This is a genomic window from Amycolatopsis sp. WAC 04197, from assembly GCF_003947475.1.
Classification (GTDB): domain Bacteria; phylum Actinomycetota; class Actinomycetes; order Mycobacteriales; family Pseudonocardiaceae; genus Amycolatopsis; species Amycolatopsis japonica.
The window spans coordinates 1-56387 of sequence record NZ_QHJK01000010.1; the positions used below are offsets into that span (position 1 = coordinate 1).

Sequence of the window (56387 nt, forward strand, 5' to 3'; positions counted from 1 at the left end):
GTCATCGACTGCACCGAAATCGGGTGCTCGCTGCCGACGCCCACCGGCCCGACCTGCAGCTGTCGGGTCTTGCGACGCTCGGAGAGGACGGGAGGAGGAAGCGCTGGCATACCAAGAGCGACAGTCACGCCGTCAAGCGTACCTACCCCGATCGGCGGACATCCACGACGTCAGCCGTCACGGTGAGCAGCATTACCTGGGCAGCCCAATCATGCTGACAGCGCGCTCCGTCGCCGTCCTCTCGCGTCACTGGAACAGCTTGACCGGGTTCACGATGTCGGCGGTGACGGTGAGCAGAGTCACCGCGCCGCCGATGAAGACGAGCACCATCGTGACCGCGGACAGCTTCGTGTAGTCGACCGGTCCGCCCGCCGCCTTGCCGCGCAGCTTCCGGATCCAGTCACGGACCCGCTCGTACCAGACGACCGCGATATGCCCGCCGTCGAGCGGGAGCAACGGCAGCAGGTTGAACACGCCGATGAAGAAGTTCAGGCTCGCCAGCAGGAGCACGAAGATCTCCCACAGGCCACGCTCGGCCGCCTCGCCACCGATCCGGCTGGCGCCGACGACGCTGACCGGGGTGTTCGGGTCGCGCTCGCCGCCGAAGATGGAATCCACCACCGCGGGGATCCGCGACGGGAACTCGATCAGCCGCTTGGCGGTCTCGGAGAACATCGTGCCGGTGAAGCTGAGCGTCCCACCGATGGCGTCGACCGGGCCGTAGGTGAGCAGCGGCGGTGCGGTGTTCTGGATCGGCGAAGCGCCGATCATGCCGACGTCCTTGACCGTGGTGTTGTTGGAACCGTCGGCGACCAGCCGCTGCACGCGCGGCACGTCGACGGTCAGGTTCAGCCGCTGCCCGTTCCGCTCGACCACGAACGGCGTCGGGCCGCTGGCGACCTGGACGGCCGCGAGCATCTCGCGCCAGGTCTTGATCGGCTTGCCAGCCACGGAGACGACCTTGTCGCCCGCCTGGAGACCGGCGGTCTTCGCGGGGGTCGGGGCGTTCGGCGGGCAGGTGGTGTCGTTCAGCTGCTCCACCGTGGTGGCCGCGCGGGCGCAGGACGTGGCGCTGATCACGGCTTCGGTGGGAGCGGCCTGCGCGGCCGGGTTCGGCAGGCCCATGGTGACGGCCATCAGGTAGAGGATGACGAAACCGAGGATGAAGTGCATCGCCGAACCCGCCGACATGACGACGGTGCGCTTCCAGGTCTTGAAGCGCCACATCGCGCGCTTCGACTCCTCCGGGGTGACCTCGTCGAGCGCGGTCATGCCCGCGATGTCGCAGAACCCGCCGAGCGGGATCCACTTCACGCCGTACTCGGTCTCACCGCGGCGGAAGGAGAAGATCGTCGGCCCGAAGCCGATGAAGTAGCGCCGGACCTTCATGCCGAAGGCCTTGGCCGCCCACATGTGACCGGCTTCGTGCAGGGCGACGGACAGGCAGATACCCAGCGCGAACAGCACGATCCCGAGAATGAACCAGAGCACGCGCTACTTCCCCTTACCGATCAGCGCACCGGCACGCGCGCGAGCCCAGCGCTCGGCAGCTAGTACGTCATCCACGTCGCGAGGTTCACGACGCCATTCGTCGGCGGCTTCCACCACCTGGGCAATAGTGTCCACAATCGAGGTGAAGCCGGTGTTCTGTGCCAGGAAGGCCGCGACCAACTCCTCGTTCGCCGCGTTGTAGACCGCCGGGACGCAGCCGCCCACGGTCCCGGCGTGCCTCGCGAGCTCGACGGCCGGGAACGCCTCGTTGTCCAGCGGCTCGAAGGTCCAGCTCGCGGGCTTGTCCCAGACGCACGCGGCCGCGGCGCCGGGCACGCGGTCCGGCCAGTGCAGCGCCAGCGCGATCGGCAACCGCATGTCGGGCGGGCTGGCCTGGGCGATCGTCGAACCGTCCACGAAGGTCACCATCGAGTGGATGATCGACTGCGGGTGGACGACCACGTCGATGCGGTCGGTCTCGATGTCGAACAGGAGCTTCGCCTCGATCAACTCCAGCCCCTTGTTGACCAGCGTGGACGAGTTGATCGTGATGAGCGGGCCCATCGACCAGGTCGGATGCGCCATCGCCTGCTCGACCGTGACGTCGGCCAGTTCCTCACGCTTGCGTCCGCGGAACGGACCGCCCGAGGCGGTGAGCACCAGCCGGGCGACCTCGGACTCGCGTCCGGCGCGCAGGGCCTGCGCGATCGCGGAGTGCTCGGAATCGACCGGGACGAGCTGGCCGGGCTTGGCCGCGGCCAGCACGAGCGGACCGCCCGCGATCAGCGACTCCTTGTTGGCCAGCGCGAGCGTGGCGCCGGTGGCGAGCGCGCGCAGGGTCGGCGGGAGGCCCTGGGACCCGGGGAGCGCGTTGAGCACGACGTCGACAGGGGTGGCGTCGATCATCTCGACGACCGCGTCGGCCCCGGCGAAGATGCGCGGGAGCTTGAAGTCGCCGCGGGAGTAACCGCGCTTCTGCGCCTCGGCGTACAGCGCGAGCTGCAGGTCTTCCACGGCCGTCGGCCTGCTGATGGCGACGGCGTCGACCTGGTGCGCCAGGGCCTGGGCGGCCAGCGCGGCGGGGTCGGAGCCGCCCGCGGCGATCCCGGCGACCCGGAACAGCTCCGGGTTGCGGGCCGCGACGTCGAGGGCCTGGGCGCCGACCGATCCGGTCGAACCGAGCACGAGCACACTTCGCGAGGTAGTCATCGGGGCTCATTGTCGCTTGGGGCCCGTCGGACGCGTGCAGCCAGGTGTGGGATCATTCGCGGGCAAGCGGACCATCGGGTTTTGAGGAGTTGATCGTGGCGAGCAAAGCGGTCGAAAAGCGCGGCCGGGTGGGCGTCGACACCGTCGACCCGCGCGACGAGCCGTCGGCCGAGTGGGGCTGGCACGGTTCGTTCCCGAAGGCGACGCGGATCGCGGGCTGGCTGAGCGCGATCATCCTGCTGGTGATGCTGTACGGCAACCACCACGGCTGGACCGAGAACCTGTGGCTGATCGGCCTGTCGCTGCTGATGATGTTCGGGCTGGTGCTCGACATCCGCAAGCAGCGCACGGCCTGGCGCAAGTAGCTCCTTCACGGCTTAATGGCCCTTGTCCACCTTGGTGGGCAGGGGCCATTCGCCGTTCTGGGCCCACAGCTCGTTGACGATCTTGATCGCGTCACCCGCCTCGACCCCGTAGCGGTGCCGGTACTTCGCCGCCGGCCGCTGGATCGCCGCGGCGACGTCCCCGATGGCGACGTTGTTCCACGAGTCGTTCGGGAAGAACTGCCGCATCACGGCGAGGAACCGGCCGGTCGCCCACACCGGGTCGGTCCGCTGTTCGAAGGATCCCCAGCTCGCGCGCTGCTGGAAGAGCCCGACCGAGTCACCGAGGCCGCCGTCGAGGTTGGCGATACTCGACTCGACGATCACCGTGGCGATCGCGATGGCCGCGGCGCGATCGTTGAGCCCCGATCTCTGCACCGTCTCGACGATCACTCTGGCGCACGAGGTGTTGTACGGGTTCATGTAGCCGCGCATCTTGGTGGCGAGCTGCTGGTTGAGGCTCTGGGCGGAGTCGGTGTCGTCGGCGGACACGCCCGCTTGGACGCACGGCAGGGCGACGTGTTCGACCTGGTCGGGCCGGATCTCGGTGGGCGGGAGCACGATGGCGGCGAGGGCGAGGTACGCGGCGGTGAGTGAGCTCAGCATGTGCGGTGACCGTTCGGTGCAGGTGGTCGTGAGTGGCGATTCGTGTTCTAACCCGAATCGCCACTCACGACCACCCGGACGGCACCCCCGCGTGAACGGCTACCCGACGACCATCCTTTTGGGTTAGGTTCCCCCTCATGAAGCTGCGCTGGGGTGTCACCGCTGTCGTTTCCGCTCTCGCCGCCGTGTTCCTGCCCGGCGTCGCCACCGCCGCGCCCGCCACGGCGTCCCTGCCGATCGTGCGCTGCGAGTTCACGCCGACGCCGGAAAACCCCGCGGCCCGCCCGGTCCTGCGGCCGCTCCCCTTCGCTCTGACCCGCGGCACCGTCGACGTCACGTTCCGCTTCAACTACGGCCCGGTGACCGTGCGCCTGAACCGCGCCGGCGCCGCCCCGTGCGCCGTCCACAACCTGGCGAGCCTGGCCCTGCAGCGCTTCTACGACCACAGCCAGTGCTGGCGCCTGACGAACTCCTCGCGCCTCGGCGTCCTGCAGTGCGGCGACATCTACGAAGCCGAAAAGGGCGGGCCGGGCTACAAGTTCCCGGACGAGGTCGACGGCACCGAGACCTACGAACGCGGCACCATCGCCATGGGCAACCAGGGCCCCGGCACGAACGGCAGCGAGTTCTTCATCGTGCACTCGTTCGCGAACATCCCGAAGAACTACTCGGTGATGGGCAAGGTCGTGCGGGGTATGGAGGTGCTGGACCGGATCGTGGCGAACGGGATCATCCCGACGGATCCGAACGGGCCTGCCGACGGGCTGCCCGCGAAGCCGGTGAAGATCCAGAAGGCGACCGTCGGTTTCTGAGGCCCCTTTGAGTCAATGATCGCGTAGTCGCCGGTATGGGAGGAAGACTGCCTCACCATCTCTCAAGGAGAAGGGCGCCTTCCCTTGCGCCGCAGCGAACTTCAGATCTACGACCTGTTCGCGCTCACTTGACTCCACGTCACTCCTGGTCGTCAAGGAGCCCGAGGAACTCGTCGAAATCACGGGCGATTCGGCGAGGGACTCGATCTTCGTCGATGTAAACGACAGCAGGCTCATCGCCGCCTCCACAGTCGCGATAGTCGAGCATGACCGCGTCATGCCCGCCGGAAGGCATATCGAAGAGCACTATTCCGATATCCGGGTACCCCCACTCCGAAATCAAGTCCCGGCTACCACGACCACCGCTTGAGTCGATTCCATGGTCACCGCCGATTCCGAGCAGCGATCGCACCTCGAAATGATCGTCCGCCCACGAGGTAGGGAACGACGTCGGACACCGTCTGCGGCGGAGGAGCCCGCCGTTCATCCGACGCAAGATGTCCAAGTAGGACGACGGGAGACGATACCCGAGTCGTTCCTCGGCCTTGGTGATCAACGCGTCGTCGACAGCCGGGCCGGTGAACATGTCTTCACCTGCGAACGGTTCGATCACCGTCTTCCTCTCCAGACCACTGCTCGGCCGAGCTCAGACAGATTCCTGCGAAAGGACGAACTCGGCGATCTCCTTCTTCCGGAGCATCCTCCAAACAGGATCCCCCGTCACCGACGCGAGCCAATCCGCGAAATCGACACCGTCGCCGCGAAACCACCACACCGCACTGCTCCCGAGTGACCGCAGGTCCGCGTCCACACGACAGCGGAACTCGAAGCCGACCTGTGAGTACTCTGCGTGTTCACCTTCGGCGTCGACGATCTCCATCTGCCGCACGAACCCCACCGCGAACATCGGCTCGGAGCCCCAGTTCACTTCGCCGTACTGAAAGAGGAAACCGTCGGTATCAACGCCATCGGGTACGGCGAACCCGATGGCTTCGAAACAACGGACGGCTGCCACGACCTCGTCGACGGCCGGGGGCTTCCGACGTGATCCGGGTAGTCCGAGGAGGTCCTGCGCGATGCTGCCCGCAGAGCCGACGGGAAGGTTCACCTTTCCTCGGTACAGAGATCGGGCACACAACGCGAGAGCGAAAGATCCGAAATCGTCCCCCAGCCTCTCCGAAGGCTCGTTGTGATGAACCCATGCCAGGACCGGGTACTCGCCGGCGTCATCCGGCTGCGAGGAATCGAGGACCACCACTCCGCCCATCCCGTCGAACGCCACCAGGATCAGTTCCTCGGGCATCCTGTGGTCCCGGCGCATGTCCAAGGTCTCGGTGACGGGCCCGATGAACTCCTCTCCCGCGATGTCCCAGGTGCCGAATTCCTGGAGCAGGCGGCGATACGAGGGAGGGAGCGCGATACCAAGAGTTCGCTCCGCGGCGCTGATCGATGCCTCGTCCAAACCATCGGCATGGTTCGAGATGCCGTCGTTCGCACGGATCAGTTCGATGAGCCGCTCGCTCGCTTCGACGCTCATTCGATGACCTGACCTTCCGTTTCAACCAGGACAGTGTCCAGCAATCGCCCGGGATCCAATCGCTCCCGTCTTGTCCGCAGCATAGGTGTCGGGCACGAAGGCGCCTCCGCGAAGCCGGTACACGCCACTCCCGCTCGTACTGAGTGCGAACAGTGCACCTCCCCCGTCCGACCCGAAACGATGATTGAGTCCTCCACGACACCTCGGAACAGGGTGGGCATCGCTCCTCGCAACCCCGCGAGTACGTCCCGCGCCGAATGCACGAAGACCCCGTTACCGAGATCCGGCAACGACACCTCTCACGTGACGGCATGAAGGTCCACCAGTTCCGCCGCACAACCGACGTCCGCGAGGAGTCGACTCTCGCCCAGATCCTCATCCGCCAGGACCACTTGGTTCCCACCTGGCGGGTACCCGTACCCCGCCTCGAATCCTCGCTCGAACTTGGCGCTCAGGGAGGACATCCGCGTGGCCCAGGAGCGCAGATCCGGCCAGCGCCCATCGAATTTCACGAGTCCCGACGAAGCCCGTGCCGAACCAGGAAATCGAGAAAACCGGGCGCCGCACGTTCGCGCAGGCCATCGTCGTGGAAGCGGAATTCGACCGCTTCGCCGCACTCGGTTCCAGTCAAGGTGAAGCCCCACCAATCCCCGGTACCAACCGGGGCCACCGCGAGAAATCCCGTCTCCCGCAGGGAATCGCGGTTGACCGAGACCAGGTCCTCTTCTCTCGGGCCGGGCGCGACGACCGGCAGCAGATCGACGAAGAGGAACGCGCCGCCGCCATGTCGCACCATGAATTCCTTGTACTGTCCAGGAAGGCGAACATCGAGCTCGTGCTCGACTCGCTCGATCTCCTCCTCGGACGAACGCCATGAATCGAAAGGAAAGTAGTCTTCGAGGTATTCCTGAGCTCGTAACCCCTCCTTCGTCCGCAGCACCAGGGCATCGAACTCATCGAACTCCATGACCGTTCACCTCCACTTGTCGGCCCTTCATGACTTCACACTTTCGACCCTGTCTCGCGAGCTCCCGTTCGCCCAGACCTTGCCCGAGCCTGCCGCTTTCGTCGACCACCTGGCTGCCATGACGACCACCAGCGACAGAAGTTCATCGAGCACCTGTTCACGAGAGAGGCTCCTTATCCCCTCGGTTTCGCCCGCCATCCGCGGTTCATCGATACACCACGCTTCGCAGTCGAGAACAATCAGCTATTTCGCTTTCCGGCATTCAAGAGCAGCAAGACGCACGCCAGTCGGTAAATCTCCAACACTGTGCACGCCATGAAAGATTGGCGCACGCGGAAACACACAGCCCCCTCACAGGAACCAGCATTTCACCCTTTAGAGTGACGCATCCGCATCGGCCCGACTACCGGTGACGTTCCTGGGGGTTCAACCATGATGACGCACGAGCAGTACCTGTCCACGAAGAGATTCCCGGCCCTCGACGGGCTGCGCGCGATCGCCGCGCTCCTCGTGGTGGTGTTCCACTACGGAGGACCGTCGTGGGCCATGGCCAACGGGTGGATCGGCGTCCACCTCTTCTTCGTTCTTTCCGGCTTCCTGATCACCACGCTGGCACTGCGTGAAGAAGACCGAAACGGCAGGATCTCGCTCGCGAACTTCTATATCCGTCGTGCGTTCCGCATTCTTCCCGTGTATTTCGCGGTCCTGGGCATCATCGTGGTGTTCACCTATCTGCGTGGGCAGTACACGTCCAGCGGGCTCGCCGGAGCGATGCCGTACTTCCTGACGTTCACCAACGAATTCGCCCACAACGCACCCTTCGGTCAGTCGTGGACGCTGGGAGTCGAGCAGAAGTTCTACCTCGTCTGGCCGTTCCTGGCCTTCGGCATCGCGGCGCTGAGCTTCCCGAAGCGGCTGGGCCTGGCGGTCGGCCTGATCGCGCTCATGATCGCCCTGATCCCGGTGATGCCGTACGCCGGCGCCTACTCGCCGATCATCATCGGTTGCGCGCTCGCCATCGGCCTCCACTACCGCAAGGGCTTCGCGGTCCTCCGCGTCTTCACGCACCCCATCGCCTGCTTCGTCCTGCTCGCGATCCTCGTCGTCCTCCAGATCCACATCACCGACATCGAGGCCTTCTTCCAAGACGGCGGCACGATCGGCGGCACCACGTACGCGGTGCTGGTCGCGCTATTCATCACGTCGCTGATCCCGCGCGGCCCGATCGCCTGGCTCTTCTCCACCCCTCCGATGCGGTTCATCGGCGAGCGGTCGTACTCCGTCTACCTCCTGCAAGGGGTGGCAGCGACGGTGGTCGCGCTGTCGATTCCCCAGCTGGGCACGCACCGGACCCTGACCGCGATCGCCGTGACCGTCGTCGCCCTCGTCATCTCCGACGTCCTCTACCGCTGGGTCGAGGTGCCGATGATCGAGGTCGGCCGCAAACTGGTCGCCCGGCGCAGGCCCGTACCGCCCCGTCCCACGATCCGGGAAGCCGAACCCGCTCTGGCCAGCGGCTGAGCGATTCGGGCGGATCACCCTTGTGCGGGTCCGGTACTCTGGTCGCCAAGGTCGAGAGGCGCTGCAACGGACCGCGGGGTCCGCCACGCTCGGCCCCGGACCTCACCGCAAGGGCGCCTCCCACGACATGGGAGGAGCGCTGGATGGAAACGACCGCCCTGCGAAAGCTGCTGGATGAGCGCATCGTGGTGCTCGACGGCGCGTGGGGGTCGATGCTCCAGAACGCCGGCCTCAAGCCAGAGGACTACCGCACCGAGCGGTTCCAGGATCATCCCCGTGACATCACCGGCGACCCCGACCTGCTGAACATCACCCGGCCGGATGTCGTCCTCGACATCCACCGCCAGTATCTGGACGCCGGCGCGGACATCACGACGACGAACACGTTCACCGCCACCACCATCGGCCAGGCGGATTACGGGCTCGAGCATCTCGCGTACGAGATGAACCTCCGCGGCGCCCAGATCGCGCGCGAGGCGGCGGACGCGGCGGGCGGGAAGTTCGTCGCCGGGTCGGTCGGGCCGCTGAACGTCACGTTGTCGCTGTCCCCCAAGGTCGAGGACCCGGCGTTCCGCGCGGTGACCTTCGACGAGGTGTACGCCGCGTACGCCGACCAGATCAAGGCGCTCGCCGAAGGTGGCGTCGACCTGCTGCTCATCGAGACGATCTTCGACACCCTCAACTGCAAGGCCGCGATCGCCGCGGCCCGTGACGTCGCGCCGCATCTGCCGCTGTGGATCTCGGTGACGATCGTCGACCTGAGCGGCCGGACGCTGTCCGGGCAGACGGTCGAGGCCTTCTGGAGCTCCATCGAGCACGCGGATCCGCTGCTCGTCGGCGTCAACTGTTCGCTGGGCGCCGAAGAGATGCGCCCGCACATCGCCGAGCTGTCCCGCCTCGCGGGCACGTACACGGCCTGTCACCCCAACGCCGGCCTGCCGAACGCGTTCGGCGGGTACGACCAGACGCCCGAGGAGACCGGCGGGCTGCTCGGCGACTTCGCCACGGCCGGCATGGTCAACGTCGTCGGCGGTTGCTGCGGCACGACCCCCGCGCATATCAAGGAGATCGCCGACGCCGTCCGGGGGATGGCGCCGCGCACCGTCCCGGATCCGAAGGCGCACACCCGGTTCAGCGGGCTCGAGCCGTTCGAGATCGGCAAGGACACCGGGTTCGTCATGATCGGCGAGCGGACCAACGTCACCGGTTCCGCCAAGTTCCGCAAGCTGATCGAGGCCGACGACCACCAGGCCGCCGTCGACGTCGCGCTGGAGCAGGTCCGCGGCGGGGCGAACCTGCTGGACGTCAACATGGACGCCGACCTGCTCGACAGCGAAAAGGCGATGACCACGTTCCTGAACCTCATCGCCACCGAACCCGAGGTCGCCCGGCTGCCGATCATGATCGACAGTTCGCGCTGGACGGTCCTCGAAGCCGGGCTGAAATGCGTGCAGGGCAAGGGAGTCGTCAACTCCATCAGCCTCAAGGAAGGCGAGGAGCAGTTCCTCCAGCAGGCCCGCCGCATCCGCGATTACGGCGCCGGCGTGGTCGTGATGGCCTTCGACGAGGAAGGCCAGGCCGACACCGCCGACCGCAAGGTCGAGATCTGCGCCCGCGCCTACGACCTGCTCACCCAGCAGGCCGGTTTCGCCGCCGAGGACATCATCTTCGACCCGAACGTGCTCGCCGTCGCCACCGGTATCTCCGAGCACAACGGGTACGCCAAGGCGTTCATCGACGCACTGCCGCGGATCAAGGAACGCTGCCCCGGCGTGCACATCAGCGGCGGTATCTCGAACCTCTCGTTCTCCTTCCGCGGCAACAACGTCGTGCGCGAGGCGATGCACTCGGCCTTCCTGCTGCACGCCGTGCGCGCGGGGCTGGACATGGGCATCGTCAACGCCGGACAGCTCGCGGTCTACGAGGACATCCCCAAGGATCTGCTGGAACTGGTCGAGGACGTGCTCTTCGACCGCCGCGAGGACGCCACCGACAGGCTGGTCACGTTCGCGGAAACGGTCAGCGGCAAGGGAACCAAGCGCACGGTCGACCTCTCCTGGCGCGAGAACCCGGTCGAGGCACGCCTCAGCCACGCGCTGGTGCACGGCATCGTCGACTACATCGAAGAGGACACCGAGGAAGCACGGCAGAAGCTGCCGAGGCCGCTCGAGGTCATCGAAGGCCCCCTGATGGACGGCATGAAGATCGTCGGCGACCTGTTCGGGTCCGGGAAGATGTTCCTGCCGCAGGTGGTCAAGAGCGCGCGCGTGATGAAGCGGTCGGTGGCCTACCTCGAGCCGTTCATGGAGGCCGAGAAGGAGAAGGCGCGCCTCGAAGGCCGCGTCGAAACCCGTCAGGGCAACGGAAAGGTCGTCCTGGCGACGGTCAAGGGCGACGTGCACGACATCGGCAAGAACATCGTCGGCGTCGTCCTCGGCTGCAACAACTACGAGGTGATCGACCTCGGTGTGATGGTCCCCGCTTCGGTCATCCTCGACACGGCCGTCTCCGAGGGTGCCGACGCCATCGGCCTTTCCGGCCTGATCACGCCGTCGCTGGACGAAATGGTCAACGTCGCCGCCGAAATGGAGCGGCGCGGGCTGAAGCTGCCGTTGCTGATCGGCGGTGCGACCACCTCACGTCAGCACACCGCGGTCCGTATCGCCCCGGCGTACGAACACACGACAGTGCACGTCCTGGACGCCTCCCGCGTCGTCGGCGTCGTCGGCGACCTTCTCGACGCGGACCGCGCCGAAATCCTCGACAAGAAGAACCGCGAGGACCAGGAAGAGCTGCGCGTGCAGCACGCGAACAAGCAGCGAACGCCGTTGCTGACGGTCGAGCAGGCGAGGGCCAACCCGGAGAAGGTCTCCTTCGACGACATCCCGACACCCGCCTTCACCGGCGTCCGGTACGTCTCGCCGTCGCTCACCGAGCTGCGCGAGATGATCGACTGGACCTTCCTGTTCCTGGCCTGGGAGCTGAAGGGCAAGTACCCGGCGATCCTGGACAACCCGGTGGCGCGCGAGCTGTTCGACGACGCGAACACCCTGCTGGACCAGATCATCGCCGAGGAACGGTTCCAGGCCAAGGGCGCGTACGCGTTCTGGCCCGCGCACTCCGAGGGTGACGACATCATCCTCGAGTCGGGCGTCAAGTTCCCGATGCTGCGCCAGCAGACCAAGAAGCCGCTGGAGCGGCCGAACCGCTGTCTGTCCGACTACATCGCCCCGGCGGGCGCGGGCGATCACCTCGGCGGGTTCGCGGTCACCATCCTCGGTGCCGAGGAGTTCGCGGCCGAGTTCGAGGCGAAGCAGGACGACTATCGCGCCATCATGGTGAAGGCGCTCGCGGACCGGCTCGCCGAAGCGTTCGCCGAGCACCTGCACCTCCAGGCGCGACGGGACTGGTTCGAACCGGACGCCGATCCGAAGCTGGAAGACCTGCACGCCGAGAAGTTCCGCGGCATCCGCCCGGCGCTGGGTTACCCGGCGAGCCCGGATCACAGCGAGAAGCAGGAGCTGTTCGACCTGCTCGACGCGGGCAGTTTCGGCATGGCCTTGACCGAGTCGTTCGCGATGACACCGGCGGCGAGCGTCAGCGGGCTGATCTTCGCCCACCCCGCTTCGCGGTACTTCACCGTCGGACGGCTGGGCAAGGACCAGATCGAGGACTACGCGGTCCGTCGCGGCCTCGAACTGTCCACTGTGGAACAGTGGCTCCGCCCGAACCTCGCCTACGATCCCGAATGACACAATGACCGCGTGACTGCCGAGGGCTCGGACTTCCTGCAGCTGGACATCGGGGACGCACCGCCGGGGCGCCGGTCGGACTGGCTGGCGTCGCGGTTGCGGCACGCCATCTCCGACGGCCGCCTGCCGGTCGGCAGCAGGCTACCCGCGACCAGGGCGCTGGCCGCGGACCTGCGGGTCTCGCGCGGTGTGGTCACCGAGGCCTACCAGCGGCTGGTCGAAGACGGTCACGTCGCCGGTCGCGGCCGCGCGGGCACGGTGGTCGTCGCGGCGCCCGCGCGGACGAAGGAACACGCGGCACCCGGTCCCCCGGCGGCGGGCACGATCTTCCAGCCCGCACCCGGGATCGGCGTTTTCGACTCGCTGCGGTCGACCCCGGCGCGGATCGACCTGTCCCCCGGTGTGCCGGATCTGACGGCGTTCCCGCGGACCGCCTGGTTACGCGCGGAACGCACCGTGCTCAACGACCTCTCGGCGGCGGCGTTCGGCTACGGCGACCCGCGGGGCGCGCCCGCGTTGCGGCTGGCCATCGCGCACTGGATCGCCCGCACCCGGGGCATCACCGCCGACGCCGACGACGTGCTGATCGTCGCCGGTGTCGCGCAGGGGCTCGGTTTGCTGGCGCAGGTGCTGCGCGACAACGGGATGTCCGAGATCGCCATCGAGGATCCGAGTTCACTGGGCGCGCGGCAGCATCTGCACGACCGGCGGCTGGCGACACCGCCGATCCGGGTCGACGAAGACGGGATCGACGTCGACGAACTCGTCCGGAGTGGCGCGCCCGCCGTACTGCTCACGCCCGCGCACCAGTTCCCGACCGGTGTCGTGCTCGGCGGGGAACGCCGTCGCGAACTCATGCGCTGGGCCGCGGACGGCGGGCTGATCATCGAGGACGACTACGACGCCGAGCACCGCTACGACCGCCCGCCGGTCCCCGCGCTGCGCTCGATGCTCGCCGAGCAGGTCTGTTACGCGGGCAGTGTGTCGAAGTGGCTCGCGCCCGCGCTCCGGGTCGGCTGGATGCTGGTGCCGCCGCGATACCGGGACGAGGTGGTCGCGGCCAAACGGTTCGCCGACCTCGGCAACGCCGTCCTCCCGCAGCTGGTGCTGGCGCATCTCATGGAATCCGGCGAGATGGAACGGCAGCTGCGGTTCGTGCGCAAGCGGCATCGACGGCGCCGGGACGCGATGATCAACGCGCTCCGGACGCATCTCCCGGACGCCGTGGTGCACGGCGCCGCCGCCGGGCTACATCTGACGATCACCTTCGACGGCGAGTTCTCCGATCTCGACTTCGCCGCCGCCGCGCTGGAGCAAGGGGTGAAGGTGCAGCCGCTGTCGTGGCACTGTCAGCGGCCGATGAAACCCGGCCTCGTCCTCGGTTACGGGGCGAGCCCGGCGAGCGACATCGCCGAGGGCATCGCCGTCCTGGGCAAGATCGGGCGCTAGCCACCCCCCCGCGTTTCGTCCTCTGAATGCGGTGGTTCGACGGCGAACTACCGCATTCAGAGGACGAATTGCCCGAGGAAGGCCAGGAGCACGGCCGGGTCTTCGACGTGGGCGTTGTGGCCCAGCCCGGGAAGTTCGACGGAAGCCTCGTTGAGCGCCCGAAGCTGTTCGGGGCGGCTCATGGGATCGTGCTCGCCGGCGGCGAGGGCGACCGGGCAGCGCGCCGCGCCGAGCAGTCCGGGCATGTCAGGAGCACCGACGGCGAACGCTCGGGGGTCCAGGGCCAGCCGCCATCCGCCTTCGGTTTCGACGATGCCGTCGGGATCCGCTTCGGTGAGACCGGTCAAGCCGGCGATCTTGAGGAACGCTCGTTCGGCGTCCTCGCGGGCCGGGAACACCCTGGGCGGTTTCGCCGCCATGTCGGCGGCCTTCGCGAGGTCGGACTCGCTCCAGTCGACCTTGACACCCACCGCGAGCAATCCGTCGATCCGGAGCCCGAACCACCCGCTGGCCAGCGCGAGCCCGACCACGCCGCCCAGTGAGTGGCCGATCACCAGCAGCGGACCGCGTTCCGGGAGCGCGTCGGCGACCGCCCCCGCCAGACCGCCGAAGGAGTAATGCGTCGAGTGCGGTGAAGCCCCGTGCCCCGGGAGGTCGGGCGCCAACCAGCGGTAGCCGGGTTGCAGCATCAGGCCATCCCAGACCGCGCCCGTCGCGCCGAGGCCGTGCAGCAGGAGCACGGCGGGGCCTTCGGTTCCGGCGGTGCGCATCTTCAGCTTGTCCACCGGACGGATCTTTCCTCAGTCCCCGGTGCGCGGGCTAGTCTCGGGGCCGTGATCACCGATCCGGACGTCTACACGCGGGGCGTGCCGTACGAGCATCTCGCGGCGCTGCGCCGGGAGTCGCCGGTCGTGCGCGTGGACGATTTCTGGGCCGTGCTGCGGCATTCGGACGTCAAGCACGTGCTGAAGAACCCGAAGCAGTTCTCGTCGCACCTCGGTGGGACACAGATCCGGGATCCGGCGACCGAGCAGGATCTCGGTTACGTCCGTCGGATGATGCTCAACATGGACCCGCCCGAGCACGCCCGGTTACGCGGCCTGCTCACGAAGGCGTTCACGCCGCGCGCCGTCGGCAGGCTGACCGAGCGGATCCAGGGCTGGGCCAGGGAGCTGATCGCCGGGGTCCGGGACGACGGTGAGTGCGACTTCGCCGCCCTCGCGGCCGACCTCCCGTTGCTGACGCTCGCCGAGGTCTTCGGGATCCCCGAACAGGACCGGCGGCTGATGTACGACTGGAGCAATCGCGTGATCGGCTACCAGGACGCCGATTACGCGGTGAGCGCGACGGTCGACGCGAGCGACGTCACCGATCTCGCACGGGCGGCGCTGGCGGTGCGTCCGGTTCCGGGACCGGACGGCGCGATGCCCGATCCGCGCACGCGGGCCGGGATGCCGGATCTCTACGCGTACGCCACCGCGCTCGGCGAGTACAAACGCCGGCATCCCGGCGAAGACGTGATGAGCAACCTGATGGGGCACGTGGAAGACGGCGGCCGGGTTTCCATCGCGGAGTTCGAGAACCTGTTCTGGCTGTTTTCCGTGGCGGGCAACGAAACACTGCGCAACGGCATCCCCGGCGGGATGCTGTCGTTGCTGTCGCATCCGGATCAGTACCGGCGGCTGCTGGCCGATCGTTCGCTGCTTCCCGGTGCGGTGGAAGAGATGTTGCGCTTCTGGACGCCGGTCATGCATTTCCGCCGGACCGCGACCGAGGACGTCGTTCTGTCCGATGTGGACATCCGCGCGGGCGAGAAGGTGGTCGTCTGGTTCTCCGCCGCGAATCGCGACGAGACCGTCTTCGAAGATCCGGACCGCTTCGACATCGGCCGCACGCCCAACGATCACCTGACCTTCGGGCACGGTCCGCATTTCTGCCTCGGCGCCCAGCTGGCGCGGGTGCAGCTGCGCGCGATGTTCGAAGCGGTCCTCGATCTGCTCGGCGAGGCCGAACTCGCCGGTGAACCGGTGCGGTTGCGGTCGAACTTCCAGAACGGGCTGAAATCCTTGCCGATCCGGTGGTAGCGGAGGGCCCCTTCCCGCCCCCGAGCGCGGGAAGGGGCACCTCACCCCCTGATCATTCGGCCGCGGCGTACTCCGGCTCGGCGATGGCGGAGCGGGCTTCGGCCTTGCGCAGGCCGACGACTCCGGACAACGCCACCAGGACACTGATCACGGCGATACCGGTGACGACGGTCAGCGCGGGCGCCAGACCGTTCAGCAGCGCCGCCGGGCCGGTGGCCCCGCCGGAGTTGCCGGTCAGGACCGCGGTCACCACGGCGAGCCCGATCGCGCCGCCGACCTGGATCGACGTGTTCAGCAATCCACCGGCGAGCCCCTGCTCGTCGTCGGAGATGCCGTTGGTCGCCTGGATGTTCAGCGACGAGAACGCCAGCATGAAGCCGATGCCCAGCAGGATCATGCTCGGCAGCACCGAGCCGGCGTAGCTGGAGCTTTCGTCGATCCGCAGGAACAGCGCGTACCCGATGACATGGGCGACGACACCGGCGAGGATCGTGCGCGGGGTGCCGAGCCGGTCGATCAGCGGCTCGATCCGGGGCGAACCGAAGGCCACGATCAGCGCGGCGGGCAGGAATCCGAGCGCGGTCTGCAGCGCGGACCAGTGCAGCACGTTCTGCAGGTAGAGCATCACCACGAACTGGAAACCGATGTAGGCGCCGAAGAACGTCGCGCCGCCGAGGTTGGCGCGGGCCAGCGGACCCGAGCGCAGGATGCCGAGCCGGAGCAGCGGGTGCTTGCTGCGCTTCTCGATGAACACGAAGGTGGCGAGCAGGGCGAGCGCGAGGGCGAACGAGATCAGCGTCCGCGGCGCGGCCCAGCCGATCTCCGGCGCTTCGACCACGGCGAAGACCAGCAGGAGCGAACCGGCGGCACCGGTGATCGCGCCGGGGAAGTCGTAGCCGCCGCCCGTCTGCGGCTCGTAGGACGGGATCAGCTTGATCGCGGCGACCAGCGCGGCGAGCGCGATCGGCACCGGCAGCAGGAACGTCCAGCGCCAGCCCACCTCGGTGAGCAGACCGGAGAAGACGAGGCCCGCGGAGTAACCGCTGGCACCGAAGACGGCGAAGATGCTGATCGCCCGGTTGCGGGCGGGGCCTTCGTGGAAGGTCGTGGTGATGATGGACAACGCGGCCGGTGCGGTGAACGCGGCGGCCAGCCCCTTGATGAAGCGGGTGGCGATCAGCAGCGCGCCGTCGTCGACGAGACCGCCGAGCAGGGAAGCGAGCGCGAAGACCGCGACGGCGACGAGGAAGACCCGGCGCCTGCCGAGCAGGTCGGCGGTGCGGCCGCCGAGGAGCAGCAGGCCACCGTAGCCGAGCACGTAGGCGCTGATGATCCACTGCAAGGCGCCGGTGGAGAGGCCGATGTCGGCCTGGATGGACGGGAGGGCGACGGCGACCATCGACACGTCGAGCGCGTCGAGGCCGACGACAACGGACACAGTGAGCAGGACACCCCAGAGGCGCGCGTCCCACCTTGTCGAGCTGGTGGACAGCTGCACGGAAGAACTCATGATCCGTACAGTACATGCACACGCATCTAATGCAAGTGCATTTAATGACTTTGCATAAAATTCACGTGCATGCTATCTTGGGCCGCGTGAGCGACGTCGCCGAAGAAGACCTGCTGCGGGAGTGGCACGACCTGTCCGCCCGGCATGCGGCGGTCTTCGGTCGGCTCGAGTGCCGGCTGCAGGAGCGCCACGGGCTCGGGGTCACCGAGTTCGAAGCCCTCGAACGCCTGGTCACCTGCGTGGTCGGCAAGTGCCGCGCGGCCGACCTGACCGAGGTCGTGCACCTAAGCCAGAGCGCCACCTCGCGGCTCGTCGCCCGTCTCGAGCGCGAGGGCCTCGTCCAGCGTGCGCTCTGCGAGTCGGACCGGCGCGGGATCTTCGTCGTCGTGACCGACGAGGGCCGTCGCCGCTACGAAGAGGCGAAGCCGACGCACCGGGCGACCCTCGAAGAGACCCTCACCATCAACGCCTGACGCCTCCAGGCCACCGCTCCTTTGCTTGCCCCTGAAGTACGTGAAGGCCCCCTTCATTGCGCCTAGCGCAGTGAAGGGGGCCTTCACGTACTTTGCCACTCACGAAGTCAGCCCCGCGCCAGCCCCTCGCGAACCGCGGGGACGACTTCGTTCCCCCAGCGGCCGAGCGCACTGTCGGTGGAGGTCCCATCCTCGACCGGGAAGTAGATGAACCCCGCCGCGCCGTGGTCACGCACCGCCGAGACCAGTTCCCCGACCCACTGTTCCGGCGACCCACCGATCCATCGCCCGTCGTCGTCACGCGGGGACGCCACCGGGTTTTCCGTTATGCGGCCGGGGAAGTTGTAGATGGTCGCGATCTCACCGGGGTCCCGGCCCGCGTCGACGGCCGCCTGGTCGATCACCGGACGGGATTCGGCGAACCGAGGACTGAGCCAGTCCGCGGCATGTCCCGGGATCCAGCCGTCGGCCAGTTTTCCGGTGACCGCGAGGGATTTGGGCCCGACCGCGCCCGTCCAGACCGGCGGCGCGGCCGCGGCGGCAGGCACCAAGCCGTCGACGGAGTAGAACTCCCCCTCGAACGTCACCGGCGCCCCGCCTCCGGAAAGCGCCTTGACCAGAGTGATCGCCTCGCCCATCGCCCGGACCGCCTCGGCGGGCGTCCGGTGCTCCACCCCGAGCTTGGCGATCTCCCGCCAGAGCCCACCCGCGCCGATCCCGAGCGCGACGCGACCGCCCGAGAGCGCCGAAAGCGACGTGATCGTCCTCGCCAGCATCGGCGCGGGACGACTCGGCAGGTTGGTGACGTTGACGGCGGCCATCACACGCGAGGTCCTGCCGAGGATCACGCCCAGCGCCGCGTAGGCGTCCAGCCGGTCGGCGAAATACGGGTGATCGGACAAGCTGACCAGGTCGAGTCCCGCGCGGTCGGCCTGTTCGGCGTGCCGCAGAAGGTCGTCCACCTCGCCGACGCCGGTCTCGAGGCCGAATCCGAACAGTGCCATCATCACTCCTTAAGTTCGTAGTACGCACTATTTGTATCACGAACTAGTTCTCGGTGTCGAAGTCAAGAATGTTTGACATGATGTCTAGAACTCTTTACTTTGGTTTTCGTGGCACTGGAAGAGAAACGCGCGTGGATCACCGCGGTGGTCACGATGTGCGCTTACGTGGCGTATCTGATCGTCGTCCTCAGCCGAGCGGGCTCCGGTCCGCTCGTCGACGTCCCCTACGTGGCGACGCTGCTGTGGACGATCGGGGCGGCCATCGCGGCCACGATCGTGCTGAACATCGCCGTGACGATCGCCGCGCCGCGTGACGACGACCGCAAAGACCAGCGAGACCGTGAGATCGGCCGGTTCAGTGACCACATAGGACAGTCGTTCGTCGTGATCGGCGGCGTCGCGGCGCTCGTCATGGCGATGGCGGAACTGGACCACTTCTGGATCGCCAACACCGTCTACCTCGCCTTCGTGTGCTCGTCCCTGCTCGGCTCGCTCGCGAAGATCGCCGCGTACCGCGAGGGATTCCAGACGTGGTGAAACCGACCAAGGTCACGAACTCCATCCGCGCCCTGCGGTTCGCCAAGGGCGAGATGACCCAGGCCGAACTCGCGAACCGGATCGGCGTGACGCGCCAGACGGTCATCGCGATCGAGCAAGGCCGCTACTCGCCGTCGCTCGAGATGGCGTTCCAGATAGCCCGGGCGTTCGGCGTCGGGCTCGACGATGTTTTCCAGTACCCAGACTAGGAAATGAGGCCGCCGTGAAGGCGATCGTCCAGAACGAGTACGGCACCGCCGACGTCCTGAAGCCCGCCGATCTGCCCGAACCCGAAACGGGACCGGACGGTGTGGTCGTGCGAGTCCGGGCGGCGGGGGTCGATCCCGGCGTCTGGCACCTCATGGAAGGCTCGCCGTATCTGGTGCGGCTGATGGGTTTCGGGGTACGGAGACCGAAGGCCCGCGTTCGCGGGATGGACTTCGCCGGTGTCGTGCACGCCGTCGGCGGTGAAGTGACACGATTCCGTCCCGGCGACGAGGTTTTCGGTACCTGTCAGGGATCCTTCGCCGAGTACGCACTGACCACAGTGGACAGAATCGCTCGGAAACCGGAGCGGCTCGGCTTCGGCGAAGCGGCCGCCGTCCCCATCTCGGCTTTCACCGCGCTCCAAGCCCTCCGGGACCGGGGCCGGGTCGCGCCCCGCCAGAAGGTCCTGATCATCGGCGCGGGCGGCGGCGTGGGCACCTTCGCGGTACAGATCGCCAAGGCGTTCGGCGCCGAGGTGGACGGCGTATGCGGCACGGGCAAGGTCGATCTGGTGCGCTCGCTCGGCACGGCCCGGGTCTTCGACTACACCCGCGAGGACTTCGGCGGCGGCTACGACCTCATCGTCGACACCGCCGGCAACCGGTCGCTGACCTCGCTGAGGAAATCCCTGACTCCGCGAGGCACTCTCGTCCTCGTCGGCGGGGAGACCGAAGGGAAATGGATCGGCGCGGTGGGCCGCACTCTGCGGGGGCTGGTGCTCGGGCCGTTCGTGAAGCAGAAGCTCCGCGCCCTGATGTCCAAGGAGAACCAGGACGATCTGCAGACTCTGCGCGCGCTCATCGAGGCGGGGAAGGTGACGCCGGTGATCGACCGTGCCTATTCGCTGGCCGAGGCGCCGGAAGCCGTCCGCTACGTGCGCGAAGGGCATACGAGCGGCAAGGTCGTCATCACCATCTGATGTTCTCCCCCGCGTCGGTCTCCGGTCATCTCGACGGTGTTCGGTGTCGGAGAGCGATCCGCCGAGCGCCGAGGAGACCACCGATGTCCGTCAACCGCCGGGACCTGTTGCGAGGCGCCGCCACCGCCGGTGCGCTGGGGCTGGCCTGGCCGTTGAGTTCGCGGATGACGGTCGCGCAGGCCGAGGAGGCCGCCGTGGCGCTGGGCGCGACCTGGGACGAGGCGCCGTTCACGCTCGGCGTCGCGTCCGGCGACCCGGTCCCGTACGGCGTCGCGCTCTGGACCAGGCTCGCGCCGAAACCGATGGAGTTCGAGCAGCCGCTCGACGACACCGTCGAGGTCGGCTGGGAGGTGGCCACCGACCGCGGGTTCCGCCGCCGTGTGGCGCGCGGGACGGCGGCCGCCACCGCCGGGCTCGGGCACAGCGTGCACGTGCCGGTGTCCGGGCTGGAGCCGGGCTCGCAGTACTACTACCGCTTCACCGCGCTCGGCAAGGTCAGCCGGATCGGCCGCACCCGCACCGCGCCGGTCGGGCCGGTCCGGCGGGTGCGGTTCGCCTCGGCGAACTGCCAGGCGTTCCACGACGGGTTCTACGCGGCGCACGCCGGGATCGCGCGGGAGGAGCTGGACTTCGTCGTCCACCTCGGCGACTACGTCTACGAGCACGGTCAGGTCGGCGGCAACCCGCTGCGCGACCACGAAGGTCCCGAGGTGCTGACCCTGCCGGCGTACCGGCGGCGGCACGCGCTCTACAAATCCGACCCCTCGTTGCGGGACGCCCACGCGGCCCACCCCTGGTTCATCACCTGGGACGATCACGAGGTCGTCAACGACTACAGCGGCACCACCCCGTCGTTGCGGGCTCGACGCTCGGCGGCGTATCAGGCCTGGTTCGAGCATATGCCGGTGCGCCCGGACCACCCCTCGACGCCGAGGATCCACCGGCAGCGCCGCTGGGGCGATCTCCTCGATCTGTCCATTTTGGACCTGCGGCAGTACCGCTCGGCGCAGAACCTGCCCGACGGCACGATCCTCGGCGCGGACCAGAAGGCGTGGCTCAAGGACCAGGTGACCGGGGCGGGCGAGGCCTGGCACTGCTGGGTGAACTCGATCATGCTGAGCCAGCTGGCGAAACCCGGCGGCGGCTACATGTTCACGGACCAGTGGGACGGCTTCCTCGCCGAACGCAAGGAGGTGCTGACCCACGTGGCACAGAGCGGCCTCGAAGACCTCGTGGTGATCACCGGCGACTGGCATTCCGCGTTCGTCGACGACATCCGCCCGGACTTCGCGGACCCTGCCAACCCGGTCATCGGCACGGAGTTCACCGCGCATTCGGTCACCTCCGGCGCCTACTCCCCCGAGTGGAACGCCACGAACGGACCGAAGATGGGCGCGGCGAACCCGCACCTCAAGTACTTCGAAGGCGACCGGTACGGCTACGACGTCTACGAGGTCACCCCGCGCCGCTGGAGCACGCACATGCGGGTGATCGGCGACCGGCGCGACCCGCGTTCCCCGGTGAGCACGCTGACGACGTTCCACGTCGATCGCGGCAAGGCCGGGTCCTATGAGGACCGGTCCACCAGCACGTCTCCGGCACAGTACCGGCGGCACTAGGCCAAAAGGGGAGCCGGGAACTCAGAAGAGGGGCGGCGACGCCCTTTCGGAGCAGCGCGGTTCACCGCACGCGTTCTCGTTTCACCTGCCCGATGAATTCACGACAATTCTTCCGTGCGGCTAATCTGGCCTTTCCACTGGGAACAAGACGCGGGAGAAACAATGAAGAAGAAAATCGCCGCTTTAGTCATGGCCGCCTTTTCGGTGGCCGGATTCCTGGCCGCCTCGCCGGCCGCCGCGGCGACCGAAGGCCAGTTCCCGCCCTACGGATGCGACAGCAATCGCTACGGAATCCTCTTCGGCGAGGGTATTTCGATGACCTGCTTCTCGCTGCCGAGACACTCGGAAACGTACCGGGTGGTCGCCCACTGCGCGTCCGGATCCTCCTTTTGGTACACCGTCGGCCATTGGGTGCCGATCGGTTTCGGCCCGTCGACCGCGGAATGTCACGGCGCCCTGCTTTCGAGCGCCTACGTCGCCGGATATCACGTAGACGACTTCTGATATCCGAATGCGACGATGTTGATCTTGGCGGCGCCTTTCAGCGTCCGCTCCCGGCTGGTCCCCACCGGCCCACCTCCGCGGTGAGCCACCGATGCAGGGAAAAGGCCAGTTCGACCGGCGCGTCGTACTGGATCAGATGCCCGGCATCGGGAATGACGTGCAGGAGGGCACCGGGAATCGCGTCGGCGAGCTGTTCCGCGCGGTCGACCGGGATCCACGTGTCGTCCGCGCCCCAGATCACCTTCACCGGCAGCTCGAGTTCCGGGTAGCGGTCCTGGATCTCGTCGGTGAACCGGACGTCCGCCTCGGCGATCTGCCGGTAGAAGGCGCGTTGCCCCTCCTCGTCCAGCCAAGGTCCGGTCAGCGTGGCCAGTTGCGCGCCGGTGAGACCACGATGGGAGGCCGTCCCGATGTAGGACTCGAGCGCACCCCTGTGCACCGTCGGGGGCTGCGCCTGGAAGACCTCGGCGTTCTCGGCGACGAGCCGGAAGAACTCCGAACCCCATGGCCGCAGCGCGACGACGTCCACCAGCGCGAGCGAGGCGTACTCCGCGCCGTGCAGCAGCTTCGCGCGCAGCGAAACGGCTCCGCCGTAGTCGTGGGCGATCACGTGCGGGGCGGTCAGCCCCCAATACGTGAGCAGGTCGGCGAAAAGCTCGCCCTGCGTGCCGAGATCGACGGCGTGGCCGGGATCCTTCGACGAACGACCGTATCCGGGCATGTCCCACACGTGGACGGCGAACTCCTCGCTGAGCGCTCGCGCGAAAGGCGCCCACAGTTGCGCCGACCACGGTGTTCCGTGGCACAGCACCACTGGGGCGCCTTCGCCGAGACGCTCCCACGCCACCGAACGGCCACGCCACTCGAACGTCCGCGACAACTCCAGCTCGCCGAAACCCATGATCGCGATCGTAGTGGCGGCCGTCCGCTCAGTCGGGCAATTGCAGTTCCGTATGCCGTTTGGACAGCATCTCCGCCAGTTCCCGGAGTTTGACGTTCATGTTCTGCGACGTGTGCCGCAGCACCTCGAACGCCTCCGCGGCATCGATCCCGCGCCGTGCCATGAGGATGCCCTTGGCCTGCCCGATCGCGTCCCTGCTGTCCAGCGCCTGCTGGAGCTGCTCCTCCTGGAGCTGCCCGCGCGTGACGGCGTGCGTCGTCGCCAAAGCCAGCGACGCGTGCGTCGCCAGAAGCAGCAGCACGTCGCGGTCGGCCCTGGCGATGCCGTGCGGACGGCGCGAGTAGACGTTCAACGCACCGGACACCTGCGAACTCGACGCTTCCGGCAACAAGGCCGTCGACACCAGCGAGTGGAACCCGAGCGCCGCGGCGGCCGGGCCGAAACGCGGCCATCGGGCGTCTTCCGCGAGGTTGTCGCTGAAGGCCGCCGCCGGTCCCGAAACCCGCGCCGCTTCGACACAGGCACCTTCGCCGTACTGATACTGCAACTGGTCCAGTTCGCCGGCGATCTCGTCGGTCCCCATCGGCGTGTGGAACCCGCCGTCGGGATCGAGGAGGGTGACGCTGACCAGATCCGCGCCCGGCACCAGATCACGCGTCGCGAAGACCACCCGTTCGAGTACCGCCGCGATCGAACCGGAATCCAGCAACGCCCTGGTCAGGGAGACGAACTGGTTGACCAGTGGCCCGGCGAGGAGCCGGGCGCCGTTTTCAGAGGTCACCGGCAGTTCGCCGTCGCCGACATCCTCGACGAATCGGTTCTTGTCCCGCTGCCAGTCGATTTCATCGTCCAAAGCCCGCCTCTCCCACTTCTGCACATCGGCGTGATGCACCACGGGAGCCACCGGCGGGAACCGGCGCCGAGCGCGCACCATCAACCGCCGCAACCAACCCGGTTACCGGCGGATCGGCGCTAACTTCTCAACGCTCAGAACCGCTTTCGGAAGCCGACCTTAGCCGAATGCGATCACCCCGCCTACCGCGACCCACGTTCGGCCCGTCCCGGATCGTCTCTTCCGGGCACGCGGTCGACGAACCGCTCGGCCACCTGGCGTAACGCGACGTCCTCTCCGCCATGTTTCAGCCGGCGCCGTGGTTGGTACCCAGGCGCCGTATCGCCGAGATCCCCGGGGGTGGTCACTCTGTCCTCGCTCCAGGCCGAGGAGCAGCGACGGGTCGTCGCTGCCTGCTTCGCGCGCACCGGGCTCACGATGGAGCAGCTGTGGCTGAGGTACTTCGCGCTCGGCGGTGACGTCAGCGAGGTCGAACTGGAGGCGTTCCTGCAGGGACTGCTCCCCCTGCCCCGGATCCAACGGGACATGGTGGCCCACGCGGTCAACGAGCGCCTCGACGAGATCTCCGGCGCGAGACGGGCGCCGTACAGCCGCGAACCCAGTGAGGACACCCGCCCCCGCGGCCCGCTGGCCGCGCTGGTGGGACTTCTCGACGGCGCCCACCGGGTCGCCCCGGAGCGGCTGCCCGACGTCATCGCGGCGGCGGGGCGCGCGCTGAACCTCCGGATAGCCGTCTACCTCGCCGACTACGACCAGCACCGGCTCATCCCGTTTCCCGAGCGGTCACCCGGCCGGGTACCGCTGGCGATCGACACCAGCACCGCCGGTCAGGCGTATCGGCAGGCGGGCACCATGCTGGCCGAAGACTCCTCCGGACCGCGCTTGTGGACCACGCTGCTGGACGGCGACGAGCGCGTAGGCGTGCTCGAGGTCGAAGCCGGCCCGAACACCGACCTCAACGACCCCTCTCTGCGCACCCAGTGCCATTGGCTCGCGTCGCTGTCCGGCCACCTCATCGCCGCGGCGATGCGCTACGGCGACGGCCTCGACATGACACGCCGCCGACGACGCCGCGGCCCCATGGCCGAACTGCTCTGGCAGCACCTGCCCCCGTTGACGGCGGCGACGCGCGAGGTCGTGGTGGCAGGCGGAGTCGAGCCCGCCTACGACGTTCGCGGCGTCACTTTCGACTACGCCCTTTCCGAAACGACGGCATGGCTGGCCATCTTCGACGCGGGCCGCGAGGCCGAGTCCTCGGCGCTGGCGGTGTCGGCGGCACTCGCGGCCTACCGGTCCGCCCGCCGCGAGGGTCAAGGACTGCACGGCCAGGAGAGCGCTGTCGACAAAGCGCTTTCGACACAGTTCGGCACCGGAGCGTCGGTTCGCGGGACCCTGGCCGAAGTGGACCTCGCCCACGGGGATCTGCGCCACCTCGAAGCGGGTGGGGAAGCACCGCTCGTGCTCGGCAGCGGACACGGACCGGCCACAGTGGACAGTGCGCCGCGATCACCGTTCGGCGCCGGGACGCCAGGCCGGATCTCGACCGCCCGTCTCCAGCCTGGAGATCTCCTCGTCCTGCACACCGAAGGCCTCTCGGAGGCGCGTTCCGCCGACGGCGCACCGTTCTCACTCGCCGGAAGCCTGGACGCCAATGCCGGATACGTACCGCCCGAGATCGCCCGACGCGTGCTGCAGGCGGCGAAGTCCCACTGCCACAACGCTTTCGCCGCTGACGCCGGCCTGCTACTCGCTCACTGGCCGGGAACGCCGTGAAGCCGCTCAGGCGCTGAAATCGACGTCTTCGCTCATCACCGTCCCTCCCTTTCGGCCCGGTGCGGCCTGATACCGCCAGTACAGGTTCGTGTGCGCGATGACCAGTTCCGGCGCGATCCCGCCCCACTCGGTCTTGTCCACGGTCGTGTGCGCGTCGCCGACCAGCGTCGCGTCGTACCCGCGGACGATGGCGCCGTGCAGCGTCGAACGGATGCAGGCGTCGGTCTCGGCCCCGACCACCACCAGCCGTCCGACACCGCGTTCGGCCAGCACCTTCTCCAGGTCGGTGTCCTCGAACGAGTCTCCATAGGACTTTTCGACGACCGGCTCGGTTTCCTCCTGGTCCAGTTCGCCGACGATGCGCCATTCCTCGCTTCCCCGCACGAGCCCGTCGTCGGAGTGCTGCACCCACACGACCGGGACGCCTTCCCGCCGTGCCCTGCCGACGAGACCGCCGATCTTCGCGACCACGGCGTCGCGCTCGTAACCCTCGTCGACGACGGCGTTCTGGACGTCGACGACGAGGAGCGCGGTGTTCGGCCGGTTGTCGAGAGTGGTCATGTCAGGTATCCCTCCAGGTCAGGCTGCTGGGGCAGACCCTAACCCGGACCACCGACAGGAACGGCGATCAAGCTCCCGGAACGGCCAGCGCCTTCGTGTTGCGCTGGACATCGGACCACGCGCCGTCCCGGCACAACCCGCAGGACGGGCCGAAGAACTCCGCGCGGGCCCGCTCGTCGCCGGAAAGCCAGAACCGGAACCACGCCGTGATGGCGCCGCGGAACCCGCCTCCGTCGCCGACGGGCGTGAAATGGGTCGCGCCGCGGAGTTCGCCGTAGATCGCGGGGACCTGGTCCGCGAGGCGGTAGCGCGGGATGACCAGCAGCCCGGGGATGACGATGGTGTCGAACTGGCCGCCGAGGAAGAACGAAGGGCCTTTGAGTGCCGTGGCGGAACCCTGCGGTCCAGGCTCGATCGGGATCGTCGTGGTGACGCGCGCGTCGGCGCCGGCGGCGATCGCTCCGCCGCCGCCTTGCGAATGGCCGGTGGCGCCGATGTGCGCGGTGTCGATCTTCCCCTCATAGCGGCTGCCGGGACGGGAATTCTCGGCGATCAAGGTCGTGGCACCGGCCAGCATCTCCTGCCCCGAACCCGCGTTCGGGGTGTCGGCCGCCGCGACGACGAAACCGTGGGAGGCCAGATGCCGCAACAGGCCGTCATAGGTCTTCGGGTTCGCACCGGTCCCGTTGCCCCACAGGATGACCGGATGCCTCTCCAGCCGCGAAGGCCGGTACACGGTGTGCGCGCTGTCGAGGGCTTCGACGGTCACCGCGTAGGGGCCTGGCTCGCTCCATCGCGTGTCGATGCCGGTCGCGGCCGTCGCTGCGGGTGCGAGGCCGACGGTGGCGAGCGCGACCATCCCGGCGATCAGTGTCCGTGCGCGAAGTCTGCCCATGGTGGCCACCCGTCCCGTTTCGCCAGGGCCCCGATGCCCACGGCGTTCCTTCCCAGGGTGTCGGTCCGGTCACCGTACGTCCATGGGGTCGATCACAAGGTCGTGCGGACGAGGCTTGTGATCGACCCCAAAGCCAGGGTCAGCCACAGACAGCTCGGTCACTCACGACCTTCTTCACCCGAACGTCGAAAGCCCGTCCAGCAACCTGTCGACGTCGTCGATGCTCGTGTACGGCGCCAGCCCGACCCGGAGCGCCGGATCCTCCAGCTTCAAGGCCGCGAAGACTTCGTAGGCGTAGAAGGATCCCGCCGGCGCGACGACGTTCCTTTCGGCGAGATGCAGTTGCGCCTCGCGCTCGCGGCCACCGAGGCTCATCAGCACGGTCGGGGTCCGGTCCGCCGCCTTGCAGTGGACGGTGACGGCGTCGCCCAACCCTTCCTCCAGCCTGGCGCGCAACGTGTTTTCGTGCTCGTGCAACGAGTTCATCGAGTTCGCGAGCCGTTCTCGCCGTGATCCACCCACTCCGGGGTCCAGCGCGGCGAGGAAGTCCACCGCCGCCGTGGCGCCCGCGAGCATCTCGTAGGGCAGCGTGCCGAACTCGAACCGCTCGGGCACGGTGTCGGGCGACGGCACGAGCTTGTCCGGCTCGACGGATTCGAGCAGGGCGGGTGACGCGCCGAGCACACCGCAGTGCGGGCCGAGGAACTTGTACGGCGAGCAGACGAAGAAATCCGCTCCGAGCGCGGGCACGTCCACGAGTTCGTGGGCGGCGTAGTGCACTCCGTCGACGAACACCAGCGCCCCGACGTCGTGGGCGAGATCGGCGATCCGGCGGATCGGCGGCTTGGTGCCGAGGACGTTCGAGGCCGCCGTGACCGCGACCAGCCTCGTCCGTTCGGTGAGGACGAGGGAATCGAGGTCGAGTTCCGTGGTTTCGGGGTCGATGTCGAGCCGGCGGACGGTCATCCCGGCGCGTTCGGCGGCCTGTACCCACGGCCGGACGTTGGCGTCGTGATCGAGACGGCTGACGACGATCTCGTCGCCCTCGCGCCAGCTTTTGGCCAGGTGCCGGGAAAAGTCGTACGTCAGCTGGGTGGCGCTGCGGCCGTGGACGACGCCTTCGGCGGGCACGCCGAGGAAATCCGCGTAGGCGTCACGGAAGCCCGCGACGGCGTTCTCCGCGTTGAGTTCGGACGGGCTGACCTTGCCCCGGTTCGACAACGGACCGGTCAGCGTCCCGGCGATGGCGTCGGCGACGGGCTGGGGTGTCTGAGTACCCGCAGGTCCGTCGAAGAAGGCGGTTCCGTCGGCGAGGGAAGGGAAGTGGAGCCGGAGGGCGGCGACATCGATGGCCATGTCCCCGACTCTGACATCCGGTGAGGCACGCGTAAACGCTTCGTGGCCGGAACTTCCTCCGGCCACGAAGCGTCTCGGACTCAGTACAACGTCAACCGGTACGCGCCGGACTGCGCGGTGCCGGCGAACAGATACCGGCCGTCCGCGCTGACCGCCAGGGAAAGCACCCTGGAATCGGGCAGCGCGCCGGGCACGGGCGACCAGGTGCGGCCGAAGTCCGTGCTGCGCAGCACGCCGCCGCCGGCCGTGTTGCTCGCGAACCACACCCGGAAGTCGAACGGATGCGGCAGGATCCGGCTGATCTCACGGGGATCCTCGCCGTCGTAGACCCGGCGGAACGTCTTGCCGCCGTCCTCACTCAGGTGGATGCCCGCGCCGCCGATGAGCACGCGGCCACCACCCCATCGGCTGATCGAGATCGAACTGACCGGCTGGCTGGTCACGTGGGTCCAGGTCTTGCCGCCGTCGTCCGACCGGGACAGGCCGTCGGCGTCACCGCCCCAGACCCGGTCCGGGTTCCACGGATCACCGGCGAACGCGATGAAGCCGTTGTCGGTCGCGAGCTTCTCCCAGGTCTTCCCGGCATCGTTGCTGCGGTACAGGACGTAGCCGCTGGGCGCGAAGGCCGAGACGAGCACCCGGTTCGGGTCCGCCGGGTGGGCGAAGATCGTCCTGGGGAGGCCTTCCTTCGCCTTCGCCGCGAATTCCCAGGTCCGTCCACCGTCGCCACTGCGGAGCACGTCGAGCGAGAACCCGTTCCGGGTGACCTGCCAGACGACGTCCGGACGGCTCGGCGACACGGACAGCCGCGCGTCCTCGTGCAGCCGGTCGGCCGGGTGCGACTGCCAGACCCGGTCCGCCGCGGCCACCTTGCCGCGCGGGAGCGGCGTGTTGTAGATCTCCTGCACGCCCGCCGCGACGACGCTCTCGCGCACCAGGTTCCCGGTGGTCACGAGGTCGCGGATGGATTCACCGGGGACGCCGATCTGCTGGTAGCCCCGCTTGCCCTCGTCCGCGTACACGCCTCGATAGAGCGAGGAGATCAGCGTGGTGGCGGGTTTACCCGGTCCGGCGGGGAGGTCGATCATGTCGCTGACGCCTTCGCCCGGCGCGGGCACCGGTTTGCGGGACCAGGTGCGGCCGAAATCCGCGCTGACGTCTATGTCGTTATACGTCGACACGTACAGCCGTCCGCCGAGGAAACGCGGTTCGCGCAGGGTCTGCTCGCCGGGATCGCGGCGCAGCACCGTCCACGTCTTGCCGCCGTCGGTCGAGCCGTGCAGTTCGGGGCCGACCGTGACCACGAATCGCTTGCCGTCCGAGGCGACCTGGTTGATCTCGCCGTTGGTCCGGTAGACGAGTTCGGCCTGCGGCTCCTTGCCGCTGACCCCGCGGACCACCCAGAGGGCGTACTCCGGGTAGACGGTCGTGAGGTAGGCGTCGTCGCCGACCATCGTGAGCTTGAGCGCGCCGACCGGCGAGGCGTTGCCCTCACGCGGCCAGGTCCTCGGCACGTCGTTCCAGTGCTCGCCACCGTCGGTGCTGACGCTCAGCGAATCCATGTTCTGCACCACGACGACCCGGCCGGTCGGGTCCGTGGCCATGCCGAACGCGCCGTCGGGGTACCACTCGCGCAGGGTTTCCCAGGTCTGACCGCGGTCGGTGGTCCGCACCAGCATGCCGCGCCATTCGCCGAGGAAACCCGCCGGTTTGTTGCCCACCGCGAGCATCCGGTCCGGGTTCGCCGGATCGACGAAGAATCCCTGGATGGAGGTGTCCTGCGGCAGACCGCGGCGCACACTCCAGGAGGCGCCGCGATCGCCGGAGAGCCACAGCGCGGGCGGGCTCGGCTGCATCATCGCGAGGCCGGCGGGCGAAACGGCGAGTATGCCGCCGACGCTGTTCGGGCCGACCGGTTCCCAGCCGCCGCGCGGCTTCCCGGTCGCGTTGACGTCCGAGGGCGGTGCCTGGGGTTCGGCGGTGGCCACCGACGTCGCCCCGGTGGTGCCGAGAACCGTCAGCAGCCCGAGAACGAACATGCGTTTGGTGATCGATCTCAGTTTCATGCGGGAGATCTTGGCGCAAGATCCGAAAAAGAGATAGAGGATTCGTCGGATCTTTGCCTGGCGATAACCCCTTCTCATGCCTCTCATGCCTTGTCAAGGACTTGACAAGGCATGGACTCATCCGATCACTACCGCGATCAGCGCGGCGCCGAGCAGGGCGAGGTACGCGATCGCGTGCGCGCGGTCCGGGATCCTGCCGACCACCCGGCGCGTCACGGCGATGGTCGGGAGCGATCCGCACAGCAGCGCGCCCGCGGCCACCAGGTCGACATAACCGACGTGAGCGCCGCCCGAGGACGTGCCCGTCGCCGCGAAGGCGTAGACGGCCGTGCCGATCACCGCCACGGGCAGGCTCAGCGGGTTCGCGAGCGCGGCCGCGTCGGCCATCGGCAGTCCCTTGCGCCGCATGAGCGGCACGGTGAGGACACTGCCCCCGACGCCGAGAAAGCTCGCCACGGCACCGATCCCGGCCCCGCCCGCGATGGTGGTGACGCCGCCGAGCGCACGTGGCCCGTCGTCCTCACGCCTGCTCACGAAACCCTTCCGGGCGACGCTGTCGGCGATGGTCAGCGCGAGGTAGGCGACGAAGAGCCAGCGCAGGACACTTTCGTCGGCCACGGTGGCGGCGAAGGAGCCGAGGACGGCACCCAAACCGATGAAGGCGACGAGCGGCCACAGGTAGTCGCGGCGAAGCCGGCCCGTCCGCAGCTGGGCGAGGGTCGCGCTCCCGGCGTTGACCACCATCACCGCGGTCGACGTGGCCACCGCCACGTGCATCGCGTCCTGTGCGTGCTCCGGATCCGCGAGCGCGAAGGCGTAGACGACGGGCACGGTGATGAACCCGCCGCCGAATCCGAAAAGGACGGTGGTGACGCCGCTCAGGCAACCGAACCCGAGGAGCACCGAGATCTCGATCAGCACCCCCTCGACGGTAGGCCTCCCCGGCACGGCGGGCATTCGAAAGAGCGCCAGTTTCTTTCGTGGATCGGACACCCGGCGTAGCCTTGGTGAGGTGCGTGACATCCCCATCGACGAGGTCGACCATCTCGACCGCCCGGTGGTGGCGATCCGCACCGATTACCCACCGGGGCACCGGATCCTCCCGCATCGGCACCGGCGGGCGCAGTTCCTCTACAGCGCGACCGGGGCGATGCGGGTCGAAACGGCCGACGGCACGTGGACCATCCCGACCCGGCGCGCGGTGCTCGTCCCGCCGGAGACCGTCCATCAGGTGTTCACGACGACCGTGAGCACCCGGAGCCTGTACATCGAGCCGAAGGCGGTGCCGTGGTTCCCGCGTCGCTGCCAGGTCGTCGAGGTGTCCGCGCTGCTCCGGCAACTCCTGAACGAGGCCGTCGGCGTGCCGGAGCTGTACACCGCCCGCGGCCGGGACGCCGCGGTCATCGGCCTCACCCTGCACGAGATCCGCCGGTCCGCCCCGGTCCGGCTCGACCTCCCGCTGCCGAAACACGAACGGCTGCGAGCCCAGTGTGAGTCCTTTTTGGACGCTCCGGACATCCACGATCCCGCGAGCGAATGGGCGGACCGGCTGCACGTGAGCGAACGGACGCTGAACCGGCTCTTCACCGCGGAGACCGGGATGGGTTTCGCCCGCTGGCGGCAGCGGGCCTGCGTCCTGCATTCCCTGTCACTGCTGTCGGACGGCCTGCCCATCGCCGCGATCGCCGCCTCGCTCGGCTACGAGAGCCCCGCCGCGTTCTCGACGATGTTCACCCGGCTTCTCGGCACCTCGCCGAGGGATTACCGCGCCGCGTCCGCGCTTTGAACGCGGTGTCTGGTCGGTGACGATCGACGGCGGAACCCCATTCGCCTGACGGCGCTCATCCACGCTGCGCCCGCGCCGCACCGACGCAGTACACACCGAAGGCCGCGACCCCGATCGCCACCACGATGAGCAGCACGGTGCCGAACGGCTGGGCGGCCAAGGTCCGCAGGGCGGCGTCGAGCCCGCCGGAACGGGACGGATCATGCGTCAGCGCCGCGTACCCGACCAGCACGGCGACCACGCCGAACACGACACCCCTTGCCACGTAACCGATCCTGCCCAGCCGCTCCACCCATCGCCGGGTCCCCGACGGAAGCTTCGCGAGGTCGAGGTCCTGTTCGAAGGTCCGGCGTATCCCCTTCACCACCGAACCCACCGCGACGCCGAACACGATGACGGCCACCACGGTCACCAGGAACGGACCGGCGGGCAATCCGAGCAGCCACGCGGTGAACTCCTGCTGCTTCTGGTCGCCACTGCCCTGTTCCCCCGCCCCCAAGGCGACCTTGGCCGCGTACACGCCCAGCGAAATCCCCACCAGGCAGCGCACTCCGGACGTCACCCGCTTTACGGTGCGAGTGCGCTGCTTGTCGATCCACGTGTAGCCGACGGCGGCCAGCAATCCCTGCCACAGGCCGTAGGCCACCAGTCCCACCGCCAGTACCCACAACAGCACCCCGCCCGCCGGGGTCGAGCCGACTTCGGTGATCGCGCCGCGTCCGTCGGCCTCCTGGCCGCCACCGCCGATGGCGACGCGCACCGCCAGGTACCCGATGAGCAGATACACCAGTCCGTAGCAGCCCATGCCGATCCGTCCGAGCACCTGGACGGCCTTGTTGTGGCGCACCTGTCTCGCCTTGGTCGTGGACATCCGGTCCACCTCCTCTGAGTCTCCAACGAGTGTCGCCGCCGAGGATGAAGACCGCCGTGCGACTGGTCCGTCCGGCCCAGCGCGAAGGAGACTAAGCGGACAGCCGTCGGCCGGGTCGGGTTCGCCTTCGTCGACGTACAGCGAGCCGAGGATGGTCTTGCCACCCTCTCGCGAAGATTTTCCCCGACGATGTCTATCCGCGCCGGCCGCGTTCGTAGCCAGGGTGAGAGACGAACTCACCGAAGGAGCATCATGACCGCGACCTACACGTTCGACGTCTTTTCCAGCCTCGACGGCTACGGCGCCCACACCGGCGATTGGGGCGGTTACTGGGGCAAGCAGGGCCCCGAATTCCTCGAACACCGCCTCGCCCTGTACTCCGAGGAGCAGCGGATGGTCTTCGGCGCCACCACGTTCCGGGCGAACATGGAGATGCTCAACGCGGACGTCCCGGACTTCGAGGCGCTGGATCCCTGGGTCTCCCGGCTCAAGCACCTGCCGGCGACGGTCGTCTCGACCACGCTACGGGAGCCGCTCGACTGGCCGGACGCGACCGTCGTGAGCGGGGACGCGGTCGACGTCGTCGCCCGGCTCAAGGAGGAGTCCGAAGTGCCGCTGCGCTCGCACGGCAGCCTGTCGATGAACCGGGCGCTGATGGCCGCCGGTCTGGTGGATCGCGTGCAGGTGACGGTTTTCCCGGTGATCACCGGGAAAACCGGGGCGGCCTCGATCTTCCAGGGTGCGGCCGACTTCGACCTGGAACTGCTCGAGAGCCGGACGTTCGACGGCCGTATCCAGGAGCTCGTCTATCGGCCCACTCGGCATCACCAGAGGTAGCCATCCAAATAAGAGGGACACCGCACGGACGAGCACTTCGAATTCCGCAGTCTCCTATAGATCAATTCGCGACTCAAGCACTTTTCGCCAGCAAATACCATGAATACTTCAGCTCACCATCAATCGAATGGTGCGCCGAATACCGCGTCGCGGGTATATGCGATTCTGACGCAGTGGAAATCGAACTCGCCGATGCCGTGGCGTCGGTACGCGACGAGCTTCTGGACGCTGCCGCCCGGCGCACCGAGGCCGATTTGGAGTTCGTCGTGGGGTCCGTCGAGCTGGAGTTCTCGGTGGAGTTGCGACGCGACGCCAAAATGAAGAGCGGTTTCAAGGCGTGGGTCGTCTCGGGAGCCGCCGAAGGTGGTCTGGCCCACGGGCGCACTCAGAAGGTGAAGGTCACGATGACACCGCGAGCCGCTGATGGCGCGGACCTCTTGGTCGCGGGTGACCGAACCCGGCCGGAAGGCCCCGGTGACGTGTCGGGCCGTATCGGCCGCTGAGCGCAGGAAGGGCGTCGCACGTGGAATGGGAGCGTGTTGCTGCGGTGACCGGGCCGGACGACCGGCCCGGTTCCGGGTACGTCATCACGCCGCGGCTGGTGCTGACCTCGGCCCACGTGGTGGCAGAGGTCGATTCGTCCGCGTCGGTGTTCCGGCCCGGCCGTGAGGGTACGTTCGCCGCCAAGGTCGTGTGGCGCGGAACTGCGGGAGGCCGGGACGACGCAGCGTTGCTCGAGGTGCTCGACCCTGATTGGCCGGCGCTCGAACCGGGCCGGGTCTCGTGGGGACGAACTGTGACGCACCATCCGGGAATCAGCTGCGAGTGCTGGGGCGTGCCGAACCTGGTGCAAGGCCAAGGTCTCCCGGTTGAAGTAGAGCAGCTGACGGGGACTCTCAATCCAGGAGATCGGATCGTCGGTGACCGGTATGTGATGAGGTTGCAGGGTCACCCGCCGGAAGGCGCCTCGCCGTGGGGCGGGCTGTCAGGAGCGGCGCTGTTCTGCGGCGGCTTGCTGACAGGGGTTGTCGCGACCGACCCGCGAGGCAGGGCACACACGGTGCTCGAAGCGGTGCCCGCGTCCATCCTGCTACGGGATGCGACGTTCGCCAAGATCGTCACGACACACGACGACGTGGCCTTCGTCGCGTGTCACGGGATCGAACTGCGATCGCTGACCGACTCCCCGGCCCGGTCCTTGAACGGAGGGCTGGTGACATCACCCGCGGGGCTGTTGCCGGCGCGGCGGGCCATCGTTCCCTTCCACGGCCGTGAGGAGATCCTGACCGGGCTGAAAGCGTGGGCAAGCGAACCGGGAACAGGGATCTGGCTACTACACGGTCCCGGCGGACAGGGAAAGACCCGTCTTGCCCACCAACTCGGCGAAGACCTCGCTCGTGATGGGTGGTCCACGGTCTGGCTGGCCTCCGGTATCGCGACGCAGCAGCTCCAAGTGCTGACCGCTGTCCGAACTCCGACCCTGGTAGTGATCGACTACGCCGAAGCCCGGGCGTCGCAACTGGCTTCGCTGGCCGATGTGCTGACGCAGGGTGTCACCCCCGCTCCGGTAAAGGTCCTGCTGCTCGCACGGACCGCGGGCGCATGGTGGGATCACTTGCCTGCCGAACGTGATGCACTTCGTGACCTCGTGGAGGCCGCCTACGTGGCAGAGCTGCCGGTCTTGGATGACACTGACGACGCACGCCGGGACAGCTACCGGTCGGCGCTTACCGCGTTCTCGGCCGCGATCCCGCAGATCCCCCGCTTCGACTCCGCCGAATGGAAGACCGCCGCGGTCATCCTGGCAACTCAGCCGACACCGAACATTCACGGTCACACGGTCCTTGCCGTCCAAATGACAGCCCTCGCCGATCTTCTCGATGCCACGACACCGGCACGGAAGCCCGCCGACGGAGCGCGCGGCCCCGAAGATCGACTGTTGGACCACGAACGCGGATACTGGCGAAGGACAGCCGGCACCCACGATCTGGTCAGCAATGCGTCATCAGGAATGCTCGACGACGCCGTCGCCGCTGCGACGCTGCTCGCCCCGCGGAATGTCGAAGAGCTCGATGAAGCACTAGCACACATTCCTTCGGTCGCCGATCTCGACCGCGACCGCCGCGACTCTCTTCGCGTCTGGTTGCTGCACCTGTATCCCATGACGAGCGACGGCGGTTTCGAAGGACTGGCACCCGATCGCCTTGCGGAGAGGCATATCGGCCGGCTACTCATGGATGTGACCAGACCCTGCGTACTCGACTCTCTCGCCGCAGCGGCCGACGAAGAGCAAATGCGGCGCATCCTCACATACGCTGTTCGAGCGGCCGCGCACGCTGTCTTCGGGACACAAGTCGGTGGTGCGGTCACCACACTGTGCGTCAAGCACCCTGTGATGCAGCTGGCGGCAGTCGATATCGCCCACCAGGTCGAGGACCCGGCACCACTCTTTCGTGCCCTCGATGAAGTTGTCGCCAATCCCGATACGGATCGCGTCTTCCTCTGGCTGCTGTCGGCGCGCTTTCCCACACAGAGCCTGGTGCTCGGAGACCTCGCCATCACGGTCCTTCGTGCTCTGGTGGAACGACATCGAAGCATCCGCCTGGGCAGCGATTTCTATCTCGACCTCGATGGCCTGGCTGTGGCTTTGAACGACCTGTCGATTCGGCTCGCCCATCTCGGGCGCCAAGAGGAAAGCCTTGACTCCATTGTCCAAGCCGTCGCGATCCGGCGAGTTCTGGCCGACCTTCGGCCTGAAGCACACCTGCACACACTCGCCGGCAGTTTGACCAATCTTTCGACCCAGCTGGGCAGAGTCGGACGCTTCGCCGACGCCTTGTCCGCCGCCGAGGAGTCGATCGGACATTTCCACCACTTGGTCGAGCGACAACCCGACAAACAGTTCCCCGAACTGGCCATGGCCCTGACCGTCTATTCGGCTAGTTTGCATGATTTGGGGCGTCTCGAGGAGGCGTTGGCCGTTGCCCGGGAAGCGGTCGAATTCCACCGCCGAGCAGCTGGTGATCACTCCGAGCCCTATCTCACCCACCTCGCTTTCAGTCTGCACAGCTTCGCCCAGCAGCTAGGTGCGATGCACTACATAGAGGAAGCACTGGATCTGGCGCGCGAAGCGGTCGAGATCCGGCGTCATCAGGCGGAAGAACAACCTGACATGTACCTGCCCGGCCTCGCGGAAAGCTTGAACGGCTTGTCCACCCGGCTGGCAGAAATGGGGCATCTGGATGAGGCACTAACCATCGCCACGGAGGCTGTCGACCTCTACCGGCAGCTGGTGCTCAAGCAGCCGGATAGCCACCTTCGCGGGCTTTCCGCCAGTTTGCACAACCGTTCGGGCAGGCTGGGCGACCTGGGGCACGGCACAGAAGGGTTGCTGGATGCCAACGAAGCGGTCGAGATCATCAGGCGGCTGGCAGAAGGACAACCGGAAGCTCACCTTTCCGATCTTGCCACCAGTTTGCACAACCAGTCGGCCAGACTGAACGACTTGGGGTATTCGGAAGAAGCACTGGAGTCGATCTCGGAGGCAGCCGATCTTTGCCGCAGATCAACCCTGGAGCAATCCGGTCCCCGTCTCCGTCACCTGGCCATTGTCCTGAGCAGCATGGGCACCCAATTGCACCACGCGGGAAGAGCGGTGGAAGGACTGGCCGTGATCACCGAAGGGGTCGAGATCTACCGAGAACTGGCCCGTGAGCACCCGGACAATGACGCTCCAGGCCTCGCCGTCTGTTTGCACAATCTCTCAATTGTGCTGGGCGCGTGCGGGCAAGCGGAAAAGGCTTTGTCCGCGATCACCGAAGCAGTTGATCTTCGTCGTCAACTGGCCAAGCAGCTACCCGAAGCTTACTTGTCGGATCTCGCGTCGAGCCTTAACAGCTTCTCCGTGCGGCTCAGAGAACTGGACTGCTACGAAGAAGCTTTGGACGCGAGCATGGAGTCTGTCGACATCTTGCGTCAGCTGACAAAGCAACACCCCGACGCCCACCTACCAGACCTTGCGTCGAGCTTGAGCAACCTCGGTACCCGGTTCGGCGAGCTGGGATGCCTCGATGAAGCGCTGGACCTCACCGTCGAAGCGGTTGCCTTATGGCGTCAACTCGCCGAGCGACAGCCGCGTATGTACCTTCGCAACCTCGCGACCGGATTGAACAATCTTTCGGTGAGCCTTGCCGCGTCAGGACGCCGGGAGGAAGGATCGACGGCGATCACCGAAGCAATCGAGATCTGGCGCGGTCTGGTCGACCACCAACCCGCGACCTACGAGCGCGATCTTCAGCATTCACTTCGTGTTCTCAACGAACAGCAGCCTCAAGCCGATTAGCGCGAGTCAGCGGGTGAGCCAGGGCGCCAGCAGGGCTTCGAGGTCGGCGTCCGACAGCGCGTACGGTCCGCCGTGGAACTCGTGCCAGCGCGAAGCGTCCCGCGCCGCCGTGTACTCCACCTCGAACGCCCGCATCAGGACGTACATGAAGGTCACCGAGCTGAATCGCTCACCGAGCAACGTCCTGGCCTCGCGCGCGACACCGGTCGCGCCATGGCCGAGCACGTCCGCGAGCTTCAGCTCCTCCGCAGCCGGATCCAACAGGCTGGGGGCATACATCACGACAAAATCTCCATCACTGAAAGGAAGAACTCAGTTCTCGGCGGCGAGCTGACCGCACGCCGCCGCGATCTCCTGACCACGCGTGTCACGTACCGTGCACGCCACACCGCCCGCGTTCACCAGCCGGACGAACTCCCGCTCCACCGGCTTCGGCGAGGCGTCCCACTTGCTTCCCGGCGTCGGGTTCAGCGGGATCACGTTCACGTGCACCAACTGGCCCAGGTGCTGACGAAGCCGCTTCGCCAGCAGCTCGGCACGCCAAGGCTGGTCGTTGACGTCCCGGATCAGCGCGTACTCGATCGACACGCGACGGCCGGAAGTGTCCGCGTAGTACCGGGCCGCGGACAGGACCTCGTCCACCGACCAGCGCTCGTTCACCGGCACCAGCGTGTCCCGCAGTTCGTCGTCCGGCGTGTGCAGCGAAACCGCCAGGCGCACCTGCATCTTCTCGTCCGCCAGCTTCCGGATCGCCGGCGCGAGACCCACCGTCGACACGGTCACCGAACGCTGACCGATCCCGAGGCCCTCCGGCGAGGGATCGGTGATCCGCCGGACCGCCGCCACCACCCGCTTGTAGTTCGCGAGCGGCTCGCCCATCCCCATGAAGACGATGTTCGACAGACGGCCGGGACCGCCGGGCATCAGCCCGTCCCGCATCACGGCGGCGGCGGAGCGGACCTGGTCGACGATCTCCGCGGTCGACAGGTTCCGGTCGAGACCGCCCTGTCCGGTCGCGCAGAAGGGGCACGCCATGCCGCAGCCCGCCTGGCTCGAAATGCACAGGGTCGCGCGGTCCGGGTAGCGCATCAGCACGCTCTCCAGCAGCGTCCCGTCGTGCGCGCGCCACAAGGTCTTGCGGGTGGTCCCGTCGTCACAGGCGAGCGCCTTGATCTCGGTGAGCAGCGTCGGCATCAGATCGCCGACGAGCTTCTCCCGCGACGCCGCCGGGATGTCGGTCATCTCCTCCGGGTTCACCGTGAGCCGCGAGAAGTAGTGGTTCGAAAGCTGTTTCGCGCGGAACGGCTTCTCACCCAGCTCGGCGACGGCCGCGGCCCGCTCGGCGGCGGTGAGATCGGCGAGGTGGCGCGGCGGGAGGCCGCGCTTGGGCGCGTCGAAGACGAGAGGGAGGGCAGTCATAGCTCACCCAGTGTCCCATGTCCACCTTTCGCGCCTCCGGCCCACCCTGGATCACTGTCTCCCAGATCACGGCGTCACAAGCCGCTGAGACTCAGCTCACACGACCGGGGTTGTCGTACGACTGTTTCCGATATATCGTGAACGAGTCGGAACATTACGAAGAGAGGATTCACATCATGCGACGACGACCTTTCCCTCCAGAACACGGCCGCCCCGCCTTCGGGCCCTGGGCTCGCGGCGGCTTCGGCGACTTCCCGCCGGGCCCCGGCGGACCGGGCCACCGGCATCGGCACGGCCGTCGCGGCGGCCCCGGTGGACGGCGCGGCAAACGCGGTGACGTCCGCGCCGCGATCCTCGCGCTGCTTTCCGAGCAGCCGAGGCACGGCTACGAGATCATCCGCGAGATCGGCGAACGCAGCGGCGGCTTCTGGAAGCCGAGCCCCGGCTCGGTCTACCCGACCCTGCAGATGCTGGCCGACGAAGGCCTGGTGATCAGCAAGGACGAGAACGGCAAGAAGCTGTTCGAGCTCACCGAATCCGGCCGTACCGCGGCCGAGCAGCAGGACGCCGTCCCGCCGTGGGAGCAGATCGCCCACGACGTCGACCCGGTCGAGGTGAACCTGCGCAAGGCGGGCGCGACTCTGGCCGCGGCGGTCGCGCAGGTCATGCACGCCGGCAGCGAAAGCCAGCAGGCCCGCACCGTCGACGTCCTCAACGAGGCACGCCGGACGATCTACGGCATCCTCGGCGAGGCCGAGGACACCACCCCGGACGAGGGCACGGAGTGATCCGGCACGACGAGGCCGGTGGGCTTGGCACGCGTATGCACGCGATAGCCCACCGGCAGCGTCACCTGCTTCTCCCCGGCACCTGACGAAACCTCGTTGAGCCGCCGGACCTCCGCGATCGCCTTCGCCGCGACCGGTGCGCTGAACTCGATCTTCAGCACCGCTTCCATCGCGGCGGCGTCTTCGAACAGCCACCGCGTCATCACCTTGCGGCAGTCGAATCCCTGACGGGCGAAGAACTTCTCGACCCCGGGCGGGTCGTAGTGCGGCAGATCCAGCCGCATCCAGCGGCCGTAGGGCTCACTCGTCACATCGAGATCCACGATCATCATCAGCCCACCCGGGCGCAGCACCCGCTCCGCTTCGCGAAGACCGGGTTCGCAACCGGGGCCGAAGAAGTACGCGGTGCGGGCGTGGACGACGTCGAAAGCCGCGTCCGGCAAGGGAAGCCGCTGCGCACGCCCCTGCCGCACCTCGACGTTCGCCAGCCGCTCCACCCGGTTCCGCGCGTCACGCACGAGCGGCTCATGGGGTTCGACGCCGACCACCGAACGCGCCGTCGCGGCGAAGCGCGGCAGGTGGAAACCGTCACCACAGCCGATGTCCAGAACGTCCGCCCCGGACCAATCGCGGGCCCCGGCGAGCACCCGCCAGATCTCGTCGTCGACGTCCTGCGCGCGGTTTTCGACCTCGTAGGCCTTTTGGTAGTACCAGATGTTCGGACTCGGCAGCACCTCCTCGCCGCCGCGGCGGGAGGAGAGGGCTCGGGGAAACCAGCGCACGGAAGCTCCAACGAAGGGACGCCGGGCCGGGTTCCGGGGTATCCGGGCCGAAATCTTTGACGGAAACAATGCGGTCAGCGACTAGACTTTACTCCCACCGGTAAGGGAGAACCGCATGTCGCTTGGCTCGGCCGCCCACACTTCCGTCATACCTTCGGGAATCCCCTGCTGGATCGAGCTCGCGTGCAGAGACGAAGCGGCCGCACAAGCCTTCTACAGCGGGCTTTTCGACTGGGAGTTCACCGTTCAGCGTGATCCCGCGACGCCGACCGGCCGGTACTCGATCGCGACGCTGAACGGCGTCCCGGCCGGTGGTCTGTACCGCGCGGGCGCGGAGGGACCGTCCGGCTGGAGCGTCCACATCTCGGTGCCCCAGGCGGCCGCCGCCGCCGAATGGGTGGACAGTCTCGGTGGCCGGGTCACGCTCGGACCGATGGCGATCCCCCATCGCGGCAGCATCGTCCACGCCATCGACGCGTGCGGCGCGCACGTCGTCTTCTGGGAGCCGCCCGCCACCTGGGAGTTCGCGACCGGGGTGCCGAACACCTTCAGCGGCGCGGATCTCAACACCCACGACGGCGCGGCGGCGGACCACTTCTACTGCCGCCTCTTCAACTACACGAGCCACCAGATCGGCGACGGCGCCTCGCTCGACTACGCCGAATGGCTCATCGAGCACGAACCGGTGCTGTACCGGTACGTCATGGGCTCGGAATACCGGCCGGACACTCCCCCGCACTGGATGGTCTACCTCGCCCTGGATCCGGCTCGCGGCGCGGACGCCGCGGCCGGACAGGCGTTGATGCTCGGCGGTGCCGTCGTGGTCCAGCCCTACGACACCCCGTACGGCCGGATGGCGATCCTCGCCGACCCGGACGGTTCGGTCTTCGCCGTGATCGACCACTCCCGGGCCGTCGAAGGCTGGGGCACCGCCGAAGTCGACGATCCCTACGACGACTGAGCGGGCCGAGGCTAAACGGGGACGAACGCCGAGAGCAGCAACCAGGAGACGACGGCCGAAGGAAGCAAGGAGTCGAGCCGGTCCATCAAGCCGCCGTGTCCCGGCAGCATGTTCCCCATGTCCTTGACGCCGAGGTCGCGTTTGATCAGCGACTCGACGAGATCGCCCAGTGTCGCCGTGCAGACGATCGCCGCGCCGAACAGCACACCCTGCCAGGCGTGGCCGTCGAGCAGGAGGCTCAGGGTCAGCGCGCCGGCGACGACACCGGCCACGAGGGAACCGGCGAAACCTTCCCAGGTCTTCTTCGGGCTGATCGTGGGCGCCATCGGGTGTTTACCGCCCAGCACACCGGCGATGTAGCCACCGGTGTCCGAGGCGACGACGCCGATCATGAACGCCAGCACCCGGCCGACGCCGTCCTCCGGCGGGACGAGCATGGCGGCGAAGGCGCCGAAAAGCGGGATGTACGCGGCGGCGAAGACCGACGCGCTGATGTCGCGCAGATACCCGTCCGCGCCGCCGGGCAACCGCCACAGCAGGCAGACGAGCACCGTCAGCACGAACGCCGTCAACGCGCCTTCGCGGCCATACGGCCAGGCCAGCCAGATCATCGCCTGACCGCCGACGAGCACCGGGACCAGCGCGATCCGGATGCCCGCCGCGCGCTTCAGTGCCCCGGCCAGCTCGATCGTGCCGACCGCGATGGCGATCGCGATGATGCCGATGAACAGAAAGCGCACGGTGAGCAGGGACGTGACGATCGCCGCGCCCAGCAGCAGCCCCACCCCGATCGCGGCGGGCAGGTTACGGCCGGCGCGGGAAACCTTTTGCGCCGGTTCCGGCTTCTCCGCCGGAACCGGTTCCGGGTTCTCCACCCGATCCTCGCGTTCCTCGCTCACCTGGCTCATCAGACCTCGAGTAGCTCGGCTTCCTTGTGTTTCACCAGCTCGTCCACCTTGTGGGTGTAGGTGTCGGTGAGGTTCTGGAGTTCCTTCTCGGCGTGGACGACCTCGTCCTCGCCCGCCTCGCCGTCCTTCTTGATCCGGTCGAGTTCTTCCTTGGCCTTGCGGCGGACGCTGCGGATCGAGACGCGGGCGTCCTCGCCCTTGGACTTGGCGACCTTCACCATCTCCTTGCGGCGCTCTTCGGTGAGCTGCGGGATGACGATGCGGATCACGTTGCCGTCGTTGCTCGGGTTGACGCCGAGGTCCGACTCGCGGATCGCCTTCTCGATGGCGTTGAGCGAGCTCTGGTCGTAAGGCTTGATCAACGCCATCCGGGCTTCGGGGATGTTGACGCCCGCCAGCTGGTTCAGCGGGGTCGGCGCGCCGTAGTAGTCGACGACAACGCGCGAGAACATCCCCGGGTGGGCCCGGCCGGTGCGTACCGACGACAGGTCCTCCTTGGCGACGGACACCGCTTTTTCCATCTTCTCCTCGGCGTCGAGGAGGGTCTCGTCGATCACGGCAACTCCCGTTGTTGTGTATGCGTACCGATTACGGAGATCAGAGCAGGACTACGCGGGCACCCCGTCGGCGGGGGTGTCGACCAGGGTGCCGATCCTTTCACCGCTGACCGCGCGGGCGATGTTCCCCTCGGTGAGGAGATTGAACACGATGATCGGCATGTTGTTGTCCATGCACAGGCTGAACGCGGTGGCGTCGGCGACCTTGAGGTCCCGTTCCAGCACCTCGCGGTGGCTGATCTCGTGGAACATCTCGGCGGTCGGGTCGCTCTTCGGGTCCGCGGTGTAGACGCCGTCGACGGCCTTCGCCATCAAGACGGCTTCGCAGCCGAGTTCGAGCGCGCGCTGCGCGGCGGCGGTGTCCGTCGAGAAGTACGGCATGCCGACTCCGGCGCCGAAGATGACGACGCGGCCCTTCTCCAGGTGACGCTCGGCGCGGCGCGGGATGTACGGCTCGGCGACCTGCCCCATGGTGATGGCGGTCTGCACCCGGGTGGGCAGGCCCTCCTTCTCCAGGAAGTCCTGCAACGCCAGGCAGTTCATGACGGTGCCGAGCATCGCCATGTAGTCCGCGCGGTCGCGGTCCATGCCGCGCTGCGACAGTTCCGCGCCGCGGAAGTAGTTGCCACCGCCGATCACGACGGCGATCTGCACGCCCGTCCGCGCCACGTCGGCGATCTGCTGGGCGACCGAGTGCACCACATCCGGATCAACCCCGATGGAACCGCCGCCGAACATCTCGCCGCCCAGTTTCAGCAGCACCCGCCGGTATCCGCCTTCGACCCGGACACCCATGTCGCCCTCCCTAATGCTCTGAAACCCGACTGTGCCCCGTCCCCGATGGACGGAGACGGGGCACAGTGGTGGTTCTTGTGTTCCGCGCCTGGATCAGGCCTGGCCGACCTCGAACCGGGCGAACCGGCTCACGGTCACGCCGGCCTCGTCGAGCAGGGCCTTGACGGTCTTCTTGTTGTCCTTGACCGACGGCTGCTCGAGCAGGACGTTGTCCTTGTAGTAGGCGTTGACCTTGCCCTCGATGATCTTGGGCATGGCCTGCTCCGGCTTGCCCTCTTCGCGGGCGGTCGCCTCGGCGACGCGACGCTCGTTCTCGACGACCTCGGCCGGGACCTCTTCGCGGGTGAGGTACTTCGCCTTGAGCGCGGCGACCTGCATGGCGGCGCCACGAGCAGCCTCGGCGGCCTCCTCGCCCTCACCGGTGTACTCGATGAGCACGCCGACGGCGGGCGGGAGGTCGGCACCGCGACGGTGCAGGTACGTGGTGGTGGTGCCCTCGTAAGCGGCGACACGGCGCAGCTCGAGCTTCTCGCCGATGCGGGCGGCCAGCTCCTGGACCTGCTCCTCGACGGTCTTGCCGTCGAGCGAGGCGGCCTTCAGCTTCTCGACGTCGCTGGTCTTCTCGGCCTTCGCGACCTCGACGATCTTCGCGGCGAGGGCCTGGAAGTCCTCGTTCTTCGCGACGAAGTCGGTCTCGGAGTCGAGCTCGATCAGCACGCCGCCGTCACCGGCGACGAGGCCCTCGGCGGTGGCGCGCTCGGCGCGCTTGCCGACGTCCTTGGCGCCCTTGATGCGCAGGAACTCGACGGCCTTGTCGAAGTCGCCGTCGTTCTCCTCCAGCGCCTTCTTGCAGTTCATCATGCCGGAGCCGGTCAGCTCCCGGAGACGCTTCACGTCTGCGGCGGTGTAGTTCGCCATCGTGGGTGTGTCCGTCCTTTTTCAGGTACGAGAAAGTCTTTTGGGGAATTCACTCGTGGGGCCGCCCGGAGGCGGCCCCACGAGCGGGTGGATCAGGAGGAGGCGGTGGCCTGCTCGGCCGGGGCCTCGGTCGGCGCGTCGGTCGCGGCGGCGGCTTCCTTGGCGTCCGCGGCGGCGGTCTCGGAGCCGGCGAGCAGCTCCTTCTCCCACTCGGCCAGCGGCTCGTCCGTGGCGACGCCCGCCTCGGGCTTGGCGTCGGCGGAGGAACCGTTGCGGCTGGAGCGGGCCATCAGACCGGCGGCGGCGGCCTCGGCCACGACCTTGGTCAGCAGCGCGGCCGAACGGATCGCGTCGTCGTTACCCGGGATCGGGTAGTCGACCTCGTCCGGGTCGCAGTTGGTGTCCAGGATCGCGACGACCGGGATGTTCAGCTTGCGAGCCTCGCCGACGGCGATGTGCTCCTTCTTCGTGTCGACGATCCACACGATGCTCGGCACCTTGGCCATGTCGCGGATACCGCCGAGGGTCTTCTCGAGCTTGTCCTTCTCACGGGTGAGCGTGAGGATTTCGCGCTTGGTCAGGCCGGCGAAACCACCGGTCTGCTCCTGCGACTCGAGCTCCTTCAGGCGGAGGAGACGCTTGTGCACCGTCTGGAAGTTGGTCAGCATGCCGCCGAGCCAGCGCTGGTTCACGTAGGGCATGCCCACGCGCGAGGCCTCGGAGGCGATGGCTTCCTGAGCCTGCTTCTTCGTGCCGACGAACATGATGGTGCCGCCGTGCGCGACGGTTTCCTTGATGAACTCGTACGCACGGTCGATGTACGTCAGCGTCTGCTGCAGGTCGATGATGTAGATGCCGTTGCGCTCGGTGAAGATGTAGCGCTTCATCTTCGGGTTCCACCGACGGGTCTGGTGCCCGAAGTGCACGCCGCTGTCGAGCAGCTGCTTCATGGTGACGACGGCCATTGCCGGAATCAACCTCTTCTGTGTCGTGCGCGCCCGGCTCCGCCGGAACGCGCTTGCTCGGTTCGTCGCTCTCGGCCGGGTGGCCGATCGCCCTGGTGCCGATGCTCGGGCCCGGACCCTGTGGCGAAGTGACCTCAAGGACCGCCGGGCCGTGTGCCCCCGTCTGTCCTGACCCTCCGTGAGGAGATCGGCCATCGGGAGCGCGCACGTGCACGCGAAGTCAGTCCGCTGCCGCGGACCGCGCAAAAGAGTCTACTCCCTGTCGCCACCGGGTACCGCACCGGCAGCCCCTGATGAGAGGGGTTGTCCACAACCGCCTCGGTTATCCACAGATTCCCTCGGCGCGCCCCGCCCGCCACGCCGGTCCCCCAGCCTGGAACACATGACCATGACGACCTGTTCCCGCCCTGTCACCAGGCACTCCTTCGCTCTCGACCGCACCGGCGGGAGGCACCGCCGCCCTGGGCGCCCTCGGCGGCTTCCGCGCCTCGCGATCCTCGCGACAGTGCTCGCGATCTTCGCGTCGGCGGCGATGCCGGGAACGGCCAGAGGCGCGCCCTCCCCGCAAGGGCGGCTCTCCTGGCCGCTCTCACCGGTACCGAGCGTCACCAGGTACTTCGAGCCGCCCTCGACGCCATACGGGCCCGGCCATCGAGGCGTCGACCTCGCCGCGGCACCGGGCACGAATGTGCTCGCGGCCGCCGAGGGAGTGGTGATGTTCGCCGGGCAGGTGGCGGGCCGCGGCGTGGTGTCGATCGACCACGACGGAGGGCTTCGCACCACCTACCAACCGCTCGCCCCGACGGTCACCGCGGGTGATCAGGTCTACCGCGGGCAGGTGCTCGGGACGCTCGCGGCCGGACATCCCGGCTGTCCGGAGGCGGCGTGCCTGCATTTCGGCGTCCGGCGGGGTGAGGAGTACGTCGATCCGCTCGCGTTGATCGGCGAGCCGTCCGAGATCCGGCTCAAACCGTGGGAAGGAGATTGAGTGACCGTTACGGAACGGGCTCGGGCAGCCGAGCCTCGGTGTCTCCACGTGCTCCTTCTCCGCAACGCAAGGTGCTGTGATCGGCGTGTGTTGGCGGAGGACACGCGTGATCGGACGGCGCACACACGTGATTGGAGGCGGAACACACGTGATTGGGGAGCGAACACGCGTGATTGGAGGCGGAACTCGCCGTGACGACTGGGGCTAGGCCTGCTCGACCAGTTTGGCGCGCAGTCGCATGACGGCGCGGGTGTGCAGCTGGCTGACCCGTGACTCGGTGACGCCGAGGACCTTGCCGATCTCGGCGAGCGTCAGGCTCTCGAAGTAGTAGAGCCCGACCACGATCCGGTCGCGTTCGGTGAGCTGTGCGATCGCCTGCGCCAGCTGGCGGCGGTTGTCCTGGTCGACCAGGACGGCCACCGGGTCGACGGCGCCGTCGTCGGGCAGGGTGTCGACCAGCGAGCCGCTGTCCTTGCCCGCGGCGACGAGGTCTTCCAGTGCGATGACGCTGGTCAGCTGCAACTGCCCGTAGAACTCGCGCAGATCGTCGACGCTGATTTCGAGCTCGGCCGCGAGTTCGGCGTCGGTCGGTGTGCGGTTCAGCCGGGCGCCGAGGCGTTCCAAGGCGCGCTCGGCCTCGCGAGCCTTGCTGCGGACCGCCCTGGGGACCCAGTCCTGGGAACGGAGATCGTCGAGGATCGCGCCGCGGATGCGCTGCATGGCGTAGGTCTCGAACCGCAGGCCCCTGGCGGGTTCGAACTTCTCGATCGCGTCGACCAGGCCGAAGATCCCGGACTGGATCAGGTCACCGACGTCGACGTGGGTCGGCAGCCCGGTGCCCACCCGGCCGGCGACGTACTTGACGAGCGGGGCGTAGTGCAGCACGAGCCGGTCGCGCACGACCTGGTCCGGCGACTCGGTGAACTGCCGCCACAGCGCCTGGATCCCGGCGTCCACTTCGTAGCCGGACCGTGCTTCGGGTGCGACGGCAGGACCGTCCCCGCCGGGACGATGTTTCCCGGCGGCTTCGGTGACATGTGGGTCGGCGGTCATCGGATCGCCGTTCTCAGCATGCGACTCAGCGTGGTCTCCGTGCTCGTGCGGATGCGCGTGCGCCGCCGGTCCGGGCCGCGGGGTCACCTGCCGAGTTCTCCCCGGCATCATCGGGCCCGGGGGTGCGCGCGGTCGTGGATCGCCTTCAGCCGATCGACGGTCACATGAGTGTAGAGCTGCGTTGTAGCCAGCGTAGCGTGACCAAGCAGTTCCTGAACGCTTCGAAGATCAGCGCCGCCTTCGAGCAGATGGGTGGCCGCGGAATGCCTCAGGCCGTGCGGCCCCATGTCGTTCGCGCCCGGCACCGAACCGACGGCGTCGTGGACGATCCGCCGGGCCGTCCGCGGGTCGAGCCTGCCGCCCCGAGCCCCCAGGAAGAGCGCCGCTTTCCCCGGCTCCTTCGTTTCGACGGCGAGCTTTCCCCTGCCCTCGTCCAGCCATGCCCGCAAGGCCGTTTCGGCGGGGACGCCGAACGGCACGACACGTTCCTTGCCGCCCTTGCCCAGCACGAGCACGACCCGGCGGGAGAAGTCGACGTCGCCCACATCCAGCCCGCACAGTTCCGAGACCCGTACGCCGGTCGCGTAGAGCAGTTCCACAATGGCACTGTCCCTCAAAGCCACCGGGTCGCGCTGTTCGGCACCGGCGGCTGAGAAGCGCATGACGTCACTCGCCTGCTCCGCGCGGAGGACCCCGGGAAGCTTGCGATGCGCGCGTGGCGCCACCAGCCGTCCGCCTGGATCCGACGCGAGCGCTCCACCTCGGTGGGCCCAGGCGGTGAAGGTGCGGGCCGCCGCCGCACGCCTCGCCAGCGTCGTCCGGCTTGCCCCTTCCTCGCGTTGCCGGGCGAGCCAGCCGCGCAGTGTCCCGATGTCGAGATCCTCGAACCGGCGGCCGTTCCCGTCCACGAATCCCATCAGCGACACGATGTCGCCGAGGTAGGCACGCACGGTGTGCGCGGACAGCCCGCGTTCCAGGGAAAGGTGCCGCTCGTAGTCGTCGATCAGCTTCCGGACAGGCTCCGGCAGCGCGGCACGGGCGGCGCGCAGATCGGGTCTGCGGGCGCGTTTCCCCGTGCCGTGGGGACCTTCGGTCGACGGCATGCCGATCACGCTGCGCGATGTACGGCGGATGGTCAAGTATCGCCGCACCCTGTTGCGGTGTCCGTGGTCGGATCGTGCCGGGATGGCGTCTCAGGTGTAGGCCAGTCAGGTCTTGGCGGTCCGTTTTCGCCACCCTGTGTCACTCCTTTCCGCGAAGCCGTCGAGCTCCAGTTCGGGAAGCAGCGAGCGGACGCGCTCGACCGGGATGCCCGACTCGGCCGCGAGCCTTTCCTCGGGTCTGGCCGACCGGGTGGACAGCGCGTCGTGCACGCGCAGCGCCTCCGGACCGAGCCGATCGGTGCGGCGGCGAGGTTTCGCCGGATCCGCTCCCTCCGCCCCGAACCGTCCAGCGGTCTCGAGGATCTCGTCGACCGAGGTCACCAGCGTTGCCTCGCCTTCGCGGATCAGCGCGTGGCAGCCGGCGGACATCCCGGACGAGACCGGCCCCGGCATGGCCATCACGACCTTGCCCAGGGCCCCGGCCGTGGTCGCGGTGTTCCGCGCGCCGCTGCGCCTGCCCGCCTCGACCACGACGGTCCCTTCGGTGAGCGCCGCGATGAGCCTGTTCCGGACGAGGAACCGATGCCTCGCGGGCGTCGTACCCGGCGGGTACTCGCTGACCAACGCGCCGACCTTTCCGATGTTGCGCAACAACGTCGCGTGCTGCGCCGGGTACCCGACGTCGGCTCCACAGCCGAGCACGGCGACCGTCGTCCCGTCCGCGCTCAACGCGCCCCGGTGGGCCGCGCCGTCGATGCCGTACGCCGCTCCCGAGAACACCGGGATCCCCCGGCTCGCGAGGTGATAGCCCACTTCGGCCGCGTTGTGCTCGCCGTATCCGGTCGCCGCGCGGGCGCCGACGATCGCGATCGCCTGGTCGACCGCTTCGCCGAGCCTGACCGGGCCGCGGACCCACAACGCCAGCGGAGGCGCCATGCCGGAAACGCCCCTGCCCTGCGCCACGGCCAGCGAAAGCAACGGCCACGCAGGCCATTCGTCGTCTTCGGGGATGACGAGCCTGGTCTCGTCGGCCGCGGCGCGCTCCAGATCCCGCTCGGCGTAGTCGTGCGCTCGCCGGGCGGCCGTTTCGTCACGCACCTTCGGCGGGCAGTCGGCGCGACGCACCCGTTCCGCGGCGACGACAGGGCCGAATTCGCCCACGAAACCGGCCAAAGCGGGTGCCGGGGGCTCGGCCACACGCAGGAGGTACGACCGGGCGAGGCGTTCGGCTTCGAGTTCACTCATCCGGATGACCTCTCCCGGAAGTTCAGCGCTGCCGCGACCTCGTCCGGCTCCGGTTTGTCGGCCCCCTTCAAATCGGCGAGCGTCCAAGCGATGCGAAGGCAGCGGTCGGCGCCGCGCGCGGTGATCGCGCCCCGCTCCAAGGCGCGGTCCAGCAGCGCCGTGACCTGCGACGGCAGGGCGAACTCCCGGCGCAGCGCGGGACCGGGCACTTCCGCGTTCGTGAGCCAGCCTTGCTCCGCCCACCGTTTCCCGGCGCGCTCACGTGCCTCCAGCACCCGCTCCCGGACGGCCGCCGACGCCTCGGGCGGCTCGCTCAGATGCGCGCTGAGCGCGGACAGCGGGCGCAGCCGAACCCGCAGATCCACCCGATCGAGTAATGGCCCGGACAGGCGGCCCAAGTAGCGCCTCCGCACGGTCGCCGAGCACGTGCAGTCGGCGTCCTTCGCCGGGGCGCAAGGGCAGGGGTTGGTCGCCAGCACCAGCTGGAAGCGCGCCGGGTACCGCACGGCGCCCTTGACCCTCGCGATCCGCACTTCGCCCTCTTCGAGCACCGTGCGCAGCGACTCCAGCCGCTCCGGGCCGAATTCACACACCTCGTCGAGGAACAGGATTCCCCGGTGCGCGCGGCTGATCGCGCCGGGTACGGCCAGGCCGCTTCCGCCGCCGATCAGCGCGGGCACGCTGATCGAATGATGTGGCGCGACGAACGGCGGCACGGTGACCAGCGGTTCGGCGCGGGAGAGCGAACCGTCGATCGAATGCACCGCTGTCACCTGCAGCGACTCTTCGGCGGTCAATCGGGGAAGCAGACCGGGCAGGCGTTTCGCGAGCATCGTCTTGCCCACCCCGGGCGGGCCGGTCATGAGCAGGTGATGCCCACCGGCCGCGGCCACCTCCAGCGCCCATCGCGCTTCCGGCTGCCCCACGACGTCGGCGAGGTCGGGTACCTGTGGCGGCGCCTGGAGGACGGACGGTTCGGGGAGGGTGAGCTCCCCTTCGCCCTTGAGCCAGTCCACGAAGTCGCTCAGCCGCGCCACTCCGCCGACCTCCAGTCCGTCCACGAGAGCGGCTTCGAACAGCGACTCGGCGGGGACGACGGCCCGGCTGTACCCGGCATCGCGCGCCGCCAACAGCCCCGGCAGGACCCCGCGGACCGCCCGTACCCGGCCGTCGAGGGCGAGCTCACCGAGCAGCACGGTGTTCAGCAGCTTCGTGGCGGGGACCGCGCCGGTGGCGGCCATGACCGCCGCCGCGATCCCCAGGTCGTAGCCGGACCCCACCTTCGGGAGATTCGCCGGCGACAGGCCGAGGATCACCCTCTCGTCCGGCCAGGTCCGCCCGGAATTGCGCACGGCGGAACGGACTCTGTCCTTGGCCTCTTTCAGCCCCGTATCGGGCAGGCCGACCATCGTCACCTTCGGCGATCCGCCGCCGATATCGGCCTCGATCTCGATCATCCGGCCCTCGACGCCGAGAAGCGCGACCGACCAGGTCTTCGCCAGCGCCATTCAGAACGCCGCCTTGATATGCCGCACCCGGGGCGGGGCGTCGGGCGAGGCGACGATCGCGATGATGTCGTAGCGGACCGGGGCCCAGCGGAGCATGAACTTGCGCTGCCATTGGTAAGCGAGACGGCGGATGCGATCCGCCTTGTCCGGGGTCACCGCCTCGGCCGGGGTGCCGAAACCCAGCCCCGTCCTCGTCTTCACCTCGCAGAAGACGAGGCGCTTCCTGTCGGTCGCGATGAGGTCCAGTTCGCCGTCACGACAACGCCAGTTGCGGCTCAGGACGACATAGCCCCTCTTCTCCAGATGCCGGACCGCGAGGTCCTCACCCCAGCGGCCCAGTTCGATCCGTGGTGCCCCGGCGGGCGGCTGTTCGGCGATGCTCGTCATCTCGATCCCCCTCAGCGATCGTCACAGTGCGTGTGCGATCGACGCTGCCAGGGTGAGGGGGTTGGGGACAGACCCGATTTCGGCACCTGTGGACAACCGGGGTGTTGTGGATGGTTCGGCCGTCATGGGGGCTTGGCGGGCGGAATCGTCGGTGGGCTGTGCTAGGTGCCCCCGGGTGGATACGTGAAGGCCCCCTTCACGGCGGTCAGCGCCGTGAAGGGGGCCTTCACGTACTCAGGGGATCAGCCGGAGAACGGTCCGTCTTCCGGCAGCCGGAGATCCGGTTTGTCGAGCTCCTCGACGTTCACGTCCTTGAACGTGATGACCCGGACGTGCTTGACGAACCGGGCGGGCCGGTACATGTCCCAGACCCAGGCGTCCGACATGCGGACCTCGAAGTACACCTCGCCGCCGCCGTCGCGCACCTGCACGTCGACCGCGTTGGCAAGATAGAACCGCCGCTCGGTCTCCACCACGTACGAGAACTGGCCGACTATGTCGCGATACTCGCGGTAAAGCGAGAGCTCCATCTCGGTCTCGTACTTCTCGAGATCCTCTGCGCTCATGAAATCCGCGCCCCTCCTCGCGATTTTGCTGCTGTTCCAGCGGCGGAGCGTTCATTGTTACCCACGTACGGGCCGAGGGCACGTATCGGCACGCTCGGGTTTTCCAGTGCCGCGACGGTCAGCACGACCGGGTGAGGCGGCCGCACCCGGTGCGCGGCGGCCGCGGTGGCCACGTTGGCGTACGACCAGCGATGGACCGGACTCGGACCGTGAGTGTTCAGCGCGGCGCTGTGGTCGGTGGTGCTGTACCCCTTGTGCACGTCGAAACCGTAGTGCGGATGGACGTCGTGCAGGTCGCCCATGATCCGGTCCCTGGTGACCTTCGCCAGCACGGAAGCCGCCGCCACGCACGCGACGGCCTTGTCCCCTTTGATCACCGGAACGCTCGGGGCGGGCAGCCCGGACACGCGGAATCCGTCGGTCAGGACGTAGCCGGGCGTGTTCCGCAGCGCCGAAACGGCTCGCCGCATGCCTTCGAGGTTCATGACGTGGATGCCGAACAGATCGACCTCGGCCGCCGGGATCACGATGACCGAGTAGTCGACCGCACGCTGGACGACCCGGTCGTACACCCGGTCGCGAGCCTTCGCCGTGAGCACCTTCGAGTCGGTGAGCTCGGACAGGCGGGCGGCGTCTCCGGGACGCAGGACGCAGGCGGCCACGACGAGCGGGCCGGCGCAAGCACCGCGCCCTGCCTCGTCGACTCCGGCGACAGGCCCGAGGCCCCGCCGGTCCAGCGCACCCTGCAAACCCCAGAAAAGGTCGCCACGCACCACTGCCCGCGGCGGCCGAAGCGGCTCGGCCGGTGTGAGCGGTACAGGAACTCTCAAGGCCTTACCGCCTCCGGTCGACCGCCTTGCGCACTCCGGCCGACATCCGCCTGCCGAGGAAGAGCACGGGCCACGCCGCGGCGATACCGACTCCCAACGGGAGCCCTTGCTGCCAAGCCGGGGCGCCGAGCGCCAGCGGCTGAGCGTTCGCCTGCGGGTTGTGGTCCGAAACGCCACCCCAGCGGCCGGGCGGGAGCACGATGACCCGTGCCTTGCCGATGATGTTGTCCACCGGGACGGCACCGTTGACCCCACCGCCACCCTGGATACGGGAGTCGCTGGAGTTGTTGCGGTTGTCGCCCATCACCCAGACGTAGCCGGCGGGCACCTTGACCGGCTCGAACGTCCGCTCGGTGGGGGCCATGCCCTCTTCCCAGTGGACGTACGGCTCGTCGAGTGCCTTGCCGTCGACGACGACGCGGTTGTTGTCGCAGCACTGGACCGTCTGGCCGCCGACCGCGATGATCCGCTTGACGAAGTCGCGCTCGTCCGGCGGCGCGAACCCGATCAGGGAACCCAGCGTGCGGAATCCGGTGACGAAGATGTTGCTGGACTCCGGCGTGTCGATCTCGCCGACCCAGGCGGGCGGGCCCTTGAAGACCACCACGTCGCCCGGGGCGGGATCGGTGAAGTCGTACGTGATCCGGTCGACCAGGATCCGGTCGCCCGTGCATCCCGAGCAGCCGTGCAAAGTGGTCTCCATCGACCCCGAGGGGATCATGTAGACCTTGGCGAGGAACTGCTGGATCAAGATCGTCAGCACGAGCGCGACGACGATCAGGATCGGCAGTTCCTTCCAGAACGACCGCTTCTTGTTGACCTTGCCGAATTTCTTGGAACCGGATCGGCCCCGGCGGGAGGCCCGCGTGGGGCGCTCCTCTTCGGGGCGATCGGGCTCGTCTTCGGAGGTGTTCTGGGACACGGGTTCGACCACGACGCCAGGTTACCTGTAACCGAGTGGCTACCTACTTGGCGGAGGTCGTCTCGCGGTTTTCGCGGCGTTCCTTGATCTTGGCGGCCTTGCCGCGCAGCTCGCGGAGGTAGTACAGCTTCGCCCGGCGGACGTCACCGCGCTTGAAGACCTCGACCTCGGCGATGTTCGGCGAGTGCACCGGGAAGGTGCGCTCCACGCCGATGCCGAACGACACCTTGCGGACCGTGAAGGTCTCGCGGATGCCGCCGCCCTGGCGACGCAGCACGACGCCCTGGAAGATCTGGTTGCGCTCGCGGTTGCCCTCGATGACGCGGACGTGAACCTTGAGCGTGTCGCCCGGTCGGAAGTCCGGGATGTCGGAACGCAGTGACTGCGCGTCCAGCGCGTCCAGGGTGTTCATCGGTGGTCCGTCCTCGTCTTCGTATGGCTTACGTGCAGCTTGGGCGCGCAGTGTCGGGCACTGCGACCTACCCGGGGGCTGATGGCGTTCCGGTGTACGGCGCCGGCTGCGAAGCCGCGCGTCCACTCACGCCAACCTGTCAAGTATTGCAGACCAGGACTCAGGTGGTTGACCCGGCCTGGTCGCTGCCCTCGTCCAACCGGTCGAGGACCTTGAGATCGTGCTTGTCGAGACTACCTTCCGGCAGCAGGCCGATCAGTTCGGGCCTGCGCCGGACGGTGCGTTCCAGCGCCTGGTCGCGGCGCCAGCGGTCGATCAGCGCGTGGTTTCCCGAACGCAGTACGTCGGGTACGGCCAGGTCGCGCCAGACCTCCGGCCGGGTGTAGCTGGGGCCT

55 protein-coding genes and 1 pseudogene (1 of these 56 running past the window's edge) are annotated in these 56387 nt (G+C 68.0%); 20 read left to right on the forward strand and 36 right to left on the reverse strand.

From position 1 onward, the window contains the following. The 3 genes and pseudogenes from DMC64_RS32515 to dxr form a co-directional block, all read right to left on the reverse strand. A pseudogene (locus DMC64_RS32515) lies at positions 1-128 on the reverse strand (4-hydroxy-3-methylbut-2-en-1-yl diphosphate synthase); the annotation flags it as partial. A gap of 118 nt (positions 129-246) precedes the next feature. Continuing rightward, positions 247-1491: an RIP metalloprotease gene (locus tag DMC64_RS32520; protein WP_037342355.1), complete on the reverse strand. Its 1245-nt coding sequence runs from the start codon at positions 1489-1491 to the stop codon at positions 247-249. 3 nt (positions 1492-1494) lie between these two features. After that, entirely contained in the window at positions 1495-2700 is a 1206-nt protein-coding gene (gene dxr, locus DMC64_RS32525) for a 1-deoxy-D-xylulose-5-phosphate reductoisomerase (RefSeq protein ID WP_125736626.1), read from the reverse strand. 95 nt (positions 2701-2795) lie between these two features. On the opposite strand from dxr, the gene DMC64_RS32530 reads away from it, so the two are divergent. Then, entirely contained in the window at positions 2796-3065 is a 270-nt protein-coding gene (locus tag DMC64_RS32530; protein ID WP_037342353.1) for a DUF2631 domain-containing protein, read from the forward strand. A 12-nt stretch (positions 3066-3077) separates the two neighbouring features. Here the strand turns inward: DMC64_RS32530 and DMC64_RS32535 are convergent, their stop codons facing one another. Beyond that, positions 3078-3689 (reverse strand): hypothetical protein, encoded by a 612-nt coding sequence (locus tag DMC64_RS32535; protein WP_125736627.1) that lies wholly within the window; start codon positions 3687-3689, stop codon positions 3078-3080. A gap of 137 nt (positions 3690-3826) precedes the next feature. Here DMC64_RS32535 and DMC64_RS32540 point away from each other — a divergent pair, with 137 nt between their 5' ends. Beyond that, positions 3827-4501 (forward strand): peptidylprolyl isomerase, encoded by a 675-nt coding sequence (locus tag DMC64_RS32540; RefSeq protein WP_037342351.1) that lies wholly within the window; start codon positions 3827-3829, stop codon positions 4499-4501. 139 nt (positions 4502-4640) lie between these two features. On the opposite strand, the gene DMC64_RS32545 is transcribed toward DMC64_RS32540, so the two are convergent. The 3 genes from DMC64_RS32545 to DMC64_RS32555 form a co-directional block, all read right to left on the reverse strand. Beyond that, complete coding sequence (locus tag DMC64_RS32545; RefSeq protein ID WP_125736628.1) at positions 4641-5114, reverse strand: SMI1/KNR4 family protein; 474 nt, start codon at positions 5112-5114, stop codon at positions 4641-4643. A 33-nt stretch (positions 5115-5147) separates the two neighbouring features. After that, a complete protein-coding gene (locus tag DMC64_RS32550) occupies positions 5148-6038 on the reverse strand; it encodes an SMI1/KNR4 family protein (RefSeq protein ID WP_125736630.1) in 891 nt (296 codons plus the stop codon). A 508-nt stretch (positions 6039-6546) separates the two neighbouring features. Then, entirely contained in the window at positions 6547-7005 is a 459-nt protein-coding gene (locus DMC64_RS32555) for an SMI1/KNR4 family protein (RefSeq protein ID WP_125736631.1), read from the reverse strand. 432 nt (positions 7006-7437) lie between these two features. Between DMC64_RS32555 and DMC64_RS32560 the strand changes: the two genes are divergently transcribed. From DMC64_RS32560 to DMC64_RS32570, 3 genes are all read left to right on the forward strand, one after another. After that, positions 7438-8526: an acyltransferase gene (locus tag DMC64_RS32560; RefSeq protein WP_125736632.1), complete on the forward strand. Its 1089-nt coding sequence runs from the start codon at positions 7438-7440 to the stop codon at positions 8524-8526. A gap of 143 nt (positions 8527-8669) precedes the next feature. Further along, on the forward strand, positions 8670-12278 hold the full coding sequence (gene metH / locus DMC64_RS32565) for a methionine synthase (protein WP_125736634.1): 3609 nt from the start codon (positions 8670-8672) through the stop codon (positions 12276-12278). Between the two features lie 12 nt (positions 12279-12290). Further along, positions 12291-13727 carry a PLP-dependent aminotransferase family protein gene (locus tag DMC64_RS32570; protein WP_125736635.1) on the forward strand — a complete coding sequence of 479 codons (1437 nt, stop codon included), beginning with the start codon at positions 12291-12293 and terminating at the stop codon, positions 13725-13727. Positions 13728-13783: 56 nt separating this feature from the next. Here DMC64_RS32570 and DMC64_RS32575 read toward each other — a convergent pair whose 3' ends face one another. Then, on the reverse strand, positions 13784-14512 hold the full coding sequence (locus tag DMC64_RS32575) for an alpha/beta fold hydrolase (protein WP_125736637.1): 729 nt from the start codon (positions 14510-14512) through the stop codon (positions 13784-13786). A gap of 48 nt (positions 14513-14560) precedes the next feature. On the opposite strand from DMC64_RS32575, the gene DMC64_RS32580 reads away from it, so the two are divergent. Further along, complete coding sequence (locus DMC64_RS32580) at positions 14561-15811, forward strand: cytochrome P450 (protein ID WP_125736638.1); 1251 nt, start codon at positions 14561-14563, stop codon at positions 15809-15811. Positions 15812-15863: 52 nt separating this feature from the next. On the opposite strand, the gene DMC64_RS32585 is transcribed toward DMC64_RS32580, so the two are convergent. Further along, positions 15864-17321, reverse strand: coding sequence for an MFS transporter (locus tag DMC64_RS32585; protein ID WP_125736639.1), 1458 nt, complete (start codon positions 17319-17321; stop codon positions 15864-15866). 86 nt (positions 17322-17407) lie between these two features. Between DMC64_RS32585 and DMC64_RS32590 the strand changes: the two genes are divergently transcribed. Then, positions 17408-17794, forward strand: a complete 387-nt coding sequence (locus DMC64_RS32590; RefSeq protein ID WP_037342344.1) for a MarR family winged helix-turn-helix transcriptional regulator — start codon at positions 17408-17410, stop codon at positions 17792-17794. 107 nt (positions 17795-17901) lie between these two features. Here the strand turns inward: DMC64_RS32590 and DMC64_RS32595 are convergent, their stop codons facing one another. Then, positions 17902-18798 (reverse strand): LLM class flavin-dependent oxidoreductase, encoded by an 897-nt coding sequence (locus tag DMC64_RS32595; RefSeq protein ID WP_125736640.1) that lies wholly within the window; start codon positions 18796-18798, stop codon positions 17902-17904. A gap of 108 nt (positions 18799-18906) precedes the next feature. Between DMC64_RS32595 and DMC64_RS32600 the strand changes: the two genes are divergently transcribed. From DMC64_RS32600 to DMC64_RS32620, 5 genes are all read left to right on the forward strand, one after another. Then, on the forward strand, positions 18907-19335 hold the full coding sequence (locus DMC64_RS32600) for a hypothetical protein (RefSeq protein ID WP_199755173.1): 429 nt from the start codon (positions 18907-18909) through the stop codon (positions 19333-19335). Beyond that, on the forward strand, positions 19329-19544 hold the full coding sequence (locus DMC64_RS32605; protein WP_037342341.1) for a helix-turn-helix transcriptional regulator: 216 nt from the start codon (positions 19329-19331) through the stop codon (positions 19542-19544). The genes DMC64_RS32600 and DMC64_RS32605 overlap by 7 nt, the downstream gene beginning before the upstream one ends. A 14-nt stretch (positions 19545-19558) precedes the next feature. Beyond that, complete coding sequence (locus tag DMC64_RS32610) at positions 19559-20521, forward strand: NAD(P)-dependent alcohol dehydrogenase (protein WP_125736642.1); 963 nt, start codon at positions 19559-19561, stop codon at positions 20519-20521. An 83-nt stretch (positions 20522-20604) separates the two neighbouring features. Next, on the forward strand, positions 20605-22140 hold the full coding sequence (locus DMC64_RS32615; protein WP_125736643.1) for an alkaline phosphatase: 1536 nt from the start codon (positions 20605-20607) through the stop codon (positions 22138-22140). 162 nt (positions 22141-22302) lie between these two features. Continuing rightward, positions 22303-22644: a hypothetical protein gene (locus DMC64_RS32620; protein WP_037342338.1), complete on the forward strand. Its 342-nt coding sequence runs from the start codon at positions 22303-22305 to the stop codon at positions 22642-22644. Between the two features lie 37 nt (positions 22645-22681). On the opposite strand, the gene DMC64_RS32625 is transcribed toward DMC64_RS32620, so the two are convergent. Both DMC64_RS32625 and DMC64_RS32630 read right to left on the reverse strand, forming a co-directional pair. Then, positions 22682-23545 (reverse strand): alpha/beta fold hydrolase, encoded by an 864-nt coding sequence (locus DMC64_RS32625; protein WP_125736644.1) that lies wholly within the window; start codon positions 23543-23545, stop codon positions 22682-22684. Positions 23546-23573: 28 nt separating this feature from the next. Continuing rightward, a complete protein-coding gene (locus tag DMC64_RS32630; protein ID WP_063777627.1) occupies positions 23574-24398 on the reverse strand; it encodes a GAF and ANTAR domain-containing protein in 825 nt (274 codons plus the stop codon). A gap of 339 nt (positions 24399-24737) precedes the next feature. Between DMC64_RS32630 and DMC64_RS32635 the strand changes: the two genes are divergently transcribed. After that, positions 24738-26171 (forward strand): SpoIIE family protein phosphatase, encoded by a 1434-nt coding sequence (locus DMC64_RS32635; protein ID WP_125736645.1) that lies wholly within the window; start codon positions 24738-24740, stop codon positions 26169-26171. A gap of 6 nt (positions 26172-26177) precedes the next feature. Here DMC64_RS32635 and DMC64_RS32640 read toward each other — a convergent pair whose 3' ends face one another. The 5 genes from DMC64_RS32640 to DMC64_RS32660 all read right to left on the reverse strand — a co-directional run bounded on the left by DMC64_RS32640 (position 26178) and on the right by DMC64_RS32660 (position 31970). Further along, complete coding sequence (locus tag DMC64_RS32640; protein WP_125736646.1) at positions 26178-26732, reverse strand: isochorismatase family protein; 555 nt, start codon at positions 26730-26732, stop codon at positions 26178-26180. Positions 26733-26799: 67 nt separating this feature from the next. Beyond that, the gene (locus DMC64_RS32645; RefSeq protein ID WP_233629895.1) at positions 26800-27627 is read right to left on the reverse strand and encodes an acetylxylan esterase; all 828 of its coding nucleotides are present in this window, start codon (positions 27625-27627) and stop codon (positions 26800-26802) included. A 174-nt stretch (positions 27628-27801) separates the two neighbouring features. Continuing rightward, entirely contained in the window at positions 27802-28983 is a 1182-nt protein-coding gene (locus DMC64_RS32650) for a cysteine desulfurase-like protein (RefSeq protein ID WP_125736648.1), read from the reverse strand. 80 nt (positions 28984-29063) lie between these two features. Beyond that, positions 29064-31049 carry a peptidase S8/S53 subtilisin kexin sedolisin gene (locus DMC64_RS32655; RefSeq protein WP_125736649.1) on the reverse strand — a complete coding sequence of 662 codons (1986 nt, stop codon included), beginning with the start codon at positions 31047-31049 and terminating at the stop codon, positions 29064-29066. Between the two features lie 117 nt (positions 31050-31166). Continuing rightward, entirely contained in the window at positions 31167-31970 is an 804-nt protein-coding gene (locus tag DMC64_RS32660; protein ID WP_125736650.1) for a sulfite exporter TauE/SafE family protein, read from the reverse strand. A 91-nt stretch (positions 31971-32061) separates the two neighbouring features. On the opposite strand from DMC64_RS32660, the gene DMC64_RS32665 reads away from it, so the two are divergent. Beyond that, on the forward strand, positions 32062-32835 hold the full coding sequence (locus DMC64_RS32665; protein ID WP_125736651.1) for a helix-turn-helix transcriptional regulator: 774 nt from the start codon (positions 32062-32064) through the stop codon (positions 32833-32835). 55 nt (positions 32836-32890) lie between these two features. On the opposite strand, the gene DMC64_RS32670 is transcribed toward DMC64_RS32665, so the two are convergent. Next, positions 32891-33706, reverse strand: coding sequence for a DUF1206 domain-containing protein (locus DMC64_RS32670; protein WP_125736652.1), 816 nt, complete (start codon positions 33704-33706; stop codon positions 32891-32893). Positions 33707-33958: 252 nt separating this feature from the next. Here DMC64_RS32670 and DMC64_RS32675 point away from each other — a divergent pair, with 252 nt between their 5' ends. The 3 genes from DMC64_RS32675 to DMC64_RS32685 all read left to right on the forward strand — a co-directional run bounded on the left by DMC64_RS32675 (position 33959) and on the right by DMC64_RS32685 (position 38885). Continuing rightward, positions 33959-34543, forward strand: coding sequence for a dihydrofolate reductase family protein (locus DMC64_RS32675; protein ID WP_125736653.1), 585 nt, complete (start codon positions 33959-33961; stop codon positions 34541-34543). A gap of 173 nt (positions 34544-34716) precedes the next feature. After that, a complete protein-coding gene (locus DMC64_RS32680; protein WP_125736654.1) occupies positions 34717-35046 on the forward strand; it encodes a trypco2 family protein in 330 nt (109 codons plus the stop codon). Positions 35047-35066: 20 nt separating this feature from the next. Beyond that, a complete protein-coding gene (locus DMC64_RS32685) occupies positions 35067-38885 on the forward strand; it encodes a tetratricopeptide repeat protein (protein ID WP_125736655.1) in 3819 nt (1272 codons plus the stop codon). 6 nt (positions 38886-38891) lie between these two features. Here the strand turns inward: DMC64_RS32685 and DMC64_RS32690 are convergent, their stop codons facing one another. Both DMC64_RS32690 and rlmN read right to left on the reverse strand, forming a co-directional pair. Beyond that, on the reverse strand, positions 38892-39164 hold the full coding sequence (locus tag DMC64_RS32690) for a hypothetical protein (RefSeq protein WP_125736656.1): 273 nt from the start codon (positions 39162-39164) through the stop codon (positions 38892-38894). A 33-nt stretch (positions 39165-39197) separates the two neighbouring features. Next, positions 39198-40304 (reverse strand): 23S rRNA (adenine(2503)-C(2))-methyltransferase RlmN, encoded by a 1107-nt coding sequence (gene rlmN, locus DMC64_RS32695; RefSeq protein ID WP_016336213.1) that lies wholly within the window; start codon positions 40302-40304, stop codon positions 39198-39200. 176 nt (positions 40305-40480) lie between these two features. On the opposite strand from rlmN, the gene DMC64_RS32700 reads away from it, so the two are divergent. Next, a complete protein-coding gene (locus DMC64_RS32700; protein WP_037342635.1) occupies positions 40481-41092 on the forward strand; it encodes a PadR family transcriptional regulator in 612 nt (203 codons plus the stop codon). On the opposite strand, the gene DMC64_RS32705 is transcribed toward DMC64_RS32700, so the two are convergent. After that, positions 41038-41874 (reverse strand): class I SAM-dependent methyltransferase, encoded by an 837-nt coding sequence (locus tag DMC64_RS32705; protein ID WP_125736657.1) that lies wholly within the window; start codon positions 41872-41874, stop codon positions 41038-41040. The genes DMC64_RS32700 and DMC64_RS32705 overlap by 55 nt on opposite strands. Before the next feature lie 115 nt (positions 41875-41989). Here DMC64_RS32705 and DMC64_RS32710 point away from each other — a divergent pair, with 115 nt between their 5' ends. Continuing rightward, positions 41990-42835: a VOC family protein gene (locus tag DMC64_RS32710; RefSeq protein WP_037342325.1), complete on the forward strand. Its 846-nt coding sequence runs from the start codon at positions 41990-41992 to the stop codon at positions 42833-42835. Positions 42836-42846: 11 nt separating this feature from the next. On the opposite strand, the gene DMC64_RS32715 is transcribed toward DMC64_RS32710, so the two are convergent. From DMC64_RS32715 to rpsB, 5 genes are all read right to left on the reverse strand, one after another. Further along, positions 42847-43743 carry a phosphatidate cytidylyltransferase gene (locus tag DMC64_RS32715; protein WP_037342324.1) on the reverse strand — a complete coding sequence of 299 codons (897 nt, stop codon included), beginning with the start codon at positions 43741-43743 and terminating at the stop codon, positions 42847-42849. Beyond that, positions 43743-44300 carry a ribosome recycling factor gene (gene frr / locus DMC64_RS32720; protein WP_037342323.1) on the reverse strand — a complete coding sequence of 186 codons (558 nt, stop codon included), beginning with the start codon at positions 44298-44300 and terminating at the stop codon, positions 43743-43745. The genes DMC64_RS32715 and frr overlap by 1 nt, the downstream gene beginning before the upstream one ends. Positions 44301-44351: 51 nt before the next feature. Then, positions 44352-45095: a UMP kinase gene (gene pyrH / locus DMC64_RS32725; protein WP_005154669.1), complete on the reverse strand. Its 744-nt coding sequence runs from the start codon at positions 45093-45095 to the stop codon at positions 44352-44354. A gap of 93 nt (positions 45096-45188) precedes the next feature. Then, positions 45189-46013 carry a translation elongation factor Ts gene (tsf, locus tag DMC64_RS32730; protein ID WP_125736658.1) on the reverse strand — a complete coding sequence of 275 codons (825 nt, stop codon included), beginning with the start codon at positions 46011-46013 and terminating at the stop codon, positions 45189-45191. 92 nt (positions 46014-46105) lie between these two features. Next, the gene (rpsB, locus tag DMC64_RS32735) at positions 46106-46978 is read right to left on the reverse strand and encodes a 30S ribosomal protein S2 (RefSeq protein WP_007032886.1); all 873 of its coding nucleotides are present in this window, start codon (positions 46976-46978) and stop codon (positions 46106-46108) included. Positions 46979-47360: 382 nt separating this feature from the next. On the opposite strand from rpsB, the gene DMC64_RS32740 reads away from it, so the two are divergent. After that, positions 47361-47966, forward strand: coding sequence for a murein hydrolase activator EnvC (locus DMC64_RS32740; protein ID WP_125736659.1), 606 nt, complete (start codon positions 47361-47363; stop codon positions 47964-47966). A 204-nt stretch (positions 47967-48170) separates the two neighbouring features. On the opposite strand, the gene DMC64_RS32745 is transcribed toward DMC64_RS32740, so the two are convergent. The 10 genes from DMC64_RS32745 to trmD form a co-directional block, all read right to left on the reverse strand. Continuing rightward, a complete protein-coding gene (locus DMC64_RS32745) occupies positions 48171-49106 on the reverse strand; it encodes a FliA/WhiG family RNA polymerase sigma factor (protein ID WP_199755174.1) in 936 nt (311 codons plus the stop codon). A gap of 20 nt (positions 49107-49126) precedes the next feature. Beyond that, a complete protein-coding gene (locus DMC64_RS32750; protein WP_125736661.1) occupies positions 49127-50122 on the reverse strand; it encodes a tyrosine recombinase XerC in 996 nt (331 codons plus the stop codon). Positions 50123-50227: 105 nt separating this feature from the next. Then, positions 50228-51367: a DNA-processing protein DprA gene (dprA, locus tag DMC64_RS32755; RefSeq protein ID WP_125736662.1), complete on the reverse strand. Its 1140-nt coding sequence runs from the start codon at positions 51365-51367 to the stop codon at positions 50228-50230. Next, on the reverse strand, positions 51364-52875 hold the full coding sequence (locus DMC64_RS32760) for a YifB family Mg chelatase-like AAA ATPase (protein WP_125736663.1): 1512 nt from the start codon (positions 52873-52875) through the stop codon (positions 51364-51366). The genes dprA and DMC64_RS32760 overlap by 4 nt, the downstream gene beginning before the upstream one ends. Continuing rightward, the gene (locus DMC64_RS32765; RefSeq protein ID WP_125736664.1) at positions 52876-53262 is read right to left on the reverse strand and encodes a YraN family protein; all 387 of its coding nucleotides are present in this window, start codon (positions 53260-53262) and stop codon (positions 52876-52878) included. A 242-nt stretch (positions 53263-53504) separates the two neighbouring features. Further along, entirely contained in the window at positions 53505-53828 is a 324-nt protein-coding gene (locus DMC64_RS32770) for a DUF2469 domain-containing protein (RefSeq protein WP_003096226.1), read from the reverse strand. Next, a complete protein-coding gene (locus DMC64_RS32775) occupies positions 53825-54604 on the reverse strand; it encodes a ribonuclease HII (RefSeq protein WP_125736883.1) in 780 nt (259 codons plus the stop codon). The genes DMC64_RS32770 and DMC64_RS32775 overlap by 4 nt, the downstream gene beginning before the upstream one ends. Before the next feature lie 58 nt (positions 54605-54662). Continuing rightward, positions 54663-55592 carry a signal peptidase I gene (gene lepB, locus DMC64_RS32780; protein WP_016336230.1) on the reverse strand — a complete coding sequence of 310 codons (930 nt, stop codon included), beginning with the start codon at positions 55590-55592 and terminating at the stop codon, positions 54663-54665. Between the two features lie 31 nt (positions 55593-55623). Further along, positions 55624-55992, reverse strand: a complete 369-nt coding sequence (gene rplS, locus DMC64_RS32785) for a 50S ribosomal protein L19 (RefSeq protein WP_005154717.1) — start codon at positions 55990-55992, stop codon at positions 55624-55626. Between the two features lie 160 nt (positions 55993-56152). Next, positions 56153-56387, reverse strand: partial view of a tRNA (guanosine(37)-N1)-methyltransferase TrmD gene (trmD, locus tag DMC64_RS32790; protein WP_125736665.1) — the 3' portion only. 530 nt of this gene lie beyond the right edge of the window; only the last 235 of its 765 coding nucleotides appear in the window; its start codon lies beyond the right edge, outside the window — the gene reads right to left on this strand; it ends in the stop codon at positions 56153-56155.

What these genes read in the sequence shown, in the direction of transcription:
- DMC64_RS32740 (WP_125736659.1), top strand. Translation starts at nt 47,361, where the DNA reads ATGACCATGACGACCTGTTCCCGCCCTGTCACCAGGCACTCCTTCGCT.
- DMC64_RS32770 (WP_003096226.1), bottom strand. Translation starts at nt 53,828, where the DNA reads ATGAGCGCAGAGGATCTCGAGAAGTACGAGACCGAGATGGAGCTCTCG.
- DMC64_RS32655 (WP_125736649.1), bottom strand. Translation starts at nt 31,049, where the DNA reads ATGAAACTGAGATCGATCACCAAACGCATGTTCGTTCTCGGGCTGCTG.
- DMC64_RS32670 (WP_125736652.1), bottom strand. Translation starts at nt 33,706, where the DNA reads ATGTCCACGACCAAGGCGAGACAGGTGCGCCACAACAAGGCCGTCCAG.
- DMC64_RS32645 (WP_233629895.1), bottom strand. Translation starts at nt 27,627, where the DNA reads ATGGGCAGACTTCGCGCACGGACACTGATCGCCGGGATGGTCGCGCTC.
- DMC64_RS32675 (WP_125736653.1), top strand. Translation starts at nt 33,959, where the DNA reads ATGACCGCGACCTACACGTTCGACGTCTTTTCCAGCCTCGACGGCTAC.
- DMC64_RS32585 (WP_125736639.1), bottom strand. Translation starts at nt 17,321, where the DNA reads ATGAGTTCTTCCGTGCAGCTGTCCACCAGCTCGACAAGGTGGGACGCG.
- pyrH (WP_005154669.1), bottom strand. Translation starts at nt 45,095, where the DNA reads ATGGGTGTCCGGGTCGAAGGCGGATACCGGCGGGTGCTGCTGAAACTG.
- DMC64_RS32700 (WP_037342635.1), top strand. Translation starts at nt 40,481, where the DNA reads ATGCGACGACGACCTTTCCCTCCAGAACACGGCCGCCCCGCCTTCGGG.
- DMC64_RS32650 (WP_125736648.1), bottom strand. Translation starts at nt 28,983, where the DNA reads ATGGCCATCGATGTCGCCGCCCTCCGGCTCCACTTCCCTTCCCTCGCC.
- DMC64_RS32595 (WP_125736640.1), bottom strand. Translation starts at nt 18,798, where the DNA reads ATGGCACTGTTCGGATTCGGCCTCGAGACCGGCGTCGGCGAGGTGGAC.
- DMC64_RS32555 (WP_125736631.1), bottom strand. Translation starts at nt 7,005, where the DNA reads ATGGAGTTCGATGAGTTCGATGCCCTGGTGCTGCGGACGAAGGAGGGG.
- rpsB (WP_007032886.1), bottom strand. Translation starts at nt 46,978, where the DNA reads ATGGCCGTCGTCACCATGAAGCAGCTGCTCGACAGCGGCGTGCACTTC.
- DMC64_RS32560 (WP_125736632.1), top strand. Translation starts at nt 7,438, where the DNA reads ATGATGACGCACGAGCAGTACCTGTCCACGAAGAGATTCCCGGCCCTC.
- dxr (WP_125736626.1), bottom strand. Translation starts at nt 2,700, where the DNA reads ATGACTACCTCGCGAAGTGTGCTCGTGCTCGGTTCGACCGGATCGGTC.
- DMC64_RS32640 (WP_125736646.1), bottom strand. Translation starts at nt 26,732, where the DNA reads ATGACCACTCTCGACAACCGGCCGAACACCGCGCTCCTCGTCGTCGAC.
- DMC64_RS32765 (WP_125736664.1), bottom strand. Translation starts at nt 53,262, where the DNA reads ATGACGAGCATCGCCGAACAGCCGCCCGCCGGGGCACCACGGATCGAA.
- DMC64_RS32715 (WP_037342324.1), bottom strand. Translation starts at nt 43,743, where the DNA reads ATGAGCCAGGTGAGCGAGGAACGCGAGGATCGGGTGGAGAACCCGGAA.
- rplS (WP_005154717.1), bottom strand. Translation starts at nt 55,992, where the DNA reads ATGAACACCCTGGACGCGCTGGACGCGCAGTCACTGCGTTCCGACATC.
- DMC64_RS32620 (WP_037342338.1), top strand. Translation starts at nt 22,303, where the DNA reads ATGAAGAAGAAAATCGCCGCTTTAGTCATGGCCGCCTTTTCGGTGGCC.
- DMC64_RS32760 (WP_125736663.1), bottom strand. Translation starts at nt 52,875, where the DNA reads ATGGCGCTGGCGAAGACCTGGTCGGTCGCGCTTCTCGGCGTCGAGGGC.
- dprA (WP_125736662.1), bottom strand. Translation starts at nt 51,367, where the DNA reads ATGAGTGAACTCGAAGCCGAACGCCTCGCCCGGTCGTACCTCCTGCGT.
- metH (WP_125736634.1), top strand. Translation starts at nt 8,670, where the DNA reads ATGGAAACGACCGCCCTGCGAAAGCTGCTGGATGAGCGCATCGTGGTG.
- DMC64_RS32540 (WP_037342351.1), top strand. Translation starts at nt 3,827, where the DNA reads ATGAAGCTGCGCTGGGGTGTCACCGCTGTCGTTTCCGCTCTCGCCGCC.
- rlmN (WP_016336213.1), bottom strand. Translation starts at nt 40,304, where the DNA reads ATGACTGCCCTCCCTCTCGTCTTCGACGCGCCCAAGCGCGGCCTCCCG.
- DMC64_RS32615 (WP_125736643.1), top strand. Translation starts at nt 20,605, where the DNA reads ATGTCCGTCAACCGCCGGGACCTGTTGCGAGGCGCCGCCACCGCCGGT.
- DMC64_RS32750 (WP_125736661.1), bottom strand. Translation starts at nt 50,122, where the DNA reads ATGCCGTCGACCGAAGGTCCCCACGGCACGGGGAAACGCGCCCGCAGA.
- DMC64_RS32550 (WP_125736630.1), bottom strand. Translation starts at nt 6,038, where the DNA reads ATGAGCGTCGAAGCGAGCGAGCGGCTCATCGAACTGATCCGTGCGAAC.
- DMC64_RS32690 (WP_125736656.1), bottom strand. Translation starts at nt 39,164, where the DNA reads ATGTATGCCCCCAGCCTGTTGGATCCGGCTGCGGAGGAGCTGAAGCTC.
- DMC64_RS32625 (WP_125736644.1), bottom strand. Translation starts at nt 23,545, where the DNA reads ATGGGTTTCGGCGAGCTGGAGTTGTCGCGGACGTTCGAGTGGCGTGGC.
- tsf (WP_125736658.1), bottom strand. Translation starts at nt 46,013, where the DNA reads ATGGCGAACTACACCGCCGCAGACGTGAAGCGTCTCCGGGAGCTGACC.
- DMC64_RS32535 (WP_125736627.1), bottom strand. Translation starts at nt 3,689, where the DNA reads ATGCTGAGCTCACTCACCGCCGCGTACCTCGCCCTCGCCGCCATCGTG.
- DMC64_RS32710 (WP_037342325.1), top strand. Translation starts at nt 41,990, where the DNA reads ATGTCGCTTGGCTCGGCCGCCCACACTTCCGTCATACCTTCGGGAATC.